Source organism: Streptomyces sp. NPDC000941 (genome assembly GCF_053599555.1).
Genome location: NZ_JBSFMM010000084.1, coordinates 1 through 45749, shown reverse-complemented (window position 1 = coordinate 45749; position 45749 = coordinate 1). Strand labels below are relative to the sequence as shown.

39 protein-coding genes, 4 tRNA genes and 2 pseudogenes are annotated in these 45749 nt (G+C 69.3%); 37 read left to right on the top strand and 8 right to left on the bottom strand.

Annotated elements, in window-relative coordinates:
• The 10 genes and pseudogenes from ACWDSL_RS25895 to ACWDSL_RS25850 all read left to right on the top strand — a co-directional run.
• Positions 1–865: pseudogene (locus ACWDSL_RS25895) on the top strand (hypothetical protein); the annotation flags it as partial.
• Entirely contained in the window at positions 862–1821 is a 960-nt protein-coding gene (locus ACWDSL_RS25890; protein WP_450489232.1) for a complex I subunit 1/NuoH family protein, read from the top strand. The pseudogene ACWDSL_RS25895 and the gene ACWDSL_RS25890, both read left to right, overlap by 4 nt.
• A complete protein-coding gene (locus tag ACWDSL_RS25885) occupies positions 1821–2411 on the top strand; it encodes a NuoI/complex I 23 kDa subunit family protein (RefSeq protein WP_450489230.1) in 591 nt (196 codons plus the stop codon). Before ACWDSL_RS25890 ends, ACWDSL_RS25885 begins: the two co-directional genes overlap by 1 nt.
• A complete protein-coding gene (locus ACWDSL_RS25880; protein WP_450489228.1) occupies positions 2408–3028 on the top strand; it encodes an NADH-quinone oxidoreductase subunit J family protein in 621 nt (206 codons plus the stop codon). The genes ACWDSL_RS25885 and ACWDSL_RS25880 overlap by 4 nt, the downstream gene beginning before the upstream one ends.
• Positions 3028–3438 carry an NADH-quinone oxidoreductase subunit NuoK gene (nuoK, locus tag ACWDSL_RS25875; RefSeq protein ID WP_398528392.1) on the top strand — a complete coding sequence of 137 codons (411 nt, stop codon included), beginning with the start codon at positions 3028–3030 and terminating at the stop codon, positions 3436–3438. Before ACWDSL_RS25880 ends, nuoK begins: the two co-directional genes overlap by 1 nt.
• Positions 3435–5450 carry an NADH-quinone oxidoreductase subunit 5 family protein gene (locus tag ACWDSL_RS25870; protein WP_450489225.1) on the top strand — a complete coding sequence of 672 codons (2016 nt, stop codon included), beginning with the start codon at positions 3435–3437 and terminating at the stop codon, positions 5448–5450. Before nuoK ends, ACWDSL_RS25870 begins: the two co-directional genes overlap by 4 nt.
• A 3-nt stretch (positions 5451–5453) precedes the next feature.
• Entirely contained in the window at positions 5454–7172 is a 1719-nt protein-coding gene (locus ACWDSL_RS25865; protein ID WP_450489223.1) for a complex I subunit 4 family protein, read from the top strand.
• Positions 7172–8821 (top strand): NADH-quinone oxidoreductase subunit N, encoded by a 1650-nt coding sequence (locus ACWDSL_RS25860; protein ID WP_450489221.1) that lies wholly within the window; start codon positions 7172–7174, stop codon positions 8819–8821. Before ACWDSL_RS25865 ends, ACWDSL_RS25860 begins: the two co-directional genes overlap by 1 nt.
• A 160-nt stretch (positions 8822–8981) precedes the next feature.
• Positions 8982–9845, top strand: coding sequence for a zinc metalloprotease HtpX (gene htpX / locus ACWDSL_RS25855; RefSeq protein ID WP_450489219.1), 864 nt, complete (start codon positions 8982–8984; stop codon positions 9843–9845).
• Entirely contained in the window at positions 9842–10237 is a 396-nt protein-coding gene (locus tag ACWDSL_RS25850; protein ID WP_450489217.1) for a YccF domain-containing protein, read from the top strand. The genes htpX and ACWDSL_RS25850 overlap by 4 nt, the downstream gene beginning before the upstream one ends.
• Positions 10238–10490: 253 nt before the next feature.
• Here ACWDSL_RS25850 and ACWDSL_RS25845 read toward each other — a convergent pair whose 3' ends face one another.
• A complete protein-coding gene (locus ACWDSL_RS25845; RefSeq protein ID WP_450489215.1) occupies positions 10491–11396 on the bottom strand; it encodes a helix-turn-helix domain-containing protein in 906 nt (301 codons plus the stop codon).
• 142 nt (positions 11397–11538) lie between these two features.
• Here ACWDSL_RS25845 and ACWDSL_RS25840 point away from each other — a divergent pair, with 142 nt between their 5' ends.
• Positions 11539–12408 (top strand): oxidoreductase, encoded by an 870-nt coding sequence (locus tag ACWDSL_RS25840; protein WP_450489213.1) that lies wholly within the window; start codon positions 11539–11541, stop codon positions 12406–12408.
• A gap of 115 nt (positions 12409–12523) precedes the next feature.
• Complete coding sequence (locus ACWDSL_RS25835; RefSeq protein WP_450489211.1) at positions 12524–12805, top strand: tyrosine-type recombinase/integrase; 282 nt, start codon at positions 12524–12526, stop codon at positions 12803–12805.
• Positions 12806–12832: 27 nt separating this feature from the next.
• Here the strand turns inward: ACWDSL_RS25835 and ACWDSL_RS25830 are convergent, their stop codons facing one another.
• Positions 12833–13321 (bottom strand): YajQ family cyclic di-GMP-binding protein, encoded by a 489-nt coding sequence (locus ACWDSL_RS25830; protein ID WP_089509725.1) that lies wholly within the window; start codon positions 13319–13321, stop codon positions 12833–12835.
• 190 nt (positions 13322–13511) lie between these two features.
• Here ACWDSL_RS25830 and ACWDSL_RS25825 point away from each other — a divergent pair.
• A tRNA-Tyr gene (locus ACWDSL_RS25825) sits at positions 13512–13593 on the top strand.
• 92 nt (positions 13594–13685) lie between these two features.
• On the opposite strand, the gene ACWDSL_RS25820 is transcribed toward ACWDSL_RS25825, so the two are convergent.
• Positions 13686–14780 carry a hypothetical protein gene (locus tag ACWDSL_RS25820; RefSeq protein WP_450489209.1) on the bottom strand — a complete coding sequence of 365 codons (1095 nt, stop codon included), beginning with the start codon at positions 14778–14780 and terminating at the stop codon, positions 13686–13688.
• Positions 14702–15226, bottom strand: a complete 525-nt coding sequence (locus tag ACWDSL_RS25815) for a hypothetical protein (RefSeq protein ID WP_450489207.1) — start codon at positions 15224–15226, stop codon at positions 14702–14704. Before ACWDSL_RS25815 ends, ACWDSL_RS25820 begins: the two co-directional genes overlap by 79 nt.
• A gap of 117 nt (positions 15227–15343) precedes the next feature.
• Here ACWDSL_RS25815 and ACWDSL_RS25810 point away from each other — a divergent pair, with 117 nt between their 5' ends.
• The 3 genes from ACWDSL_RS25810 (at position 15344) to ACWDSL_RS25800 (ending at position 18702) form a co-directional block, all read left to right on the top strand.
• Positions 15344–16012, top strand: coding sequence for a GntR family transcriptional regulator (locus ACWDSL_RS25810; RefSeq protein WP_450489205.1), 669 nt, complete (start codon positions 15344–15346; stop codon positions 16010–16012).
• Positions 16013–16867: 855 nt separating this feature from the next.
• Positions 16868–18154 carry a cytochrome P450 gene (locus tag ACWDSL_RS25805; RefSeq protein ID WP_450489203.1) on the top strand — a complete coding sequence of 429 codons (1287 nt, stop codon included), beginning with the start codon at positions 16868–16870 and terminating at the stop codon, positions 18152–18154.
• Positions 18155–18207: 53 nt separating this feature from the next.
• Complete coding sequence (locus ACWDSL_RS25800; RefSeq protein ID WP_450489201.1) at positions 18208–18702, top strand: DUF3574 domain-containing protein; 495 nt, start codon at positions 18208–18210, stop codon at positions 18700–18702.
• A 66-nt stretch (positions 18703–18768) separates the two neighbouring features.
• Here the strand turns inward: ACWDSL_RS25800 and ACWDSL_RS25795 are convergent, their stop codons facing one another.
• Positions 18769–19428 (bottom strand): NAD(P)H-binding protein, encoded by a 660-nt coding sequence (locus ACWDSL_RS25795; RefSeq protein WP_450489199.1) that lies wholly within the window; start codon positions 19426–19428, stop codon positions 18769–18771.
• A 103-nt stretch (positions 19429–19531) separates the two neighbouring features.
• On the opposite strand from ACWDSL_RS25795, the gene ACWDSL_RS25790 reads away from it, so the two are divergent.
• Positions 19532–20719: a hypothetical protein gene (locus ACWDSL_RS25790; RefSeq protein ID WP_450489197.1), complete on the top strand. Its 1188-nt coding sequence runs from the start codon at positions 19532–19534 to the stop codon at positions 20717–20719.
• A 19-nt stretch (positions 20720–20738) separates the two neighbouring features.
• Here ACWDSL_RS25790 and ACWDSL_RS25785 read toward each other — a convergent pair whose 3' ends face one another.
• On the bottom strand, positions 20739–22037 hold the full coding sequence (locus ACWDSL_RS25785) for an amidohydrolase family protein (RefSeq protein WP_450489195.1): 1299 nt from the start codon (positions 22035–22037) through the stop codon (positions 20739–20741).
• Positions 22038–22272: 235 nt separating this feature from the next.
• Between ACWDSL_RS25785 and ACWDSL_RS25780 the strand changes: the two genes are divergently transcribed.
• From ACWDSL_RS25780 to ACWDSL_RS25755, 6 genes and pseudogenes are all read left to right on the top strand, one after another.
• A tRNA-Thr gene (locus tag ACWDSL_RS25780) sits at positions 22273–22345 on the top strand.
• A gap of 56 nt (positions 22346–22401) precedes the next feature.
• Positions 22402–22474, top strand: a tRNA-Met gene (locus ACWDSL_RS25775).
• Between the two features lie 83 nt (positions 22475–22557).
• Positions 22558–22722 carry a 50S ribosomal protein L33 gene (rpmG, locus tag ACWDSL_RS25770; protein ID WP_065962933.1) on the top strand — a complete coding sequence of 55 codons (165 nt, stop codon included), beginning with the start codon at positions 22558–22560 and terminating at the stop codon, positions 22720–22722.
• A 100-nt stretch (positions 22723–22822) separates the two neighbouring features.
• Positions 22823–23269: pseudogene (locus tag ACWDSL_RS25765) on the top strand (FAS1-like dehydratase domain-containing protein); the annotation flags it as partial.
• Positions 23270–23358: 89 nt separating this feature from the next.
• On the top strand, positions 23359–23793 hold the full coding sequence (locus tag ACWDSL_RS25760) for a MaoC family dehydratase (RefSeq protein WP_450489193.1): 435 nt from the start codon (positions 23359–23361) through the stop codon (positions 23791–23793).
• Between the two features lie 108 nt (positions 23794–23901).
• Positions 23902–24957, top strand: a complete 1056-nt coding sequence (locus tag ACWDSL_RS25755) for a UDP-N-acetylmuramate dehydrogenase (RefSeq protein WP_450489191.1) — start codon at positions 23902–23904, stop codon at positions 24955–24957.
• A 13-nt stretch (positions 24958–24970) separates the two neighbouring features.
• Here ACWDSL_RS25755 and ACWDSL_RS25750 read toward each other — a convergent pair whose 3' ends face one another.
• Both ACWDSL_RS25750 and ACWDSL_RS25745 read right to left on the bottom strand, forming a co-directional pair.
• Positions 24971–25987 (bottom strand): adenosine deaminase, encoded by a 1017-nt coding sequence (locus ACWDSL_RS25750; protein ID WP_450489189.1) that lies wholly within the window; start codon positions 25985–25987, stop codon positions 24971–24973.
• Between the two features lie 187 nt (positions 25988–26174).
• Entirely contained in the window at positions 26175–27413 is a 1239-nt protein-coding gene (locus ACWDSL_RS25745) for a pyridoxal phosphate-dependent aminotransferase (protein WP_450489187.1), read from the bottom strand.
• A 182-nt stretch (positions 27414–27595) separates the two neighbouring features.
• On the opposite strand from ACWDSL_RS25745, the gene ACWDSL_RS25740 reads away from it, so the two are divergent.
• The 14 genes from ACWDSL_RS25740 to tuf all read left to right on the top strand — a co-directional run bounded on the left by ACWDSL_RS25740 (position 27596) and on the right by tuf (position 45610).
• Positions 27596–27668 (top strand) — tRNA-Trp (locus ACWDSL_RS25740).
• 104 nt (positions 27669–27772) lie between these two features.
• Positions 27773–28063, top strand: coding sequence for a preprotein translocase subunit SecE (secE, locus tag ACWDSL_RS25735; protein ID WP_450489185.1), 291 nt, complete (start codon positions 27773–27775; stop codon positions 28061–28063).
• A gap of 77 nt (positions 28064–28140) precedes the next feature.
• Positions 28141–29019 (top strand): transcription termination/antitermination protein NusG, encoded by an 879-nt coding sequence (gene nusG, locus ACWDSL_RS25730; protein ID WP_450489183.1) that lies wholly within the window; start codon positions 28141–28143, stop codon positions 29017–29019.
• Between the two features lie 160 nt (positions 29020–29179).
• Entirely contained in the window at positions 29180–29614 is a 435-nt protein-coding gene (gene rplK / locus ACWDSL_RS25725; protein WP_030412999.1) for a 50S ribosomal protein L11, read from the top strand.
• Positions 29615–29687: 73 nt separating this feature from the next.
• On the top strand, positions 29688–30404 hold the full coding sequence (gene rplA / locus ACWDSL_RS25720; protein ID WP_450489181.1) for a 50S ribosomal protein L1: 717 nt from the start codon (positions 29688–29690) through the stop codon (positions 30402–30404).
• Between the two features lie 184 nt (positions 30405–30588).
• On the top strand, positions 30589–31440 hold the full coding sequence (locus tag ACWDSL_RS25715; protein WP_450489179.1) for a hypothetical protein: 852 nt from the start codon (positions 30589–30591) through the stop codon (positions 31438–31440).
• Between the two features lie 288 nt (positions 31441–31728).
• On the top strand, positions 31729–32286 hold the full coding sequence (gene rplJ / locus ACWDSL_RS25710; RefSeq protein ID WP_450489177.1) for a 50S ribosomal protein L10: 558 nt from the start codon (positions 31729–31731) through the stop codon (positions 32284–32286).
• Between the two features lie 78 nt (positions 32287–32364).
• Entirely contained in the window at positions 32365–32751 is a 387-nt protein-coding gene (gene rplL / locus ACWDSL_RS25705; protein ID WP_450489175.1) for a 50S ribosomal protein L7/L12, read from the top strand.
• 589 nt (positions 32752–33340) lie between these two features.
• Entirely contained in the window at positions 33341–36823 is a 3483-nt protein-coding gene (rpoB, locus tag ACWDSL_RS25700; protein WP_450489173.1) for a DNA-directed RNA polymerase subunit beta, read from the top strand.
• A 101-nt stretch (positions 36824–36924) separates the two neighbouring features.
• Positions 36925–40824, top strand: a complete 3900-nt coding sequence (locus ACWDSL_RS25695) for a DNA-directed RNA polymerase subunit beta' (RefSeq protein WP_450489172.1) — start codon at positions 36925–36927, stop codon at positions 40822–40824.
• 361 nt (positions 40825–41185) lie between these two features.
• Positions 41186–41557, top strand: coding sequence for a 30S ribosomal protein S12 (gene rpsL, locus ACWDSL_RS25690; RefSeq protein WP_003948652.1), 372 nt, complete (start codon positions 41186–41188; stop codon positions 41555–41557).
• A gap of 2 nt (positions 41558–41559) precedes the next feature.
• Positions 41560–42030, top strand: coding sequence for a 30S ribosomal protein S7 (gene rpsG / locus ACWDSL_RS25685; RefSeq protein ID WP_450489170.1), 471 nt, complete (start codon positions 41560–41562; stop codon positions 42028–42030).
• A gap of 38 nt (positions 42031–42068) precedes the next feature.
• Positions 42069–44192 (top strand): elongation factor G, encoded by a 2124-nt coding sequence (gene fusA / locus ACWDSL_RS25680; RefSeq protein ID WP_450489168.1) that lies wholly within the window; start codon positions 42069–42071, stop codon positions 44190–44192.
• Between the two features lie 224 nt (positions 44193–44416).
• Entirely contained in the window at positions 44417–45610 is a 1194-nt protein-coding gene (tuf, locus tag ACWDSL_RS25675) for an elongation factor Tu (protein ID WP_450489166.1), read from the top strand.
• Positions 45611–45749: the final 139 nt, after the last annotated feature.

Here is a 45749-nt window from a genome sequence, read left to right as displayed (position 1 = left end):
GGCGGGCGCCGCGGGCGCCGGGGGCGAACGCCCGGCCCGCCGGGCCCGCAGCGCGTCCGCGGGCTCGGTCAGCCAGCGCACCACCGACACCACGGGCGCGGACACGACGCCGGCGGACGACTCCGCGCGGCCCGCACGCCGCGCTCGCAGCGCGAGCGAGGGCTCGACGAGCCAGCGGGACGCCGGTACGGATACGGCAGCGGCGGAGGGAAGTGCCCGGCCCGCGCGCCGGTCGCGCGGTGTGGGTGAGGGCTCCGCGAGCCAGCGGGACACGAGTACGGAGGCAGCGGCGGGCGAGGCCGCGGAGGGGGCGGCCGCGGAGGCGGCGTCGGACGGCGTTGCCCGGCCCGCGCGTCGTGCCCGTAGCGCCGGCGAGGGGTCGGCAAGCCAACGCGCCGCGACGGGTGGTCAGGCCCAGGCGCGCCCGGACCGCCCCACCACCCGCCCGCGCTCGGCCGACGCCCCATGGCACCACGCCCGCCCGGCCCGGGACGAGCCGACGCCCCCCGGTGCGGAGTCCCCGGAGCCCGCGCCCGGCGCCACCGCCGCGGCGGGGGACGGCGCCGAGCCGCGGCGGGAGGCCTCCCGATCGGCAGCCACGGGCGGGCCGACGGCTTCCAGCTCCTCTGCCTCGGCGGAATCCGGAACAGGGACCGCCGCGGGCGAGAACGTTCAGGACTCGGGGGCCGCCGGGCCCGGGCCCCAGGCTCCGGCCACAGGCGGGCCGACGGCCGCGGACGGCCCCGCCTCGGGCGCCGAGGAACCGTCTCGCGCGGAGGCCGAGGACGCCGGTGAGCCTGACGCGCCCGCTGAGCCCGACGCACCTCACACAGACACCGACGACCCGGCGGGAGGCACCGCGTGAACGACGTCCTCGACGTCGCGCTGCGACTGCTCGCGCTGTTGGTCGCCTTCCTCGTACTGCCTCTCGTCGTGGGGCAGACCGAGCACAAGGTCATGGCCCATATGCAGGGCCGGCTCGGGCCGATGTACGCGGGTGGGTTCCACGGGTGGGCACAGCTGGTCGCGGACGGCGTGAAGTTCGCGCAGAAGGAAGACGTCGTACCGGCGGGGGCCGACCGGCGGATCTTCCAGCTCGCGCCCGCCGTCGCGCTGCTGCCGTATCTGCTGGTCCTGGTCGCGATCCCGGTCGGGCCCGGCGCCGTCGGCCGGTTCATCGACGCCGGCATCTTCTTTGTGCTCGCCGTAATGGGCGTCGGCGTGCTGGGCTCGCTCATGGCGGGCTGGGCGTCGGCCAACAAGTTCTCCCTCCTCGGAGGGTTGCGTACGGCCGCGCAGCTGATGGCGTACGAGCTGCCGATGCTGCTCACCGCCGCCTCCGTGGCGATGGCCGCCGGTACCGTCTCGCTGCCCGGCATCCTCGACGCGTTCGAGTGGTGGTGGGTGCCGTGGCAGATCGTCGGCGGGGTGGTGTTCTTCACGGCCGGGCTCGCCGAGCTGCAGCGTCCGCCCTTTGATGCGCCGATCGCCGACTCCGAGATCATCTTCGGCGCGTACACCGAGTACACCGGGCTGCGCTTCGCCCTGTTCCTACTGGCCGAGTACGCGGGCATCGTCATCCTCTGCGGGCTGACCACCGTGCTGTTCCTGGGCGGCTGGCACGGTCCGGCCGCCCATGACCTGGGCTGGGTGTGGACGCTGCTGAAGACGGCCGCACTCGCCTTCGTGGTGATCTGGCTGCGGGTGAGCTATCCGCGGCTGCGCGAGGACCAGCTGCAGAAGCTCGCCTGGACCGGCCTCATCCCGCTCGCCCTGGTCCAGATCGCCCTCACCGGCGTCGTCAAGGTGGTGATCTCCTGATGGGCATCCCCGGTTCCGGCCTGGCCAAGGGTCTGGCCGTCACCCTGCGCACGATGACCCGGAAGGCGCACACCGCGCAGTACCCGGACGTCCAGCCCGAACTGCCGCCCCGGACGCGCGGCGTCATCGGCCTGTTCGAGGAGAACTGCACGGTCTGCATGCTCTGCGCGCGCGAGTGCCCGGACTGGTGCATCTACATCGACTCCCACAAGGAGACGGTGCCGCCGGCCGCGCCCGGCGGGCGCGAGCGCAGCCGCAATGTGCTGGATCGGTTCGCCATCGACTTCGCCCTGTGCATGTACTGCGGTATCTGCATCGAGGTGTGTCCTTTCGACGCGCTGTTCTGGTCGCCGGAGTTCGAGTACGCGGAGGAGGACATCCGTGACCTCACCCATGAGCGCGACAAGCTCCGCGAATGGATGTGGACGGTGCCCGCGCCGCCCGCACTCGACCCCAGCGCAGAGGAGCCCAAGGAGATCGCCGCCGCCCGCAAGGCCGCCGACAAGATCGCCGCGGCCGAGGCGGCCGCTGAGGCCAAGGACACAGCGGAGGGCCACGGCCCCACCGGCCAGGACGGAGCGGCGTCATGACTGCCGCGGCGCAGCTCGCGGCCGCCGGCCACGGTTTTCTGTCACCGACCGGTGTGGAGATCACCTTCCTTCTGGTCGCGGTGGTGACCCTGGGCGGGGCCGTCGTCACCGTCACCACCAAGCAGTTGGTGCACGCCGCGCTGTGGCTGGTGGTCACGCTCGGCGGGCTCGCGGTCGAATTCCTGCTCCTCACGGCGGAGTTCATCGCCTGGGTGCAGGTGCTGATCTACGTCGGCTCCATCGTCGTCCTCATCCTGTTCGGGCTGATGCTGACCAAGGCGCCCATCGGCCGGTCGCCTGACGCCGATTCGGGCAACCGCCCGGCCGCCCTCGCGGTGGCCGTGGCCTCCGCGGCCGCCCTGGTCTGGGTGGTCGTGGACGCCTTCCGGGCCACCTGGATCGACCTCGGAGAGGTGCAGGGCTCCACCAAGGTCACCGGCGTAAGCCTCTTCCGGCACTGGGTGCTGCCGTTCGAGGCGCTGTCGGTGCTGCTGCTCGCCGCGCTCGTCGGAGCGATCGTGCTCTCCCGGCTGCGATCCCCCCAGCGGACCCCGGGCGCCAACGGCCCCCGCCCCAACGGCCCCCGCACCGCCGACGCCGCCGAAAAGGAGGGCTGATGCACCTCGCCTACCCCGCCGTGCTCGCCGTCCTCCTCTTCTGCACCGGCCTGTACGGCGTCCTCGCCCGCCGCAACGCGATCCTGGTGCTGATGTCCGTCGAGCTGATGCTCGGCGCCGTCAACCTCAACCTCGTCGCCTTCGACGTCTGGCTCCGCGACACCCTGCACGCGGGCCAGGCCCTCACGCTCTTCGTCATCGCCATCGCCGCCGCCGAGATCGGCATCGGGCTGGCCATCGTCCTCCTCGTCTACCGCGACCGCGGCACCGCCGACATCGACAAGCTCCGGGGCCTCGCCGAGCCCCCGCCCACCGATGACAGCGTGCCAGGCACCACTGACAACGGTGCCGACAGCGACGCCGACACCAGCGCTGACCAGGGAATCCCCGCCCGGAGGCAGACCGCGTGACGACCACGACCGCCGCCGTCCTCGTCCCCCTCCTCCCCTTCCTCGGCGCCCTCGCCGGACTGCTGCTGGGCCGCCGCGCCCCCGGCTTCGTACGCCCCCTCGCGGTGCTGCCGACCGTCGCCGCGGCCGCCCTCGCCGTCCTCGTCGCCGTACGGCAGGGCGGGGGAGCGGGCGGCGGCAAGGGGGCGCTGGACGCCGCGACCCGGCTCACCGACACCGGCTCGCTCCCCATCGACCTCGCCCTGCACATCGACGGCTTCGCCGCCCTGGTCGCGGTCCTCGTCGGCGTCGTCGCGTGCTGTGTGCAGATCTACTCGACCGGCTATCTGCGCGACGATCCGCGCTACCCGTCCTACGCCGCGCTCGTCTCCCTCTTCACCGCCGCGATGCTGCTGGTCGTCTACTCCGACGACCTGATCGTGCTGCTCGTCGGCTGGGAGATCATGGGCATCTGCTCGTACTTCCTGGTCGGCCACTACTGGGAGACCTCGGCCGCGCGCTCCGCCTCCCTCAAGGCGTTCCTGGTCACCAAGCTCGGCGATGTGCCGTTCCTCTTCGGGATCTTCGCGCTCGGCGCCGACGCCGGTACGTTCCGCATCAGCCGCATCTACACCCAGCTGACCTCCTCCGCCGCGCACTTCCAGCTCGACCACCCCACCCTGATCGCGCTGCTGCTGCTGGCCGGGGTCGCGGGCAAGTCGGCGCAGTTCCCGCTGCACACCTGGCTGCCAGACGCGATGGCAGGCCCCACCCCGGTCTCCGCGCTGATCCACGCCGCCACCATGGTCGCCGCCGGCGTCTACTTCATCGCCCGGCTGCTGCCCGTCTTCGCGTCCTCCGCCGCCGCCCTCGCCGTGCTCGCCGTCATGGCGGCGGTCACCATGGTCGGCTCGGCGCTCGCGGCTCTGGCCCAGGACGACATCAAACGCGTACTCGCCTACTCGACCGTCGGTCAGCTCGGCTACATGACCGGCGCGCTCGCCGTCGACGACCGCGGCGCCGCCGTCTTCCACCTGCTGGCCCATGGCGCGTTCAAGGCCCTGCTCTTCCTCGGCGCCGGCGTGATCATCCACGCGGCCGGGACGAACTCGCTCGCCGCGATGTCGCGCATGAGCGGCCTGGCGGGGCGCATCCCCGACGCCTACTGGACGATGACGGTCGCGCTGCTCGCGCTCGCCGCCATCCCGCCGTTCGCGGGCTTCTTCTCCAAGGAGGCCGTCCTCGGCGCCGCCGAGCACGCGGCCACCGGGCACGCCCCGGCCGTCCCGGCGGCCGTCGGCTGGACCGTCCTGGTCGCCGGGCTGCTCACCGCCCTCCTCACCGCCGGCTACGCGGCCCGCCTGTGGCTGCTGACCTTCCGCGGCAAGGGCACCGAAGCCCCCGACCACGGCCGCCAGCCCCTCGTCATGAACGCCGTCCTATGGGCGCTCTTCATCCCCGCCGCCGCGTTCGGCCTCGCCTTCGGCGCCCTCCCGGACTGGTTCGACGGCGGGTCCCTCGCCCCGACCCTCACCACGACCGTCCTGGGCACCGGGCTCGCCCTCGTCGGCGTCCTCGTCACGTACGGGGCCTGGCGGCACACCACGGCGCTGGCCGCCCGCACCCCGATGGGCGCCGTGGCCGCCCACCCGGACGCCGAACCCGCGCTCTCCGAGGCCGAGGCCATCGCCACCCACGAGCCCGCGTACGGCGATATCGCAGCCGCCCACGACCCGGCGGACCCCGGCCGCCTCCTCCTCGGCCCGCTCCACCGGCACGCCGCGGCGGGCTTCCACCTCGACGCCCTGTACGCCGCGGTGTTCGTCCGCCCGGTGCGCGCCGCCGCCCGGCTCGTCGGCTTCCTCGACCGGGAGGTCGTGGAGACCTATGTGCGCGGCGCTGGCGGCGTACCCCGTCTGCTCGGCGCGGCCGTACGGCGCGCCCAGACCGGCAATGTGCAGACCTACCTCGGCGCGCTGCTCGCGGGCTCGCTCGTCCTGGTCGTCGCCGTCCTCGTCGCAGCGGGAGCCTGAGCCGTGAACCATACCGTCCTGCAGTCGCTCCTCGCGGCCCTGATCGTCCTGCCCCTCCTCGGCTCGGCCGCAGCCCTCCTCCCCGCCCCGCCCGGGCTGCGCGGCCGCGGCCCCGACCAGGCCGTGCTGCGCCACGGCGTCACGGTCACCGGGGCCGTCCTGGCCGTCGCCGTCGCGCTCGCCGCGGGCTTCGACCACGACCGCCCGGCCGCCATGCAGGCACAGACCGACATCAGCTGGATCCCGGCGCTGGACATCCGGATCCACCTCGGCGTGGACGGTGTCTCGCTCCCCCTCCTCGTGCTGACCGCGCTGCTGACCTTCCTGTGCGCCCTCTACAGCTACTTCAACATGCCCGCCGGGCCCTCCCCGAAGGCGTTCGTCGCGCTGCTGCTGCTCCTGGAGTCCGGCACCCTGGCCTCCTTCGCCGTCCTCGACCTGATGCTGTTCTTCCTGGCGTTCGAGATGGTGCTCATCCCGATGTACTTCCTCATCAACCGATGGGGCGGCGCCGGGCGCGAGCGCGCCGCCTGGAGGTTCATCCTCTACACGCTTCTCGGCTCCGTGATCATGCTGCTGGGCCTCCTCCTCGTCGGGCTCAAGGGCGGCACCTTCGACATGGTGGCACTCGCCTCCGACAATGGTTCGAAGCTCAGCCACACCACCCAGCTGATCGCGGTCCTCGCCATCGGCGTCGGCCTTGCCGTCAAGGCCCCCATGTGGCCCCTGCACAGCTGGCTCCCCGACGCCCACACCGCCGCGCCCACCGTCGGCTCCGTCCTCCTCGCGGGCGTACTGCTCAAGATGGGCACGTACGGGCTGGTGCGCATCGTGCTGCCCATCGCGCCCGAAGGGGCCCACACCTTCGCGCCCTACCTGGCCGCCCTCGCCGCCGTCGGCATCATCTACGGCTCCCTCGCCTGCCTCGCCCTGGCCCGCACCGGGGCCAAGGGCGACCTCAAGAGGCTGATCGCGTACTCCTCCGTCGGCCATATGGGCTTCGTTCTGCTCGGCATCGCCACGCTCACCCCGACCGGAGTCAACGGCGCGCTGTTCGCCAACATCGCGCACGGCCTGATCACCGGCCTGCTCTTCTTCCTCGTCGGCGCCCTCAAGGACCGCTGCGGCACCACCGACCTCGACCAGCTCTCCGGCACCGGCGGAGCGGCCCTGTACGGCCGGGCGCCGCGCCTGGGCGGACTGGTCGCCTTCGCCGCCGTCGCCTCCCTGGGGCTGCCGGGCCTCGCCGGGTTCTGGGGCGAGATGCTCGCCATGTTCGGCGCGTTCGAGCCCGCCGACGGGCTCAGCCGCCCCGCATTCCTCACCTTCATGGCGCTCGCGGGCCTGGGCACCCTGCTGACCGCCGCCTATCTGCTCGTCGTCGTACGCCGTGTCTGCATGGGCGAGCACCCGGAGGTCGAGATGGGCGGCACGCTCACCGGCGCGCCCGCGGGCGCCTCCGCGGGCACCCCCGCCGGCGGGGCCACGGGCGGGGCGGGAGAAGCCGCGGGGGCCACCGGAGCCGCAGGGGCTGCCGGGGGAGCCGGGGGCCCCGGGGCACCCGCCGGGCCGCTCCGCCCCGCCCTGGCGGACGTACGCGGCTACGAATTCGCCGCCTGGACCCCACTGGTCGCCCTCACCGTCCTCGGCGGACTGTGGCCCGCGGCCCTCCTCGGCCTCACCGACCCGGCCGTGCAGCAACTTCTCGCGGGAGGCCACTGATGACCGCGCTCGCCGGAGGCTACGTCCAGTCCGTCGACTGGCTCGCGATCGCCCCGCCCACCATCGCCGCCGTCGCCGCCTTGGCCGTCCTGGTCGCCGACCTCTTCCTCGCCGAGCGGAACAAACCCCTCCTGGGCTGGTTCGCGACCGCGGGCCTGGCCCTGGCCGCGCTCCTCCTGCTGCCGCTCCGCGCCGGGGACCGCAGCACCTTCTGCCTGACCTCCGACCCGGACGTCTGCAGCTATAGGGCCGACGAATTCGCCGTCGTCATCCAATTCCTGGTGCTCGGCGGAGCCCTTCTGACGGCCCTGCTGTCCATGAGCACGGTCCACAACCGCGGCTCCAAGGACGCCGGAGACGGTGACACCGGGGCCGCCGGGCGCGCCGACGCCGGGGACGCCGCAGAAGGCGGCAAACTTCCCGCCGGCGAATTCTGGTTCCTGTTGCTGTCCTCCGCCGCGGGCGCGGCCCTCCTGCCGGCCTCCCGCGACCTCGCCACCCTCGTCGTCGCCCTGGAGGTCGCCTCCCTGCCGGCCTTCGCGCTCGTGGGGCTGCGCCGCGGCGACCGCCTCTCCTCCGAGGCCGCCCTCAAGTTCTTCCTCTCCTCGGTCACCGCGACCGCGGTCATGCTGATGGGCGTCAGCTTCGTCTACGCCGCCACCGGCAGCCTCCACCTGTCCCGCATCGCCGCCGCCCTCGGCCACGTCGACCCCCGGCTGGACACGCTCGCCCAGGCCGGCGTCGTGCTCACCCTGGTGGGCTTCGCCTTCAAGACCGCCGCCGTGCCCTTCCACTTCTGGGTCCCCGACACCTACGTCGGCGCCCCCATCCCGGTGGCCGCGTACCTCTCCGTCATCGGCAAGGCGGTCGGCTTCTCCGGCCTCATCCTGGTCACCGTCCTCGCCTTCCCCGCGTACGCCGACGTATGGGGCCCGGCCGTCGCCGTGCTGGCCGCGCTCACCATGACCGCGGGCAACGTCGCCGCGCTGCGCCAGCGCCCCGAGCGCGCCCACAGCGCCGTACGCCTGCTGGCCTGGTCCTCCGTCGGCCAGGCGGGCTATCTGCTGGTCCCCATCGCCGCGGCCGGCTACGCCGATTCCTCCGGTGACGCGGCCCACGCCATCGGCTCCACGGTCGCGTACGCCCTGATGTACGCCGCCGTGAACCTCGGCGCCTTCGCGGTCGTCGCCCTGGTGTCGCGCACCCACCCCACCGGCCGCCTCAGCGACTACCGCGGCCTGTACGCCTCCCGCCCCCTGGCCGCCCTCGCGCTCGGCTTCTTCCTGCTCTGCCTGGCCGGGCTGCCGCCCGGCGTCATCGGCCTGTTCGCCAAGGTCACCGTCTTCTCGGCGGCCGTGGACGCGGGGTTGGGCTGGCTCGCCGTCGTCATGGCCGTGAACGTCGTGATCGCGCTCTACTACTACCTCCAGTGGACGGCCGTCCTCTTCCGCGCCCCCACCGGAGCCCCCGCAACCGCCGGAGCCACCGCGACCGCCGCCGAGCCGACGGCCCCGCCCACCCCCGCTCTCGCCACCCGCGCGGTCCCCGCCTCCCTCACCGCGGTCATCGGCCTCGCCGCCGTACTCGGCGTCGCCCTCTCCGGCGCCCCGCAACTCGTCCTGCGCTTCGCCTCCGGCGCCCTGCTGTGACCGCTGACTGAGGTCTCACTCCAACGGCCCAACGGCCCGCCACGTGTGCACTAGGGAACCAGCGACCTTCATATGGCGTTGACCAATGCGGAAGGGTCCACTGGAAGGTGGAGACACCGCGAAAAAGGGTCCCCTTGCGGCATCTTTTGGAGGGCACACCGTGCATCGTCGGCACAACGGGCTCAAAACCGCCGTACTCCTCGGGGGACTGTCCGCGCTCATCATTGCCGTCGGCAGCCTCTTCGGCCGTACGGGCCTGATCATCGCCGTCCTGGTGGCGCTCGGCACCAACGCGTACGCGTATTGGAACAGTGACAAGCTCGCCCTGCGCGCCATGCGCGCGCGGCCCGTGAGCGAGTTCGAGGCCCCCCAGCTCTACCGCATGGTCCGCGAGCTCTCCACCGCCGCCCGCCAGCCCATGCCGCGTCTCTACATCTCCCCGACCGAAGCCCCCAACGCCTTCGCGACCGGCCGCAACCCGCGGAACGCGGCGGTGTGCTGCACCGAAGGAATCCTCCGGCTCCTCGACGAGCGCGAGCTGCGCGCCGTGCTCGGCCATGAGCTCAGCCACGTCTACAACCGCGACATCCTCATCTCGTCCGTCGCCGGCGCGCTCGCCAGCGTCGTGATGTTCCTGGTCAACTTCGCCTGGCTGATCCCGATCGGCCGCTCCGACGACGACGAAGGCCCCGGCTTCCTCGGCATGCTGCTGATCATGATCCTCGGCCCGCTCGCGGCCACCATCATCCAGCTCGCCGTCAGCCGCTCCCGCGAGTACGAGGCCGACGCCTCCGGCGCCCAGCTCACCGGCGACCCCCTCGCCCTCGCCAACGCCCTCCGCAAGCTCGAAACGGGCACCCAGCAGCTCCCGCTGCCGCCCGAGCCCCGCCTGGAGACCGCGAGCCACCTGATGATCGCGAACCCCTTCCGCGCCGGCGAGGGCATGGCCAAGCTCTTCTCCACCCACCCGCCCATGGCGGAGCGCATCGCCCGCCTCGAAGAGATGGCAGGACGCCGACCGTGAAGACCATCCTCAACCTGATCTGGCTCGTCCTCTCCGGCTTCTGGCTCGCCTGCGCCTATCTGATCGCCGGGCTGCTCCTCTTCGTCACCATCATCGGCATCCCGTTCGGCATCGCCTCCTGGCGCATCGCGGGCTTCGCCCTCTGGCCCTTCGGCCGCACCGCCGTCCCCCGCCGCGACGCCGGAGCGCCCTCCTGCGTCGGCAATGTGCTGTGGCTCGTCCTCGCGGGCTGGTGGCTGGCGCTCGGCCACATCATCACCGGCACCATCCTGTGCCTGACGATCATCGGCATCCCGATGGGCCTGGCCAACTTCAAGCTGATCCCGATATCCCTGACCCCCCTGGGCCACGAGATCGTCTCCACGGACCGCCCCTTCGCGACCGGCCGCTAGCCGCTCCGGCGGAGGACGCCAGCTGATCTTCTCCGAGAAGTCCGAGAAGACCGGATCGCACCCAGCCTCGGAGAGCGCGTCGAGCTGGCTCTGAAGCTCTTGCTGGGCGGTACTGCACCTCGCGTGGCCCACTCTCGTGGGCTTCGTGGCGGCCTCCGGCACGGCGGCGTCGATGGTTGGGCGCCTCTCCCACGCGCGGCCTGGGCCGCGGTCGGCGGGGGTCTTCACCTCCAACTCGGCGCGCGACGGGGCTTCATTGCTCGTCGATGGTCTGGCGGCGGTCGGGGCCGGTCGGGTTCCGGCCCTTGCCGGAGGCTGCCAGGCTTCCCAGGATCGCGAGCAGTTCGGCGCTGCGGCTGTCGGGTTCGGCGTGGAAGACCTTGAGGACGAGGCCTTCGGTGCCGACGATGGCCAGCTTGCTGGCGTGCAGTTCGAGGTCGCCGACCTGCGGGTGGTGCAGTCGGTTGACCCGCGGCCGCTTGGGATGCACGTCGTGGCGGCCCCACAGGCGTCGGAAGTGCTCACTGCGCACCGACAGTTCGCCCACGAGCTCGGTCAGGCGCGGGTCGTCGACGTCGGGCCCGACGTTGGCCCGCAGGGCGGCGATCAGCGCCTCGGCCAGTTCCTCCCAGTCCCGCAGCAGTTCCCGTTCGCTGTCGTCGAGGAGGACGGCCCGTAGGAGGTTGACGCCGGCGGAGTAGTTCGGGGAGACGGCCGTGGCCAGGGCGTTGGCGGCGAGCACGTCGGTGAACTTGTTCTCGACGTAGGCGGGATTGGTGGTCCAGCCCTCCATGAGCTGGAGGATGCCGGGCGGCACGGACTCGGGTTTGCGTGCAGCCCGTCCACGGCTCGTGGAGCGGGGTGACCGCTGGGCCCGGGAGGGGCGCGTCTGGGTCAGGCCGATGAGGTGAGCGGTGGCGTCCGCGTCCAGGTTCAGGACGTCGGCCAGGGCTTCGAGGACCTGAAGCGAGGGATTGCGGTCGCGGCCCTGTTCCAGGCGCAGGTAGTAGTCGGCGCTGATGCCGGCGAGCGTCGCGACCTCCTCGCGGCGCAGCCCCGGCACGCGCCGGAGTCCGCCGCCGCGGATTCCGGCGTCCTCGGGCCTGACCAGTGCCCGGCGGGCACGTAGAAACTCGCCGAGCACGTTGGTGCCATCCATGCCTCAACCGTAGGCCCGTACCGGCGCGGGTGCCTGTCCCTGTCACTCCCAGGAACAGCGGGGTACTGCCGCACCCGCCCGGAAGCGCGCACAGTCAATACGGAACAAGCTGTCCACACAGGCACACAACGGAAGGCACGCGATGACCGGCACCACCCCCGGCGGAACTCTTACCCTCGCCGACGACCTGACCCTCAGCCGCATGGGATACGGAGCCATGCAGCTGGCGGGACCCAACGTGTTCGGGCCGCCCAAGGACCGGGACGAGGCCGTCGCGGTGCTGCGGGAGGCCGTCGAGCGGGGCATCACGCACATCGACACCAGCGACTACTACGGGCCCGCCGTCGTCAACGAAATCATCAAGGAAGCCCTTCACCCCTACCCCGCGGACCTGCGCATCGTGACCAAGGTCGGCAGCCGTCGCGGCGACGACGGTAGCTGGAACGCCTCGCGGGACCCCGAGGACCTCAAGGCCCAGGTCCACGAGAACCTCCAGCACCTCGGCGTGGACGCGCTCGATGTGGTGAACCTGCGCCTGGGCACCAACGAGGGGCAGCCGGTCGAGGAGCCGGTCGGCGAGATGTTCGGCGCGCTGGCCGACTTGCAGAAGGAAGGCCTGATCCGCCACCTCGGACTCAGTGCGGCCTCCGATGCCCAGCTCACCGAGGCGCAGGCCATCGCCCCCGTCGTCACGATGCAGAACCTCTACAACCTGGCCAACCGCCAGGACGACGCCCTCGTCGAACGGTGCTCGGCACAGAACATCGCCTTCACCCCGTTCTTCCCCCTGGGCGGCTTCTCCCCGCTCCAGTCACAGACCCTGACCGACGTCGCCGCACGCCTGGACGCCTCACCGCAGCAGGTCGCACTGGCCTGGCTGCTGCAGCGCTCGGCCACCATCGCGCTCATTCCGGGCACCTCCTCGCGCGTCCACCTGCGCCAGAACATCGCCGCCGCCGACCTGACGCTGCCGACCGACGCGGTCGCGGAACTCGACACCATCGGCCGCTGACACCGAAGCAGGAACACCCCCCAGATGAGCCGTGCGACCGGCTTCCGGCTGATCCGGCGCCCGGAACGGCGCCGGGCGAACAAGTGCGCCCGGCGAAACATGCGACCGGGCGCGTATGGCGTGGACTCGGCAGGGCAAGCCCGAGGGCGGCCAGCCGCCGTCAATAGAGGTGCCGGACGGCGCGAGCCTGCACGGCCTACGCCACTTCTACGCCCCGCTACTCATCCGGCACCGCGAGAAGGTCAAGACGGTGCAGAAGCGGCTCGGTCACGCGAAGCCGTCGATCACCCTCGACACATACACGCACCTGCGGCCCCATGGGGAGGACGCAACGAGGGTTGCCGTCGAGGCTGTCCTCGGCGATATGCCCCCGTTGTGCCCTGCGAAGTCTGCGTGACGCTGTTTGTGCAGGTCAGGCCGCTTTTCAGCGGTAGTTGACGAACTGCACCGCGAAGTCGAGGTCCTTGCCCTTGATCAGCGCGATCACGGCCTGCAGATCGTCCCGGCTCTTGGACGACACCCGCAGCTCATCGCCCTGCACCTGCGCCTTGACACCCTTGGGGCCCTCATCGCGGATGATCTTGGCGATCTTCTTGGCGTTCTCCTGGGAGATCCCCTCCTGCAGCGAGGCGAAGATCTTGTATTCCTTACCGGAGGCCTGAGGCTCGCCGGCGTCCAGCGCCTTCAACGAGATACCGCGCTTGACCAGCTTGGACTGGAAGACATCGAGGATCGCCTTGACTCGCTCCTCGGAGTTGGCACGCATCTCGATCCGCTCGCCCGACCACTCGATCGAGGCGCCGACGTTCTTGAAGTCATAGCGCTGGGAGATCTCGCGGCTCGCCTGGTTGAGCGCGTTGTCGACCTCCTGCCGCTCGACGTTCGAGACGATGTCGAAACTGGAGTCGGCCATCTTGAGTTGGCTCCTCGTGCATAGATTGTCAGGGGCACGGCCCGCCGGACCGCACGGGTCAGCCTAGTCATTCCTGTCATGATCGAGACGGGATCAACCCGGTGGCGGAGCACCCCCTGTCATCGGGTATTGTTTACGTCGTCGCCAGGGGGTTCCCGAAAGTGGGAACGGAGCCCCTGGTCACATCCCAGGCGGTGTGCCCGAGTGGCCAATGGGAGCGGACTGTAAATCCGTCGGCTTAGCCTACCCAGGTTCGAATCCTGGCGCCGCCACGCTGGGACAAACAGCCCCTGAGCTGCGAAAATGCAGCCGGGGGCTGTTTTCGTTGACAGACTACATCCGAAATCCGTCGGCTTAGCGTCTCTCATCGGCTTGGGTTTCCTGGGCTGTCCCGGGTGTTCGGGACCGCGTGGAAAGCCGACTCGGCCACGGCCGTCTTCGGACGGGGGTGGTGTGGGCGTGGCGGTGAAAGCCTGCCCCGAGTCTGGCCCCGTCCGGCCGGTGTGGCCGGTGTGGCCGGGTGGGGGTGCCGATGGTGGTCGGTCCCTGCTGCCGTGAACACCGCTGGCCATGGGGTATCCCCTGCTCGAAGAGCTTGGGGAAGGGTCGGGTGCGTGGGGGTCCGCCCCGCCGGACGCTTTCCACCCGGCCGCGCCCTGGTTGGGGTGCGGTTGCCAGGTGGGGCGGGGGCCTTGCGCCGCTTCCCGGGCACAGGGTGTTTGTTCGTGGGGCCGCTCTTGGTGCGGTCCTGGGTCTGGTGGTGGACCGCGCTGGTGCGGTCCAGGGCCTCTAGGTCTTCCAGGTAGATGACGCTCGCTCCGGCCGCGATCGCATGATCGACGACGAAGCGGGCGGCCGCCCGGGCCAGGGCCGCGTTCAGCCGAGTACGACGCCTGGCGACGCGTTTCCGCTCGGCTTCAAGGACGGTGAGCTTCGCTGCCAGATGCGGATCAGGGCGCTGGCCGCGCTCCCGCCGGGAGGCGATCAGAGTGCGCAGTTGGTCGATTCGGGCGCTGATGCGCTCGCTGTGGACGCGCAGCCGGTCGGCCTTGGCCAGCACGCCCCCCGCGCGGAAATACGCCGGCTTTCCGTCGGTCACAATCCGCGGCTGCCTCTCGTCGGTGAGGCGGAGGGCGCCGCCCGTGAGCAGAGTGTTCAGCCCCCAGCCGAATGCGACTGCGGTGCGGTGGCCGGCCCGCTGCGGTTTCGCCACGGCCAGCGCGTAGGGCACATCGATCAGCAGCCGACCCTGACGCACGCGCAGGGTGGGGGCGCACAGCACCGCGGTGGCGGGCGCATGGGGCGGCAGCCGAAAGCGGATGCGGACCGGGTGCCAGTCCATCCGGCAGGTGGGGTCGGGCCGCAGAGGCATCCGCAGGGTCAGCATCGCGTAGCGGAAGGGGTCTTCGGGGCAGCGTTCGAGAGCGGCGAGCTGCTTGTCGACCGCCGCGAGCACCACCTGTGCGCCCGCGCCCGGCGGCTGCTCGCACTCCCACCGCTGCCCACCACCAGGCCGCCGGGCAACGCGGCGCGCAGCGCTTCCCACTCCGCTACGGTGCGCCGGGCGGGGTCGGCAGACCAGCTCGACAGGAGCGCGGTGGCAACCTCGGCGCGCCACCAGGCCGAACGCAGCACCCGCCCGGCCTGCTCCTGTGCGATGCGAACCACCCGGTCCGGCACGTGCACACCCGGCAGGATGGTCACTGACCAGCCCGGACGCCGCAACGCCATCCACCCCTGCGACGGGAGCGATGCACCCGCCAGGTCGATACCGGAGGCGAGCTGGACCAGGTCGGAGCCGTTCCAGTGCTCCTGGACCACGCCCGCCGCCAGCGACCCGACCAGAGCGATCAGCCAGTCGGCCCGCTCCACCGGAGCCGCCTCGCCGAGCTGCTCGCCGGTCACCGCATCCACACCCCGCAGCGCGCGGGCGCAGGCCGCCGCGACCTGCTGTAACGCCAGTGCACCCCACTAAGGACTTAGGCTGGAGCCGTCTGGCCAATCAAGGACGGTAAGCGCCACGTGGCCAAGTACGAGCAGATCGCCGACGCACTGCGGCAGGGCATCCACACGGGTGAGCTCAAGCCGGGTGAGCAGCTTCCCGTGGAGCGGAACAACGACCGGCACCAGTGGGAGAAGGGCCGGGCGCGTCGGTCGCGGGCCGAGCGTCTGAAGACCGGGTCCACGGAGCGCGACACCGGGCTGGAGGCCGCCGACCTCGTCTTCCGCGCCGAGTACCGCGAGGCCACGGCCGATGAGGATCGGGCGGCGGTGTTCGGGGTGCCGGTCGGTACGCGGCTGCTGGAGCGGATCTACCGCACCAACTGCCGTGAGGACTTCCCCCTCGCGCTGGTGCGCTCGTATTTCGTACGCGATGTGGTGGCGGCCAATCCGGAACTGCTCGACGATTCAAATGAACCGTGGCCCGGCGGTACGCAGAGCCAGCTTTATACGCTCGGCATCGAGCTGGATCGCGTAGAGGAGCGGATTACGGCCCGCCCGCCGACCGTGGCGGAAGCCGAAGAACTCGGCCTGAAGAAGGGCGTCTCGGTGATTCTCCTCCGGAAGATCTCCATCGACGTCAACGGCCGGGTCGTGGAATTCTCCGACGTCACCCTTTCTGGGGATCGCACCGAGCTTGTCTTTACGACCCAGCTGAAGCGATGGCGTCATGGCGCGGTCGGCTGCTGAGGCGGCTGCGGGGGCGGTTGCTGCGGGGGCGGCTGGGGCGGCGGCTGCTGGGGCGGGGGAGGCGGCGGGGGCGGCTGGGGTTGGGGCTGTTGGGATTGGTTCGGGTCGGGCTGGGGTTGTTGCTGCTGCTGATTCGGGTCCGGCTGGGGCTGTTGCTGCTGGTTGGGGTCCGGTTGTGGTTGGGATTGGTTGGGGTCCGGTGGGGGCTGCTGCTGTTGGTTGGGGTCGGGCTGGGATTGGTTGGGGTCGGGCTGGGACTGGTTGGGGTCGGGCTGGGATTGGTTCGGGTCGGGCTGAGGCTGCTGGGTGTCCTGCGGTGGCGGTTGGGGCGGGGGCTGTGCGGGCGGTGGCTGGTCCGATGGCTGGTCGGACGGTGTATCGGGCGGGGGCTGATCCGGCGTGGACGGCTGCGCTTCAGGAGGAGTGGCCGAGTGGGACCGGTGTTTGGGGGATTTGGATTTCGATTTGTACTTGGATTTGGATGGAGCGGGCGACTTGGTCGAGGAATGGGATTCCCGTGGCGTGGTCTTCCCGGGTGTGGAATCCGCGCTTGCCGCGTAGAAGAAGATCGCGAAAGTGACCAGGGCGACCACCGCGAAGAAGATGCCGATAATGAGTGCGGAACGACGCGAGGTAAAGCGCGATGAGTGCAGGCTCATATCTCCATCCTTCCCTCGCCTCTACTCTGCGCTGGTCATCGGCCGCACACCTCCCCCGAGAGAATGGAATGCACCCCTACCTTTGGGGGGCATGAGTGGTAGCAGCCGATATTCGCGTCGGCATCCGCGGCCGTCCGGGCCGCCGTGAAACCGCCCCGAAACCGCGGTGAAGGCCACCGCCCGCAAGATCTGCGGCATGACCTCACGACACAGCACCGCCACCACCGCCACCGCCCCCGTCCATCTCACCCCGGAACTCGTCGAGGACCCGGTCGGCGCCTACGCGGAATTCCGTGCGCAGGACCAGCTCCCCCAGGTGGTGCTGCCCGGGCTGACGACCCCGGCCCGGCTCGTCACCCGCTACGCCGACGTCAAGGCGGCGCTGGCCGAGCCGCGGCTCATCCGGGACCGTTCCAAGGTGCCCGGCGGGGCCGGGGGAGGGGATCCGCAGGCCGAGCTGGTGGAGGCCGCGTTCGAGGGTTTTCCGGCCGAGTACGCGAAGTACGTCGCCGGTCACCTGGCGCTGTTCGACGGCGAGGACCACGCCCGGCGCCGCGCCCCGCTGACCCGGGCGTTCACCGCCCGGCGCATCGCTGCGCTGCGGTCGTTCGTGGAGCGGACCGCGGAGGAGCTGATCCGGGGGCTGGCCGAGAAGGGCGAGGCGGATCTGCTGGGTGAGTTCGCGTATCCGCTGACCACCGTCGTCATCTGTGAGCTGGTCGGCGTCGACGAGGCGGACCGGGGCCGGGTGTGCGACTGGATACGCGACTTCGCGTACGGCGACGGCAGCCGGATGGCCGACGGGCTCGTGGGCATCGTCGACTACATCAAGGAGCTGATCGCGCGGCGGCGGGCCAAGCCCACCGACGATCTGATCTCCGCCCTGCTCGAAGGCGGCAGGGACAGCGAGGGCAGGGACGGCGACGAGGCGTTCAGCGAGGACGAGCTGGTCTCGGTGGTCTTCCTGCTCATCAGTACGGGCATCACCCCGCCCGCGCTCTTCCTCGCCCACGCGCTCCTCGCCCTCTTCGACCACCCCGACCAACTGGCCCGGCTCCGCGCCGAGCCCGAGCTGCTGGGGCGTGCCGTGCCCGAACTGCTCCGCTATGTCACCCTCGTACGGATCGGCGCCTCGATGTACGCCACCGAGGACTTCGAGTTCGCCGGGACCGCGCTGAGGAAGGGCGAGCCGGTGACCGTGGCCCTGCTCGCCGCCAACCACGACCCGCGGGAGTACGGGGAGGCGCCAGAACGGCTCGACATCACCCGGGAGTTCGGCCGTGGCGACGGCCATCTCGCCTTCGGCCACGGCGCCCACTACTGCCTGGGCGCGGCCCTCGGCCGTCTCGTCGCCTCGGTGGTCTTCGACCAGGTGCTCATCCGGCGGCCGGGCGCCGCGCTCGCGGTCCGGCGGGACGAACTGGAATTCGGGCACTGGCCTGCGGACGGCTTCCACCTGCTGCGGCTGCCCGTACGGCTCTGAGGCGCCGGGAGGCGGTCTGTCGCGCGGGCGCGGGACGGCGGGATGATCAGCGGATGGTGACCTTAAAACCGCGCATGCGGCTCGCCGCCGTCGGAGTGGCCTTCGCTCTCGCCGCGGCCACGCCCGTCGCCGCGTACGCCGCGCTCGACGACGAGCCCGCGTCCGCCGCGTCCGCCGCCTCCTCGGCCTCCGCCTCCGCCTCCGCCGTCAGCCGGGGCAAGCCGTACGTCGAGACCCGGTTGTTCTTCGGGACGCAGCGGCCCGACGGCGGGCCGCCCGTGACCGACAAGCAGTTCATGGCCTTCGTCGACGAGGAGGTCACGCCGAGCTTTTCGTCGGGGCTGACGATCCAGGACGGGCGGGGGCAGTGGCGGGACCAGAACGGGACGATCGAGCGGGAGCGGTCGTACGAGCTGATCCTGCTGTACCCGGTGTCCGAGGCGCGCGAGCACGACCCGCAGATCGAGCGGATCCGGGACGCCTACGAACGCCAGTACGCACAGGAGTCCGTGGCCCGTGCGGATGACGCCACCCGGGTGGATTTCTAAGGCCCAGGTACATCACCCGGGACACATCGCTCAGGACATCACCCGGGACATCGTCCAGGACATCGCTCAGGACGCCGTGGCCCGCACCGCCTCCGTGATCGGCGTCGCGCCCTTCACCAGCTCCAGCGTGCGGCCCGCCGTACGGGGCTCGTCGAGGAAGGCGAGCAGGACGGCGGCCACGTCGTCGCGGGTCACCGAGCCGTACTCGACGTGCTCGGCCAGGGTGACCCGGCCGGTGCCCGGGTCGTCCGTCAGGCGGCCCGGGCGCAGGACGGTCCAGTCGAGGGCCTGGCGGGCCCGTACGGCGGCGTCCGCCTCGGTTTTGGCGCGCAGGTAGGCGGCGAAGACCGGGTCGGTGTCCTCGGGGATCTCGCGGTCGGTGCCCATGGAGGAGACGATGAGGAACCGCCGTACGCCGGCCCGCTCGGCCGCGTCGGCAAAGAGCACGGCGGCGCCGTGGTCGACCGTCTCCTTGCGGGTGGTGCCGCTGCCGGGGCCCGCGCCGGCCGCGAAGACCGCGGCGTCCGCGGCCTCCAGGTGCTGGGCGACGTCGTCCACCGAGGCCTGTTCCAGGTCGCGGACGACCGGTTCGGCCCCGGCCGCCAGCAGGTCGCCCGCCTGCTCGGGGCGGCGGATGATGCCCGCGACCTCGTCGCCGCGCCGGGCGAGCAGCCGCTCCAGCCGCAGCGCGATCTGACCGTGTCCTCCTGCGATGACAATGCGCATGATCCCGACCGTACGCTGTGCAACCCTCCTCGGCACTCGCGAGTCTGATGGGGAGATCAGGCGCTGGTGTCTGTTCAGCCGACTGGAGGAGCCCCGTACCGCCATGACCGCCATCCGTAAGTCCCTCGTCGCCGTCGGTTGTACGACCGTCCTGGTCACCGGCGTCGCCGCGTGCGGCACCATCGAGAACGTCTCGGCGGGGAAGAAGCTGGAGAACGCGGCCGACAAGCTCGGCGAGCGCCGCTCCCTCTCGATGGAGCTGGATCTCGACGCGACGCCCGAGCAGCTGATCGCCCTCTCCAAGGGCGACAGCGCGGCGGAGCCGATGACACGCGAGGAGGCGGAGGCGCTGGCCGGGATGCGGGTCAGCGTGTCCATGCAGGCCAAGAAGCCGCTGGCGGAGGCCAAGGACAAGGACCTCGTCGGCGCCCGGGTGAAGCTCAGTTGGCCCGACGGCGATCTCGTCGAGTACCGGATCATGGGCGAGACGGCGTACATACGGCTGGACATACGGGCGTTCGGCAAGCTGAGCGGCGAGCCCGTGCCGCCCGCCGACGAACTGCCCGAGGACATGCCGGGCGGCAAGGTGCTGCGGAAGCTCTTCGACGGCGGGTGGGTCAAGGTCGACACCGCCGAGATGGAGCAGGCCCGCGAGGGGTTCGGTGCCAAGGGCGGGGGCAAGAAGGGGGACGGCGCATCCGAGGTCTCCCCCGAGACCAGCCGGAAGATCACCAAGTCGCTCAAGAAGCTCTTCGCGCGCGAGGTCACCCTGAAGGACAAGGGCCGCCGTGACGGGGCGGACCATGTGGTGGCCACGGGGCCCGTACGGACCCTGCTGACCGGCGTCTTCAACGAGCTGCGGCCCTTCGCCGACGAGATCCCGGGCGGCGAGGACCTGCCGACCGCCAAGGACTTCAAGGATGTGCCGAACAAGAAGATCGCGGTCGACTTCGCCATCAAGAACGGCGCGCTCGCCGAGGCCAGCGCGGATCTCGCTCCGTTCGCCGAGGGGCTGAAGAAGGGCGACAAGCTGCCGCTCAAGCTGACGTTCGGCGAGGGCGGGAAGATCACCGCTCCGTCCGGCGCCACCGAGCTCGACATCAAGGAGCTGATGGAGGCGGCCGGCGCGATGATGCTGGGCGGCGTCGACGGCGCCGACGCTGACGACGCCATCTCCGGGGACGACTTCATCGTGGACGACGATGTGCAGGGCCCCGAGGACATCAACGGTATCGACGGCCTGACCATCGACCTCGACGACCTGGACAAGGCGGACGCCCGGAACCGCTGACCCGCCCGACACCCCCGGCTCAGTCCGCAGGCGGCTGTGGCCGGCCGCTGTGATCCGTCCGCGCCTGCCGCGGCAGGTCCAGCGCCGCCGCGGCCGCCGAGGCGCAGTACTCGCGCACCGCGCTCGTCCGCGCCACCACGCGCCCCTGGTGGACCACCACCCGGCTGTACGCGAGCGAGAGCACCCCCGGCAGTCCGTCCCCGCGCACCGCGAGCAGCTCCGCCGGGAACCCGGCCTCCACGCGCACCTCGGGCAGCCCCAGCGCGGCCCGGGCGCGCCCGCAGACCGCCTCGTACGCCTCCTCGGGCTCGGCCTCGCCCCGCGAGGCCAGGAGGAAGGCGGCCTCCAGCGGGTCGCCGCGCCCGACCGGGTTGGCGGCGTCCCGGAGCGCCCCGCTGCCCGCGGCCACCCGGACCCCGGCCGAGCGCAGCAGCCGCACCGGCGCGCAGCCCGGGGCGTACGTCCCTCGCGCGCGCCGGTCCTCCAGTCCGCCGCAGTCGCCCTGGGGCAGGCATACGACCGTGACGCCCGCCGCCGCGAGCCGGTCCGCCACCCGTGTCACCACATCGCGCGGCAGCCGCGCCAGCCCCCCGCAGGGGCCGATCGTGACGCCCGGCCGCAGCCCGCCGGCCATGGCCGCGAGCCGGGCGAGGCGGGCCGGGTCGTCACCGTCCGTGTGCAGATCGACGGCGCAGCCGTGGCGGGCGGCGATATCGAGGACGGCCTCCACATGGCCGGTGGGGTCGGGGTCGAGGTCGGGGCAGCCGCCGATGACCCCGGCGCCCATCTTCACGGCGTCCCGCAGGATCGCCAGACCGTCCGCCCCGGCCACGCCGGTCAGCACCCGGGGTACCGCCACGGAGGACAGGTCGGTGAGCCCGCGCAGGGTCTCCCGGGCGCGCAGGACGGCCTCCAGGGACCGCAGCCCGTGCACCCCGCCGATGGGCACATGGGTGCGCAGCGCGGTGGCCCCGTGGCCGAGGTGCATCAGGGCGGCCTCGGTGGTGCGCCGCTGGACGTCCTCGGGTGTGTGCGAGACGGGCCCGACGGTGTCGGCGGTGAGGGCGGTGTCGCAGTGGGCGTGCGGTTCGGCGGGGGCCGGGAGCAGCAGATAGCCGTCGAGGTCGAGGCGGGTGCCGGGGATCAGGCTGCCCGCCGTGCCGACCGCCTCGATGCGGCCGCCGCGGACCCGTACGTCCACGGTGCGGCCGTCGGCGAGCCGGACGCCGCCGAGCACCAGCGCGGGGGCGTCCTCGGGCGCCGTGCCGGCCGCGCCGTCGGGGGTATGGGGCTGCCGCTGCGGATGGCTGTCGGGCATCGCGCTCCTGGATGTCCGGTGGATGGATGTCCTGATGGATGTCCTGTGGATGTCCTGGGCTCAAGATCGCTCAGCGTGATCCGAGCCCGAGCCTAGGGCGCGCCGCGGGCGGCTTCCGGGAGGAGCCGAATAGTCGTACTGGTGTGGTGCCTGAGCGGGCGGTGGCGGACCGTGACGGCACCCCCCGATACGGATTTCACCTTCGGCGCCCGAGCGTGTAATGTCTTCATCGCTCGCCCCAATAGCTCAGTCGGCAGAGCGTCTCCATGGTAAGGAGAAGGTCTACGGTTCGATTCCGTATTGGGGCTCTGATGTGTGAGATGTCCCGCTCGGCTCAGGTCGGGTGGGGGATCAATCGCATCGCAGCGGTGTAGCTCAGTCGGTAGAGCAAGCGGCTCATAATCGCTGTGTCACCGGTTCAAGTCCGGTCACCGCTACTCGCTGTAGCCGATTGTGGGGTCGATCCTTCGATCGGCTACTATTTCTGCGTTCATCTATCCGTTCGTCAAGGAGCACTCACGTGGCTGCCACCGACGTCCGCCCGAAGATCACGCTGGCCTGCGTGGAGTGCAAGGAGCGGAACTACATCACCAAGAAGAACCGGCGTAACGACCCGGATCGTCTTGAGCTGAAGAAGCATTGCCCGCGTTGCAACGCGCACACCGCGCACCGCGAGACGCGATAAACCCGACGGTCAGACAGATCGTATAGACCGTATTCAAGGCCGCCCCCCACACGCGGGGGCGGCCTTGTTTCGTTCCACCATCACAGGAGGTGCCGAGTCGATGGCGCTCGACCAGTCGTTCGTCGGGCGGTCCTACCCGCCCACCGCGCCCTATGAGGTCGGCCGGGAGAAGATCCGCGAATTCGCCGAGGCGATCGGCGACGCCAATCCGGTGTACTTCGACCCGGAGGCGGCCAAGGCATTCGACCACCCCGATGTGATCGCCCCGCCGACCTTTGTTTTCGCGCTCACCTTCAAGGCCGCCGGGCAACAGGTGATCGAGGACCCGCAGCTGGGCCTGGACTACAGCCGGGTGGTGCACGGCGACCAGAGGTTCGTCTACACCCGTCCGCTGCACGCGGGCGATCGCCTGACGGTCACCTCGACGATCGACTCGATCAAGTCGCTGGCCGGTAATGACATTCTGTCCGTCCGCGGCGAGGTGCACGATGAGGCCGGGGAGCACGTGGTGACCTCCTACACGACCCTCGTGGCCCGCGCCGTCGAGGTCCAGGAGAGCCCGGCGAAGGCCCAGGACATCCCGGCGCAGGCCCAGGACGCCCAGGCAGCAGACGCCCAGGCAGCAAAGGACGGCAGATGACAGCCAAGGTCTCGTACGACGATGTCGAGGTCGGCACCGAGCTGCCCGCGCAGGATTTCCCCGTGACCCGCGCGGACCTCGTCCAGTACGCGGGCGCGTCGGGGGACTTCAACCCGATCCACTGGAACGAGAAGTTCGCCAAAGAGGTCGGCCTCCCCGACGTCATCGCGCACGGCATGTTCACCATGGCCGAGGCGGGCCGCGTGGTGACCGACTGGGCCGGGGACCCGGCGGCCGTCGTGGAGTACGGGGTGCGCTTCACCAAGCCGGTCGTCGTGCCGAACGACGAGAAGGGCTCGGTCGTCGAGGTGACCGCCAAGGTCGCAGCCAAGCTGGACGACGAGGCCCGTACGGTCCGCGTCGACGTCGTGGCGACCAGCGCGGGGCAGAAGGTGCTGGGCCGGGCCCGCGCCGTCGTCCGCCTCGCCTGAGACCCGCCCGGCGGCAGAGAGCACGAGAGGCGCCCCACGGGCCAGGCAGGGCCAAGCAAGGCCAGGCCAGACCAGGCCCCGGCGGGGCGCCCCCGTACTCTTGAGCGCGTGCAGGAACTCCACGACGCGCCCCTGGCCCCCCTCACCACCTTCCGCCTCGGCGGCCCGGCCGGCCGGCTGCTCACGGCCACCACCGACGACGAGGTGATCGCTGCGGTCCGGGAGGCCGACGCGGCCGGGACCCCGCTGCTGGTCATAGGCGGCGGCAGCAATCTGGTCATCGCCGACAAGGGCTTCGACGGCACCGCCCTGCGCATCGCGACCAGCGGCTTCACCCTCGACGGCGGCCGGCTGGAGCTGGCCGCGGGCGAGAACTGGTCGGACGCGGTGGCCCGTACGGTCGGGGCCGGACTCGCCGGGGTCGAGTGCCTGGCCGGAATCCCCGGCTCCGCGGGGGCGACCCCGATCCAGAACGTGGGCGCGTACGGCCAGGAGGTCTCGGCCACGATCACCGAGGTCGTCGCGTACGACCGGCGCACCGAGACCGTCGTGACCATCCCGAACGCCGACTGCGGCTTCGCCTACCGCCACAGCCGCTTCAAGGCCGACCCGGCCCGCCATGTGGTGCTGCGGGTGCGCTTCGCGCTGGAGGACGCGGACGGTCTGTCCGCGCCGGTCAAGTACGCGGAGACCGCCCGCACCCTCGGCGTGGCGGTGGGGGAGCGGGTGCCGGTGGCCACCGCCCGCGACGAGGTCCTGAAGCTCCGTGCGGGGAAGGGAATGGTCCTCGACCCGCGGGACCACGACACCTGGTCCGCGGGCTCCTTCTTCACCAACCCGATCCTGACCGAAGAGGCCCACGCCGCCTTCCTGGCCCGCGTCGCCGAGCGCCTGGGCCCGGACGTCACCCCGCCCGCCTATCCGGCGGGGGAGGGGCGGATCAAGACCTCCGCCGCATGGCTGATCGACAAGGCGGGCTTCACCAAGGGCTACGGCACCGGCCCGGCACGCATCTCCACCAAGCACACCCTCGCCCTGACCAACCGCGGCGAGGCCACGACCGAGGACCTGCTCGCGCTCGCCCGCGAGGTCGTCGCCGGGGTCGAGGCCGCGTTCGGGGTCACGCTCGTCAACGAGCCGGTGACGGTCGGCGTCAGCCTCTGAGCCGTCGCCTCGCTCACCCGGCCGCCAGCCAGGCGTCGATGTCCGCGAGCAGCGGCGCGGCCACGTCCTTGGGGGCCGCCGAGCCGCGGATGGACTGGCGGGCCAGCTCGGCCAGCTCGGTGTCCGTGAAGCCGTGGTGCTCGCGGGCCAGCTCGTACTGGGCCGCCAGCCGCGACCCGAACAGCAGCGGGTCGTCGGCGCCCAGCGCCATCGGCACCCCGGCCTCGTACAGGGTGCGCAGCGGCACGTCCTCGGGCTTCTCGTAGACGCCCAGGGCCACGTTCGAGGACGGGCACACCTCGCAGGTCACGCCGCGCTCGGCGAGCCGGCGCAGCAGCCGGGGGTCCTCGGCTGCCCGTACGCCGTGGCCCACTCGCTGGGCGCCGAGGTCGTCCAGGCAGTCGCGGACGCTGCTGGGGCCCGACAGCTCGCCGCCGTGCGGGGCCGCCAGCAGGCCGCCCTCGCGGGCGATGGCGAAGGCCCGGTCGAAGTCCCGGGCCAGGCCGCGCCGCTCGTCGTTGGACAGCCCGAAGCCGATGACGCCGCGGTCGGCGAAGCGGACCGCCAGCCGGGCCAGCGTGCGCGCTTCCAGGGGGTGCTTCATACGGTTGGCGGCGACCAGCACCCGCATCCCGAGCCCGGTGTCCCGTGAGGCGGTCTCCACGGCGTCCAGGATGATCTCCAGCGCCGGGATCAGACCGCCGAGCCGCGGGGCGTACGAGGTGGGGTCGACCTGGATCTCCAGCCACTTGGCGCCGTCCCGTACGTCCTCCTCGGCGGCCTCGCGCACCAGCCGCTGGATGTCCTCGGGCTCGCGCAGACAGGACCGCGCGATGTCGTACAGCCGCTGGAACCGGAACCAGCCGCGCTCGTCGGTGGCCCGCAGTCTGGGGGGCTCGCCGCTGCTGAGCGCTTCCGGGAGGTGGACGCCGTATTTGTCGGCGAGCTCGAGCAGCGTGGCGGGACGCATGGAGCCGGTGAAATGCAGATGGAGATGCGCTTTGGGGAGCAGAAGTACGTCACGTGCCATCTGCAGATACTGCCGCAGCCCAGGGCGCGCCGGTACCGCTTTCGCCGAACGGGGGCTTGCCCGCACATGAATACGGGTCTACCTGAATGCGGGCGCAAAGGGCGGGCGCAAAGGGCGGGCGTAAACGGACGCGGGCGCCCGGCCACTGCCGAGCGCCCGCGTCACGCGTGTCCGAGGGGGCGCGAAATCAGTCGCGCGCCTCGCCCAGCAGCTTCTGCAGCCGGGAGATCCCCTCGACCAGGTCCTCGTCGCCCAGCGCGTACGAGAGCCGCAGATAGCCCGGGGTGCCGAAGGCCTCGCCCGGGACGACCGCGACCTCGGCCTCCTCCAGGATCAGCTCGGCCAGCTCCACGGAGCTCTGCGGGCGCTTGCCGCGGATCTCCTTGCCGATCAGGGCCTTCACCGAGGGGTAGACGTAGAAGGCGCCCTCGGGCTCGGGGCACTCCACGCCGTCGATCTCGTTCAGCATCCGCACGATGGTCCGGCGGCGGCGGTCGAAGGCCTCGCGCATCGTGGCCACGGCGTCCAGGTCGCCCGCGACGGCGGCCAGGGCGGCGGCCTGTGCGACATTGTTCACGTTGGAGGTGGCGTGCGACTGGAGGTTGGTCGCGGCCTTGACGACGTCCTTGGGGCCGATGACCCAGCCCACCCGCCAGCCGGTCATGGCGTACGTCTTCGCCACGCCGTTGACCACGATGCACTTGTCCCGCAGCTCGGGCACCACGACCGGCAGCGAGTGGAATTCCGCGTCCCCGTACACCAGGTGCTCGTAGATCTCGTCGGTGAGCACCCACAGCCCGTGCTCGGCCGCCCAGCGCCCGATCGCCTCGGCCTGCTCACGCGGGTAGACGGCGCCGGTGGGGTTGGACGGGGAGACGAAGAGCAGCACCTTGGTGCGCTCGGTGCGGGCCGCCTCCAGCTGCTCCACGGAGACCCGGTAGCCGGTGGTCTCGTCGGCGACGACGTCGACCGGGACGCCGCCCGCGAGCCGGATCGACTCGGGGTAGGTGGTCCAGTACGGGGCGGGGACGATGACCTCGTCGCCCGGGTCCAGGATCGCCGCGAACGCCTCGTAGATCGCCTGCTTGCCGCCGTTGGTCACCAGGACCTGCGCCGCCTCGACCTCGTAGCCGCTGTCGCGCAGCGTCTTCGCGGCGATCGCGGCCTTGAGCTCGGGCAGCCCGCCGGCCGGGGTGTAGCGGTGGTACTTCGGGTTGCGGCAGGCCTCCACCGCCGCCTCGACGATGTAGTCGGGCGTGGGGAAGTCGGGCTCGCCCGCGCCGAAGCCGATCACCGGACGCCCGGCGGCCTTGAGGGCCTTGGCCTTGGCGTCGACGGCGAGCGTGGCGGACTCGGAAATGGCTCCGATACGGGCGGAGACACGGCGCTCTGTCGGGGACTGTGCAGGAGGGTTAGCAGCGGTCATATGTGCATCGTCCCAGACCGACGAATAGCGCGGCACACGGGTTTAAGGGCGCCCCGGGCGCTTCTCGTTCGACGCCCGGCCCTGGACCACGTACACTCATCCGTCGTTGGCCGCTCAACAGCCGTTTCGTCTCGCGCACTCCATGGAGCCGGGTGGATGCGGTAGGTTGGGTGGAGCCGCAAAGGGTCGTAGCTCAATTGGTAGAGCACTGGTCTCCAAAACCAGCGGTTGGGGGTTCAAGTCCCTCCGGCCCTGCTACACGCACGTTTAGAGGGTGCGTGGGCGCGTACTGAGAATGCACCGCTGTGCGGCCGGGCCGGACGCGGCACGGCCACGATCCGGATTCAGGTGAGGACGTAGTGACGGAAGCCCTTGGCTCCACCGCGACGCCTGAAAGCGGTCGTCCCGAAGAAGAGGTGGCGGCCAAGAAGGGCCGCCGTGGCGGGAAGCGCGCCAAGAAGGGGCCCTTCGGCAGGCTCGCGCTCTTCTACCGCCAGATCGTCGCTGAGCTGCGCAAGGTCGTGTGGCCCACGCGTGGCCAGCTGTCGACGTACACCAGTGTGGTGATCGTCTTTGTGCTCATCATGATCGGCATCGTTACCGTGATTGACTATGGGTTCAACCAAATCATCAAGTACGTCTTTGGCTGACCCTCGAAGGGTGGCGCTGTCCCGAGTTGCCCCTTCGTACGTTCCACCCCTCTTGAAGCCAGGAAGAAGCAGCCACCGTGTCTGACCCGAACCTGAACGAGGCCGCCGCGGCCGTCGAGTCCGATGAGGACGAGCTCGACATCATCGAGGCTGCCGATGAGGACCAGGCCGAGGCTGCGGAGGCTGAGGCGGGAGAGCCGGCCGAGAAGGATGCGGTCCGCGTCGAGGACGAGGACGCTGTCCTGGCGGCCGAGGACGCCGAGGCCGACGCAGAAGAGGCCGAAGAAGAGGCTGACGCAGAAGAGGCCGAGGAAGAGACCGCCGAAGAAGAGGTCGCGGTCGACCCGGTCGAGGCCCTGCGTGAGGAGCTGCGTACCCTCCCCGGCGAGTGGTACGTCATCCACACCTACGCGGGCTACGAGAACCGCGTGAAGACCAACCTCGAGCAGCGCGCCGTATCGCTGAACGTCGAGGACTACATCTTCCAGGCCGAGGTGCCGCAGGAAGAGGTCGTCCAGATCAAGAACGGCGACCGCCGCACCGTGCGCCAGAACAAGCTGCCCGGCTATGTGCTGGTGCGCATGGACCTGACGAACGAGTCCTGGGGCGTGGTCCGCAACACCCCCGGCGTCACCGGCTTCGTGGGCAACGCGTACGACCCGTACCCGCTGACTCTGGACGAGATCGTCAAGATGCTCGCCCCGGAGGCCGAGGAGAAGGCCGCCAAGGCCGCCGCCGAGGAGGCGGGCCTGCCGGCGCCGAGCCGCAAGGTCGAGGTCCAGGTGCTGGACTTCGAGGTGGGCGACTCGGTCACGGTCACCGACGGCCCCTTCGCGACGCTGCAGGCGACGATCAACGAGATCAACGCCGACTCGAAGAAGGTCAAGGGCCTGGTGGAGATCTTCGGCCGGGAGACCCCGGTCGAGCTGAGCTTCGACCAGATCCAGAAGAACTGACCATACGAACCTTCCGATCAGGTCAGACGGGCTTTCGCGGCCTGTCTGACCTGCTCGGTTTTAGGCCGCACAGCTATACCCGTTACTGTTGTGCGGTATGCCTCCATCCGGATGATCCGGTTCGGAGGCGAATCACCTCTCACTAAGACCCGGAGAGAGCATGCCTCCCAAGAAGAAGAAGGTCACGGGGCTGATCAAGCTCCAGATCCAGGCCGGTGCCGCGAACCCGGCTCCGCCGGTCGGCCCCGCGCTGGGCCAGCACGGCGTCAACATCATGGAGTTCTGCAAGGCCTACAACGCCGCGACCGAGTCGCAGCGCGGCATGGTCGTGCCGGTGGAGATCACGGTCTACGAGGACCGTTCCTTCACCTTCGTCACCAAGACTCCGCCGGCCGCCAAGCTGATCCTCAAGGCCGCGGGTGTGGAGAAGGGCTCCGGCGAGCCGCACAAGACCAAGGTCGCCAAGATCACCCGCGACCAGGTCCGCGACATCGCCACCACCAAGATGCCCGACCTGAACGCCAACGACCTGGACGCCGCCGAGAAGATCATCGCCGGCACCGCCCGCTCCATGGGCATCACGGTCGAGGGCTGACACCCCCGTAGCACCACCGTGGCAGGGCCGAGCGCGGCCCGGACCACGACTCCACAACCTTTCAGGAGCAGCAGTGAAGCGCAGCAAGACTCTCCGCAGCGCGGACGCCAAGATCGACCGGGAGCGCGCGTACGCCCCGCTCGAGGCCGTTCGGCTCGCCAAGGAGACCTCCGCCGCCAAGTTCGACGCGACCGTCGAGGTGGCCATGCGCCTGGGTGTCGACCCGCGCAAGGCCGACCAGATGGTCCGTGGCACCGTGAACCTTCCGCACGGCACCGGCAAGACCGCCCGGGTCCTGGTCTTCGCGACCGGTGACCGTGCTGCGGCCGCGGAGGCCGCCGGCGCCGACATCGTCGGCTCCGACGAGCTGATCGATGAGGTGTCCAAGGGTCGGCTGGACTTCGACGCCGTCGTCGCCACCCCGGACCTCATGGGCAAGGTCGGCCGTCTGGGCCGGGTGCTCGGTCCGCGTGGTCTGATGCCGAACCCGAAGACCGGCACCGTCACCCCCGACGTGGCCAAGGCCGTCACCGACATCAAGGGCGGCAAGATCGAGTTCCGCGTCGACAAGCACTCGAACCTGCACTTCATCATCGGCAAGGTCTCCTTCGACGAGACCAAGCTGGTGGAGAACTACGCCGCGGCGCTCGAGGAGATCAACCGTCTCAAGCCGTCCGCCGCCAAGGGCCGCTACATCAAGAAGGCGACTCTGACCACCACGATGGGCCCTGGCATCCCGCTGGACGCCAACCGCACCCGCAACCTGCTGGTCGAGGACGAGGCCGTCTAAGCCCGTTCTCAACCCCTGCGAGCCGGGTTCCCGCACCTCCCAAGTGGAGGGCGGGAACCCGGCTCGCTGCGTTGTGCGTCCTCTCAGATACAGTCTCAGCAGTCGTAAAAGATAAATAAGAAGCAAAGACAAAGACATAGGGGGACCTGTGCGCGGTACTCGTTTCGCTGCCCGGAGTGCGGCGGTGCTCACCGGTGTGGTTCTGGTGGCCGGTCTCACGGCCTGTGGGAGCGACAAGGCCGACAGCGACAAGTCGAACAAGGGCTCTTCCGACAAGGCCGCCGAGCAGGTGGGCGGCCCGCTCGCGGCCCTGAAGCTCGCCTCACAGCAGACGGACCAGCAGCACTCGGCCAAGGTCGAGGGCACCACGCAGATGGGTACGCAGAACTCGACCATGTCCGGCGCGATGGACTGGGCGGACGGCATGCGCGCCAACATGACCATCACGCAGAAGGGCGGGTCGGTCCAGAACTCGCCGCTGGCGGGCAAGCCCATGGAGGCTCGCTACACGCCCGACGCGATGTTCATGAACCTCGGCCCCGAGTTCGCGGCGCAGGCGGGTGGCAAGCACTGGATGAAGTACGACTACGACACCTTGGCCAAGCAGGCCGGTGCCTCCGGCGAGTTCCTCAAGGACCAGATGCAGAACACCGACCCGGCGCGTTCGGTGCAGCTGCTGATCGCCACCGGCCAGGTCAAGAGCGTGGGCTCGGAGTCGGTCAAGGGCGTCAAGGCGACCCACTACACCGGCACCGTGAAGGTCTCCGAGCTGGCCAAGATGCAGTCCAAGGACCTCTCCGAGAGCGACCTCACGGCGCTGCAGAAGCAGCTGGAGACCTCCGGCATGGAGACCGAGACCATCGACCTGTGGATCGACGGTAAGAACCTGCTGGTCAAGAAGCGGGAGCAGGCCGAGAGCAACAACGGGACGTACGACTCGACGGTCTTCTACTCGGACTACGGCACCAAGGTCACCGTCGAGGAGCCGCCGGCCTCGGACACCATGAACTTCGAGGACGCCCTCGCCAAGCAGTGACCTGCCCGAGAGCCGATTTGCCTGGCCGCGGCCCGTTCGCGTAGCCTTCCACAGAAGCCAAAGACCGCTGGTCGCTGCTGTGCCTCCCAAGGGCGCGGCGGCCGAAGGATCCGCTAGCTGCGGACGACCTGCGCAGGTGATCGTGGATGGACTCCCGATCGGGCCGCGAGCCCGCACGGTCGAGTCACGCCCCGAGCGCCTGCGCCGGGGCGTTTCGTTTTGTTCGCCTCCTTGCCCGGCCGATGCGGCTGATTAGCTGGAAAATCACCCGGAAGGAGGCCGAGGCTCATGGCGAGGCCTGACAAGGTCGCGGCCGTCGAGGAGATGACGGACAAGTTCCGTACCTCCAACGCTGCTCTAGTGACCGCGTACACCGGTCTCACCGTCGCGCAGCTCAAGGAGCTGCGCCGTTCGCTCGGTGAGAACGCTCAGTACCGTGTGGTGAAGAACACGCTGACCAAGATCGCGGCCAACGAGGCCGGGATCTCCACGCTCGACGACCTGTTCGCGGGTTCGTCGGCCGTCGCTTTCGTGACCGGTGACCCGGTCGAGGCGGCGAAGGGTCTCCGTGACTTCGCCAAGGAGAACCCCGCTCTCGTCATCAAGGGCGGTGTCCTTGACGGCAAGGCGCTGTCCGCCGACGAGATCAAGAAGCTCGCGGACCTCGAGTCCCGCGAGGTGCTGCTCGCCAAGCTGGCGGGCGCCATGAAGGGCAAGCAGTCCCAGGCTGCGGCGCTCTTCCAGGCGCTTCCGTCGAAGTTCATCCGCACGGCGGAGGCGCTTCGCGTCAAGAAGGAAGAGCAGGGCGGTGCCGGCGAGCCGGCTCCCGCCGAGGCCGCGGAGTAATTCTCCCGCTGCCCAGCGGGCCCGTGCCCGCGGACATGTACATCCGGCACCAGCCGAATTAGTGGAAGGACCGCCATCATGGCGAAGCTCAGCCAGGAAGACCTGCTCGCCCAGTTCGAGGAGATGACCCTCATCGAGCTCTCCGAGTTCGTGAAGCTCTTCGAGGAGAAGTTCGACGTCACCGCCGCCGCCCCGGCCGCCGTCGCCGTCGCCGCGGGTGTCCCCGGCGCCCCGGCCGAGGCTGCTGAGGAGAAGGACGAGTTCGACGTCATCCTCACCGGCGCCGGCGAGAAGAAGATCCAGGTCATCAAGGTCGTGCGTGAGCTGACCTCGCTGGGTCTGAAGGAGGCCAAGGACCTCGTCGACGGCACCCCGAAGCCGGTCCTGGAGAAGGTCAACAAGGAGCAGGCCGAGAAGGCCGCCGAGTCCCTCAAGGGCGCCGGCGCCTCCGTCGAGGTCAAGTGACCCGAGGGGTTCAGGGGCCCTGCCGGGCCCGCTGACCCGCTCCGCTCCGTGAGGGCGATCACCCGTTGGGGTGGTCGCCCTTCGGCGCTTCCGTCACGGCTGCGTTGCCTTGTCGGTCCCTGCGGGTATGGTGATCTTCGTTGCCCGTCGCCACGCCCTGTGACGATCTCGCCGGAGTGGGGGGCCTTGACGAACGGCACGCAGCGCGCAATTCTCAGGACGCGACGTCACACCGATCCAAGTCCGAGGCATGGATCGTCGGCGAAGCGGGCAGTATCGGTATGCGCTTGAGGCGCATGAGTGGCTGCAGGCGTTCGAAAACAACGAGAAGACAACGAGGGGGAGCGGCCCCCTCAGCGGAGGGAGAGATTGGCTCTGCCGGTCTCAGGAACTCGGAGCTGGACATCAGTGTGCCAAGTGGCTACACTGACCCTTTGCGCTGCCTGTTAGCTGCCTCCTGCCCGTCACCAGGGGCATACCCACCTGAGAGCACGTCCGAGGAAATCTCTCTGACCAGGGATTTCCTTCTGTGGCTCGAGTTGGGACCGGCACGCGCGTAGTGAGTCCGAGCCCTCGGAAGGACCCCCTCTTGGCCGCCTCGCGCAACGCCTCGACTGCCAATACGAACAACGGCGCCAGCACCGCCCCGCTGCGCATCTCATTTGCGAAGATCAAGGAGCCTCTCGAGGTTCCGAACCTCCTTGCGCTGCAGACCGAGAGCTTCGATTGGCTGCTCGGCAATGCCGCCTGGAAGGCTCGCGTCGAGGCTGCGCTGGACAGCGGTCAGGACGTCCCCACCAAGTCCGGTCTGGAAGAGATCTTCGAGGAGATCTCCCCGATCGAGGACTTCTCTGGGTCGATGTCCCTGACCTTCCGTGATCACCGCTTCGAGCCCCCGAAGAACTCGATCGACGAGTGCAAGGAGCGCGACTTCACGTACGCGGCTCCGCTCTTCGTCACGGCCGAGTTCACCAACAACGAGACCGGCGAGATCAAGTCCCAGACGGTCTTCATGGGCGACTTCCCGCTCATGACCAACAAGGGCACCTTCGTCATCAACGGCACCGAGCGTGTCGTGGTGTCTCAGCTGGTGCGCTCGCCGGGTGTGTACTTCGACTCCTCCATCGACAAGACGTCCGACAAGGACATCTTCTCCGTCAAGGTCATCCCGTCCCGGGGTGCCTGGCTGGAGATGGAGATCGACAAGCGCGACATGGTCGGTGTCCGCATCGACCGCAAGCGCAAGCAGTCCATCACCGTTCTGCTGAAGGCGCTGGGCTGGACCACCGAGCAGATCCTCGAGGAGTTCGGCGAGTACGAGTCCATGCGCGCCACCCTGGAGAAGGACCACACCCAGGGCCAGGACGACGCGCTGCTCGACATCTACCGCAAGCTGCGCCCGGGCGAGCCCCCGACGCGTGAGGCTGCGCAGACGCTGCTCGAGAACCTCTACTTCAACCCCAAGCGCTACGACCTCGCGAAGGTCGGCCGCTACAAGGTCAACAAGAAGCTGGGTGCGGCCGCTCCGCTGGACGCGGGCGTCCTGACGGTCGAGGACGTCATCGCCTCGATCAAGTACCTGGTGAAGCTGCACGCCGGTGAGACCGAGACGACCGGCGAGAACGGTCAGATGATCGTCGTCGAGACCGACGACATCGACCACTTCGGCAACCGCCGTATCCGTAACGTCGGCGAGCTGATCCAGAACCAGGTCCGTACGGGTCTGGCCCGTATGGAGCGCGTCGTCCGTGAGCGCATGACGACTCAGGACGTCGAGGCGATCACGCCGCAGACCCTGATCAACATCCGGCCGGTCGTCGCCTCCATCAAGGAGTTCTTCGGCACCAGCCAGCTGTCGCAGTTCATGGACCAGACGAACCCGCTGTCGGGTCTGACCCACAAGCGTCGTCTGAACGCGCTGGGCCCCGGTGGTCTGTCCCGTGAGCGGGCGGGCTTCGAGGTCCGAGACGTGCACCCGTCGCACTACGGCCGCATGTGCCCGATCGAGACGCCCGAAGGCCCGAACATCGGTCTGATCGGCTCGCTCGCCTCGTACGGCCGGGTCAACGCGTTCGGCTTCATCGAGACCCCGTACCGCAGGGTCGAAAACGGTGTCGTCTCCGACGAGGTCGACTACCTGACGGCCGACGAAGAGGACCGATTCGTCATCGCGCAGGCCAACGCGCCGCTGACGGACGACCTCCACTTCGCCGAGAACCGCGTCCTGGTCCGCCGCCGTGGCGGCGAGGTCGACTACATCCCGGGCGACGACGTCGACTACATGGACGTCTCGCCGCGCCAGATGGTGTCGGTCGCGACCGCCATGATCCCGTTCCTCGAGCACGACGACGCCAACCGCGCGCTCATGGGATCGAACATGATGCGCCAGGCCGTGCCGCTGCTCAAGGCGGAGTCCCCGCTGGTCGGCACCGGCATGGAGTACCGCTGCGCGGTCGACGCCGGCGACGTCATCAAGGCCGAGAAGGACGGTGTCGTCCAGGAGGTCTCCGCCGACTACGTGACGGTGGCCAACGACGACGGCACCTACACCACCTACCGGGTGGCCAAGTTCTCCCGCTCCAACCAGGGCACCTCCTTCAACCAGAAGGTCGTCGTGGACGAGGGCGCGCGGGTGATCGCCGGCCAGGTGCTGGCCGACGGCCCGTCCACCGAGGACGGCGAGATGGCACTCGGCAAGAACCTCCTGGTGGCGTTCATGCCGTGGGAGGGCCACAACTACGAGGACGCGATCATCCTCAGCCAGCGTCTGGTGCAGGACGACGTCCTCTCCTCGATCCACATCGAGGAGCACGAGGTCGACGCCCGTGACACCAAGCTCGGCCCCGAGGAGATCACCCGGGACATCCCGAACGTCTCCGAGGAGGTCCTGGCCGACCTCGACGAGCGCGGCATCATCCGCATCGGTGCCGAGGTCGTGGCCGGCGACATCCTGGTCGGCAAGGTCACCCCGAAGGGTGAGACCGAGCTGACCCCGGAGGAGCGCCTGCTGCGCGCGATCTTCGGTGAGAAGGCCCGTGAGGTCCGTGACACCTCGCTGAAGGTGCCGCACGGTGAGATCGGCAAGGTCATCGGCGTGCGCGTCTTCGACCGCGAGGAGGGCGACGAGCTGCCCCCGGGCGTGAACCAGCTGGTCCGCGTCTACGTGGCGCAGAAGCGCAAGATCACCGATGGTGACAAGCTCGCCGGCCGCCACGGCAACAAGGGCGTCATCTCCAAGATCCTGCCGGTCGAGGACATGCCGTTCCTGGAGGACGGCACCCCGGTCGACATCATCCTCAACCCGCTGGGTGTGCCGTCCCGGATGAACCCGGGACAGGTCCTGGAGATCCACCTCGGCTGGCTGGCCTCCCGCGGCTGGAAGGTCGAGGGCTCCGAGGACTGGATGCAGCGGCTGCAGGCGATCGGCGCCGACGAGGTCGCGCCGGGCACCAATGTCGCGACCCCGGTCTTCGACGGCGCCCGCGAGGACGAGATCTCCGGTCTCTTCGAGTCGACGATCCCGAACCGCGACGGCGACCGCCTGGTCCAGGCCTCCGGCAAGGCCCGGATGTTCGACGGCCGCTCCGGCGAGCCGTTCCCGGAGCCGATCTCCGTCGGCTACATGTACATCCTCAAGCTGCACCACCTGGTGGACGACAAGCTGCACGCCCGCTCCACCGGTCCGTACTCGATGATCACCCAGCAGCCGCTGGGTGGTAAGGCTCAGTTCGGTGGCCAGCGCTTCGGTGAGATGGAGGTGTGGGCGCTCGAGGCCTACGGCGCCGCGTACGCCCTCCAGGAGCTGCTGACCATCAAGTCCGACGACGTCACCGGCCGAGTGAAGGTCTACGAGGCCATCGTCAAGGGCGAGAACATCCCCGAGCCCGGCATCCCTGAGTCCTTCAAGGTGCTCATCAAGGAGATGCAGTCCCTGTGCCTCAACGTGGAGGTGCTGTCGTCCGACGGCATGTCCATCGAGATGCGCGACACCGACGAGGACGTCTTCCGCGCTGCGGAGGAGCTCGGTATCGACCTGTCGCGGCGCGAGCCGAGCAGCGTCGAAGAGGTCTGACGGGTCTGGCCGGGACGGTCGTCCACCGCGACCGCCCCGGCCTCTCCCCGGACCCCCAGTCAGACCCGAAGACACGACCCTGAAAGAGGGATTGACGACAAGTGCTCGACGTCAACTTCTTCGACGAGCTGCGGATCGGCCTCGCCACTGCTGACGACATCCGTCAGTGGTCCCACGGTGAGGTCAAGAAGCCGGAGACCATCAACTACCGCACCCTGAAGCCCGAAAAGGACGGACTCTTCTGCGAGAAGATCTTCGGTCCGACCCGGGACTGGGAGTGCTACTGCGGCAAGTACAAGCGCGTCCGTTTCAAGGGCATCATCTGTGAGCGCTGCGGTGTCGAGGTCACCCGCGCCAAGGTGCGCCGTGAGCGGATGGGCCACATCGAGCTGGCCGCTCCCGTCACCCATATCTGGTACTTCAAGGGCGTCCCGTCGCGTCTGGGCTACCTGCTCGACCTCGCCCCGAAGGACCTCGAGAAGGTCATCTACTTCGCCGCCTACATGATCACGTGGGTGGACGACGAGCGCCGTACGCGCGATCTGCCCTCGCTGGAGGCCCATGTCTCCGTCGAGCGCCAGCAGATCGAGCAGCGCCGCGACGCCGACCTGGAAAGCCGCGCCAAGAAGGCGGAGGCGGACCTCGCCGAGCTGGAGGCCGAGGGCGCCAAGGCCGATGTGCGCCGCAAGGTGCGCGAGGGCGCCGAGCGCGAGATGAAGCAGCTGCGCGACCGCGCCCAGCGCGAGATCGACCGTCTCGACGAGGTGTGGAACCGCTTCAAGAACCTCAAGGTCCAGGACCTCGAGGGCGATGAGCTGCTCTACCGCGAGCTGCGTGACCGCTTCGGCACGTACTTCATGGGCGGCATGGGCGCCGCCGCCCTGCAGAAGCGCCTGGAGTCCTTCGACCTCGACGAGGAGGCCGAGAGGCTCCGCGAGATCATCCGGACCGGCAAGGGCCAGAAGAAGACCCGTGCGCTCAAGCGCCTCAAGGTCGTCTCCGCCTTCCTGCAGACCCGCAACAGCCCCAACGGCATGGTGCTGGACTGCGTCCCGGTGATCCCGCCGGACCTGCGTCCGATGGTGCAGCTGGACGGTGGCCGCTTCGCGACCTCCGACCTGAACGACCTGTACCGCCGCGTCATCAACCGGAACAACCGCCTCAAGCGTCTCCTTGACCTCGGTGCCCCCGAGATCATCGTGAACAACGAGAAGCGGATGCTGCAGGAGGCCGTCGACGCGCTGTTCGACAACGGCCGCCGCGGCCGCCCGGTGACCGGTCCCGGTAACCGTCCGCTGAAGTCCCTCAGCGACATGCTGAAGGGTAAGCAGGGTCGTTTCCGCCAGAACCTGCTCGGCAAGCGAGTCGACTACTCGGCCCGTTCGGTCATCGTCGTCGGTCCGCAGCTCAAGCTGCACCAGTGCGGTCTGCCCAAGGCCATGGCGCTGGAGCTCTTCAAGCCGTTCGTGATGAAGCGCCTGGTGGACCTGAACCACGCGCAGAACATCAAGTCGGCCAAGCGCATGGTCGAGCGCGGCCGCACGGTCGTGTACGACGTGCTCGAAGAGGTCATCGCCGAGCACCCGGTGCTGCTGAACCGTGCGCCGACCCTGCACCGTCTGGGCATCCAGGCCTTCGAGCCGCAGCTGGTCGAGGGCAAGGCCATTCAGATCCACCCGCTCGTGTGCACCGCGTTCAACGCGGACTTCGACGGTGACCAGATGGCCGTGCACCTGCCGCTGTCCGCGGAGGCGCAGGCCGAGGCCCGCATCCTGATGCTGTCCTCGAACAACATCCTCAAGCCGGCCGACGGCCGCCCGGTGACCATGCCCACCCAGGACATGGTGCTCGGTCTGTTCTTCCTCACCACCGACGAGGAGGAGCGGAAGGTCATCGGCGAGGGCCGGGCGTTCGGCTCGACCGCCGAGGCGATCATGGCGTTCGACGCCCGCGAGCTCTCGCTCCAGGCGAAGATCGACATCCGCTTCCCGATCGGCACCGTCCCGCCGCGTGGCTGGACCCCGCCGGTTCCGGAAGAGGGCGAGCCTGCCTGGACGCTGGGCGACAGCTTCCGGCTGCGCACCACCCTGGGCCGCGCGCTCTTCAACGAGCTGCTGCCCGAGGACTACCCGTTCGTCGACTACTCGGTGGGCAAGAAGCAGCTCTCCGAGATCGTCAACGACCTGGCCGAGCGCTACCCGAAGGTCATCGTCGCGGCGACCCTGGACAACCTGAAGGCGTCCGGTTTCCACTGGGCGACCCGCTCCGGTGTCACCGTCGCGATCTCCGACGTCGTCGTCCCCGAGGCCAAGAAGGCCATCATCGAGGGCTACGAGGCGCAGGACGAGAAGGTCCAGAAGCAGTACGAGCGTGGTCTGATCACCAAGGATGAGCGCACCCAGGAGCTCATCTCGATCTGGACCAAGGCGACCAACGAGGTCGCCGACGCGATGAACGCGAACTTCCCGAAGACCAACCCCATCTTCATGATGGTCGACTCGGGCGCTCGCGGAAACATGATGCAGATGCGTCAGATCGCCGGTATGCGTGGTCTGGTGTCCAATGCGAAGAACGAGACCATCCCGCGGCCCATCAAGGCGTCGTTCCGTGAGGGTCTCTCCGTGCTGGAGTACTTCATCTCCACCCACGGTGCCCGTAAGGGTCTCGCGGACACCGCGCTGCGTACCGCCGACTCGGGTTACCTGACCCGTCGTCTGGTGGACGTCTCCCAGGACGTGATCATCCGTGAGGAGGACTGCGGCACCGAGCGCGGTCTGAAGCTCGCGATCGCGACCCGGGGCGCGGACGGCGTGCTGCGCAAGACGGACGACGTCGAGACCAGCGTGTACGCGCGGATGCTCGCCGAGGACGTCGTCGTGGACGGCAAGGTCATCGCGCCGGCCAACGTCGACCTGGGCGATGTTCTCATCGACCAGCTCGTGCGGCACGGCGTGGAGATCGTCAAGACCCGCTCGGTCCTCACCTGCGAGTCCGCGGTCGGCACCTGTGCCTTCTGCTACGGCCGTTCGCTGGCGACCGGCAAGCTGGTGGACATCGGCGAGGCGGTCGGCATCATCGCCGCCCAGTCCATCGGTGAGCCCGGCACCCAGCTGACGATGCGTACCTTCCACACCGGTGGTGTGGCCGGTGACGACATCACCCAGGGTCTGCCGCGTGTCGTCGAGCTCTTCGAGGCCCGTACGCCCAAGGGTGTTGCGCCCATCAGTGAGGCGGCGGGACGGGTCCGGATCGAGGAGACCGAGAAGACCAAGAAGATCGTCGTCACCCCGGACGACGGCTCCGACGAGACGGCCTTCGGCGTCTCCAAGCGAGCCCGTCTGCTGGTGGGCGAGGGCGATCACGTCGAGGTCGGCCAGCGGCTGACCCTGGGTGCCACCAACCCGCACGACGTGCTGCGCATCCTCGGCCAGCGCGCCGTCCAGGTGCACCTGGTCGGCGAGGTCCAGAAGGTCTACAACTCGCAGGGTGTGTCGATCCACGACAAGCACATCGAGATCATCATCCGGCAGATGCTGCGCCGGGTGACGATCATCGAGTCCGGCGACGCGGAGCTGCTGCCGGGCGAGCTGGTGGAGCGGTCGCGCTTCGAGTCCGAGAACCGTCGTGTGGTCCAGGAAGGCGGCCACCCGGCCTCCGGCCGTCCGCAGCTGATGGGTATCACCAAGGCCTCGCTGGCGACCGAGTCCTGGCTGTCGGCGGCGTCCTTCCAGGAGACGACCCGGGTGCTCACCGACGCGGCGATCAACGCCAAGTCGGACTCCCTGATCGGCCTCAAGGAGAACGTGATCATCGGTAAGCTCATCCCGGCCGGTACGGGCCTGTCCCGCTACCGCAACATCCGGGTCGAGCCGACCGAGGAGGCGAAGGCCGCGATGTACTCGGCCGTCGGTTACGACGACATCGACTACTCGCCCTTCGGCACGGGCTCCGGCCAGGCGGTCCCGCTGGAGGACTACGACTACGGTCCGTACAACCAGTAATCCCGCTCTCCTACGGGCGCAGATCGGGCGCAGGGCGGCTACCCCATGGCGGGGTGGCCGCCCTGCGGCTATGCTTGCGGGCCGGTGTGCCTTGCCGCGTGTGCATTTGTTTTGACCGGAGCCGATGCGGTAGGTACGCTCTGACCTTGTGCCTGGGGTGTCCCTGGGCTCCCGTATGCGCACTCTTCAGCGGCCTCAGGGCCCGGAGGGGCCTCCGGGAGGCCGAGGTGTCGACACCGACAATCTGCACTCTCCCGCAATCTGCGCGGGGGTCTGCAGTGTGCGACACACCCGACCGCGTGGGTCGGAGAAATCCCCAGGTTAGCTTTATCGAGACTGGCACACAGAAACCGGAGAAACGGTGCCTACGATCCAGCAGCTGGTCCGGAAGGGCCGGCAGGACAAGGTCGAGAAGAACAAGACGCCCGCGCTCGAGGGTTCGCCCCAGCGCCGTGGCGTCTGCACGCGTGTTTTCACGACCACCCCGAAGAAGCCGAACTCGGCCCTGCGTAAGGTCGCGCGTGTGCGTCTGACCAGCGGCATCGAGGTCACCGCTTACATTCCGGGTGAGGGCCACAACCTGCAGGAGCACTCCATCGTGCTCGTGCGTGGCGGCCGTGTGAAGGACCTGCCGGGTGTTCGCTACAAGATCATCCGCGGCTCCCTCGACACGCAGGGCGTCAAGAACCGCAAGCAGGCTCGCAGCCGCTACGGCGCCAAGAAGGAGAAGTAAGAATGCCTCGTAAGGGCCCCGCCCCGAAGCGCCCGGTCATCATCGACCCGGTCTACAACTCTCCTCTGGTGACCTCCCTCATCAACAAGGTGCTGCTGAACGGCAAGCGCTCCACCGCCGAGCGCATCGTCTACGGCGCCATGGAGGGCCTGCGCGAGAAGTCCGGCAACGACCCGGTCATCACGCTCAAGCGCGCGCTGGAGAACGTGAAGCCGACCCTCGAGGTCCGCTCCCGCCGCGTCGGTGGCGCCACCTACCAGGTGCCGGTCGAGGTTCGCCCCGGCCGCTCCTCCACCCTCGCGCTGCGCTGGCTCGTGGGCTACTCCCGCGCCCGTCGCGAGAAGACCATGACCGAGCGCCTGATGAACGAGCTGCTGGACGCCAGCAACGGTCTGGGCGCCTCCGTCAAGCGTCGCGAGGACGTTCACAAGATGGCCGAGTCCAACAAGGCCTTCGCGCACTACCGCTGGTAGTCGCTACCCCATCGAGAACCGAGAGAAGACTGAGCCATATGGCCACCACTTCACTTGACCTGGCCAAGGTCCGCAACATTGGGATCATGGCCCACATCGACGCGGGCAAGACGACCACCACCGAGCGGATCCTGTTCTACACCGGTGTGAGCTACAAGATCGGTGAAGTCCACGATGGCGCTGCCACCATGGACTGGATGGAGCAGGAGCAGGAGCGCGGCATCACGATCACGTCGGCCGCGACGACCTGTCACTGGCCGCTCGAGAACGTCGATCACACCATCAACATCATCGACACCCCGGGCCACGTCGACTTCACCGTCGAGGTGGAGCGTTCGCTGCGCGTGCTCGACGGCGCCGTGACGGTGTTCGACGGTGTGGCCGGTGTGGAGCCGCAGTCCGAGACTGTGTGGCGTCAGGCGGACCGCTACGGCGTTCCGCGTATCTGCTTCGTCAACAAGCTCGACCGCACCGGTGCCGAGTTCCACCGCTGTGTGGACATGATCGTGGACCGCCTGGGCGCGGTGCCGCTGGTCATGCAGCTGCCGATCGGTACCGAGGCCGACTTCAAGGGTGTCGTCGACCTCGTCACCATGAAGGCGTTCGTCTGGTCTGCCGAGGCGACCAAGGGCGAGATGTACGACACCGTCGACATCCCGGACACCCACCTCGAGGCCGCCGACGAGTGGCGCGGCAAGCTGCTCGAGGCCGTCGCCGAGAACGACGAGCAGATGATGGAGCTGTACCTGGAGGGCGAGGAGCCCACCGTGGAGCAGCTGTACGCGGCGATCCGCCGTATCACCATCGCCTCCACCGGCACCGAGGGCTCGCCGACGATCACCCCCGTGTTCTGTGGCACCGCCTTCAAGAACAAGGGTGTTCAGCCGCTGCTCGACGCGGTCGTGCGCTACCTCCCCTCGCCGCTGGACATCGAGGCCGTCGAGGGCCACTCGGTGAAGGACCCCGACGAGGTCATCAAGCGCAAGCCGTCGGACGACGAGCCGTTCGCCGGCCTGGCGTTCAAGATCATGAGCGACCCGCACCTCGGCAAGCTCACCTTCGTCCGGGTCTACTCGGGCCGCATGGAGACCGGCACCCAGGTGCAGAACTCCGTGAAGGGCAAGAAGGAGCGCATCGGCAAGATCTACCGGATGCACGCCAACAAGCGTGAGGAGATCGACTCGGTGGGTGCCGGCGACATCGTCGCCGTCATGGGTCTCAAGCAGACCACCACCGGTGAGACCCTCTGCGACCCGGCGAACCCGGTGATCCTCGAGTCGATGGACTTCCCGGCCCCGGTCATCGAGGTCGCCATCGAGCCCAAGTCGAAGGGCGACCAGGAGAAGCTGGGTGTGGCCATCCAGCGCCTCGCTGAGGAGGACCCGTCTTTCCGGGTCAAGACCAACGAGGAGACCGGCCAGACCATCATCGCGGGTATGGGCGAGCTGCACCTCGACGTGCTGGTCGACCGTATGAGGCGTGAGTTCAAGGTCGAGGCCAACGTCGGTAAGCCGCAGGTGGCCTACCGCGAGACGCTCCGCAAGAGCGTCGACCGGGTCGACTACACGCACAAGAAGCAGACCGGTGGTTCGGGCCAGTTCGCGAAGGTCCAGATCGCCATCGCGCCGCTCGAGGGCGACGGCTACGAGTTCGAGAACAAGGTCACCGGTGGCCGTATCCCGCGGGAGTACATCCCGTCCGTGGACGCGGGCTGCCAGGAGGCCATGGAGTTCGGCGTGCTCGCGGGCTACCCGCTGACCGGCGTCAAGGTCACGCTTCTCGACGGTGGCTACCACGAGGTCGACTCCTCCGAAATGGCCTTCAAGATCGCCGGCTCGATGGCCTTCAAGGAGGCCGCCCGCAAGGCCTCCCCGGCCCTGCTGGAGCCGATGATGAAGGTCGAGGTCACCACGCCCGAGGACTACATGGGCGACGTGATCGGTGACATCAACTCCCGCCGTGGACAGATTCAGTCCATGGAGGACCGCAGTGGCGCCAAGCTGGTCACCGGCCTGGTTCCGCTGTCGGAGATGTTCGGTTACGTGGGCGACCTCCGGAGCAAGACCTCCGGTCGCGCCAGCTACTCCATGCAGTTCGACTCCTACGCCGAGGTTCCCAAGAGCGTCGCCGAGGAGATCATCGCGAAGGCCAAGGGCGAGTAAGGCGGGTTCATCCGCGTTTCTCACCCTTTAGGCTGGAGCAAAGGCATCGGGGCATTCCGTCGCAGATCGCTCATCGTGGCGTCTGTGACGGGCCCCGGCCGCCGGCCCCCACACGAATACGGCGAAGGGCATCCCCCTCGGGGTCCTGGCCGGTTCGGTAAGACCACCTGAACCCATCCGCAAAGTGTGGATGCGTTACAGAACCACTCCACAGGAGGACCCCAGTGGCGAAGGCGAAGTTCGAGCGGACTAAGCCGCACGTCAACATCGGCACCATCGGTCACATCGACCACGGTAAGACGACCCTTACCGCGGCGATCACCAAGGTGCTGCACGACAAGTACCCGAACCTGAACGAGGCCTCGGCCTTCGATCAGATCGACAAGGCTCCTGAGGAGCGTCAGCGCGGTATCACCATCTCCATCGCGCACGTCGAGTACCAGACGGAGTCGCGTCACTACGCGCACGTCGACTGCCCGGGTCACGCGGACTACATCAAGAACATGATCACCGGTGCCGCGCAGATGGACGGCGCCATCCTCGTGGTCGCCGCCACCGACGGCCCGATGCCGCAGACCAAGGAGCACGTGCTCCTGGCCCGCCAGGTCGGCGTTCCGTACATCGTTGTCGCCCTGAACAAGGCCGACATGGTGGACGACGAGGAGATCATGGAGCTCGTCGAGCTCGAGGTGCGTGAGCTCCTCTCCGAGTACGAGTTCCCGGGCGACGACCTTCCGGTCGTCAAGGTCTCGGCGCTCAAGGCGCTCGAGGGCGACAAGGAGTGGGGCGAGTCCGTCCTCAAGCTGATGGAGGCCGTGGACGAGGCCATCCCGCAGCCCGAGCGTGACGTCGACAAGCCGTTCCTGATGCCGATCGAGGACGTCTTCACCATCACCGGTCGCGGTACGGTCGTCACCGGCCGTATCGAGCGCGGTGTGCTGAAGGTCAACGAGACCGTCGACATCATCGGCATCAAGACCGAGAAGACCACCACCACGGTCACCGGTATCGAGATGTTCCGCAAGCTGCTCGACGAGGGCCAGGCCGGTGAGAACGTCGGTCTGCTGCTCCGCGGCATCAAGCGCGAGGATGTCGAGCGCGGCCAGGTCATCATCAAGCCCGGTTCGGTCACCCCGCACACCGAGTTCGAGGCCCAGGCCTACATCCTGTCGAAGGACGAGGGCGGTCGCCACACCCCGTTCTTCAACAACTACCGTCCGCAGTTCTACTTCCGTACCACGGACGTGACGGGCGTTGTGACCCTCCCCGAGGGCACCGAGATGGTCATGCCGGGCGACAACACCGAGATGACCGTCAGCCTGATCCAGCCGGTCGCCATGGAGGAGGGCCTGAAGTTCGCCATCCGTGAGGGTGGCCGGACTGTCGGCGCCGGTCAGGTCACCAAGATCAACAAGTGATCTGACGCTGCTCAAGCTCTACGGAGCGGGCTGCTCAAAGGCCCCGCACCCCCGTCCGCGAGGACGGTGGAGCGGGGCCTTTGGCGTGCGCGGCATGAGTTGCGGTGAGTATGGGACAGCGACACGCCATGGTGTCGGC

Coding starts and splice junctions, on each gene's coding strand:
- ACWDSL_RS25885 (WP_450489230.1), top strand. CDS start 1,821: ATGGGCATCCCCGGTTCCGGCCTGGCCAAGGGTCTGGCCGTCACCCTG.
- ACWDSL_RS25880 (WP_450489228.1), top strand. CDS start 2,408: ATGACTGCCGCGGCGCAGCTCGCGGCCGCCGGCCACGGTTTTCTGTCA.
- nuoK (WP_398528392.1), top strand. CDS start 3,028: ATGCACCTCGCCTACCCCGCCGTGCTCGCCGTCCTCCTCTTCTGCACC.
- ACWDSL_RS25860 (WP_450489221.1), top strand. CDS start 7,172: ATGACCGCGCTCGCCGGAGGCTACGTCCAGTCCGTCGACTGGCTCGCG.
- ACWDSL_RS25845 (WP_450489215.1), bottom strand. CDS start 11,396: ATGGATGGCACCAACGTGCTCGGCGAGTTTCTACGTGCCCGCCGGGCA.
- ACWDSL_RS25840 (WP_450489213.1), top strand. CDS start 11,539: ATGACCGGCACCACCCCCGGCGGAACTCTTACCCTCGCCGACGACCTG.
- ACWDSL_RS25835 (WP_450489211.1), top strand. CDS start 12,524: ATGGCGTGGACTCGGCAGGGCAAGCCCGAGGGCGGCCAGCCGCCGTCA.
- ACWDSL_RS25830 (WP_089509725.1), bottom strand. CDS start 13,321: ATGGCCGACTCCAGTTTCGACATCGTCTCGAACGTCGAGCGGCAGGAG.
- ACWDSL_RS25805 (WP_450489203.1), top strand. CDS start 16,868: ATGACCTCACGACACAGCACCGCCACCACCGCCACCGCCCCCGTCCAT.
- ACWDSL_RS25800 (WP_450489201.1), top strand. CDS start 18,208: ATGGTGACCTTAAAACCGCGCATGCGGCTCGCCGCCGTCGGAGTGGCC.
- ACWDSL_RS25795 (WP_450489199.1), bottom strand. CDS start 19,428: ATGCGCATTGTCATCGCAGGAGGACACGGTCAGATCGCGCTGCGGCTG.
- ACWDSL_RS25790 (WP_450489197.1), top strand. CDS start 19,532: ATGACCGCCATCCGTAAGTCCCTCGTCGCCGTCGGTTGTACGACCGTC.
- ACWDSL_RS25785 (WP_450489195.1), bottom strand. CDS start 22,037: ATGCCCGACAGCCATCCGCAGCGGCAGCCCCATACCCCCGACGGCGCG.
- ACWDSL_RS25760 (WP_450489193.1), top strand. CDS start 23,359: ATGACAGCCAAGGTCTCGTACGACGATGTCGAGGTCGGCACCGAGCTG.
- ACWDSL_RS25750 (WP_450489189.1), bottom strand. CDS start 25,987: ATGGCACGTGACGTACTTCTGCTCCCCAAAGCGCATCTCCATCTGCAT.
- ACWDSL_RS25745 (WP_450489187.1), bottom strand. CDS start 27,413: ATGACCGCTGCTAACCCTCCTGCACAGTCCCCGACAGAGCGCCGTGTC.
- rplK (WP_030412999.1), top strand. CDS start 29,180: ATGCCTCCCAAGAAGAAGAAGGTCACGGGGCTGATCAAGCTCCAGATC.
- rplJ (WP_450489177.1), top strand. CDS start 31,729: ATGGCGAGGCCTGACAAGGTCGCGGCCGTCGAGGAGATGACGGACAAG.
- rplL (WP_450489175.1), top strand. CDS start 32,365: ATGGCGAAGCTCAGCCAGGAAGACCTGCTCGCCCAGTTCGAGGAGATG.
- rpsG (WP_450489170.1), top strand. CDS start 41,560: ATGCCTCGTAAGGGCCCCGCCCCGAAGCGCCCGGTCATCATCGACCCG.
- fusA (WP_450489168.1), top strand. CDS start 42,069: ATGGCCACCACTTCACTTGACCTGGCCAAGGTCCGCAACATTGGGATC.